Here is a 57671-nt window from a genome sequence, read left to right as displayed (position 1 = left end):
TATGTGCTTAAAGATGAACATTACATACTCGTCGTTGACGATAATGTAAGTGTAAGGCGCCTGTTATTCGAAATCATCAGCAATGAAGGATACAAGGTAGAAACAGCCGGAAGCGGAATTGAAACAATCCAGATGGTAAATTCCAATATACCTTCCTTAATTCTCCTGGACGTTAAGATGCCGGGTATGAGCGGTCTTGAAACACTGGAAAAACTTAGGGTTTATGCGCCGGGCGTACCCGTAATCATGATGACTGCCTATAGTGAAATGGACGCTTGCCAGGAGGCAAAAAACCGCGGCCTGGTGCGGGAATATCTTAAAAAGCCTTTTGAGATAGATGAACTGCGATTTTTGATAAAAAATATCATGCACGAAAAAATAGCCTGACTTGAATTTTGAAGAATTAACTTGAAAACTATTATAAGAAGTTTGATAATCTTACAGGTGTCAGGATGGTTCCTATCATTTTCAGATTAATTAAAGCAAAAGTACTCTTTAGCCTTTTTATGCTTTCGGCATTGGGGCATTTTCACTCCTACAGTATTACACGGGAACAGATGAAAATCGGCTTGCCTGAACGTCAGGTAGCCATCTTGATGTATCACCATATAAACGACTTCTATGCAGCAAAAGGTAATATAAGCACAAAGCTTTTTATACAACATTTAAACATGCTGCAAAAAGAAGGTTACCATGTAATTTCCGTGGATAGTTATGCAAAATTTCTGGAAGGTAAAGGTGATATACCCAGGAAAAGCGCGATCATCACTTTTGATGACGGGTACGAATCATTCTATAAATACGCTTATCCTGAATTGTCCAAAAGACATCTTCCGGCTACTGATTTTATAATTGTTGGTCTAGTAGGTAAAACAAACGGCAATTTACATTATTTAACCTGGGCGCAAATGAAAAAATGCAGCAGCATGAAATGACTTTTTATCCTCATGCCTATATGTCCCATCATTATACCCGTATATATCCATACTCCAGATTAAAACATGTATAACCGGACGGGCCTGGCTGCCCGATAAAAAAAGATTTGAAACTGAATCGGAGTATGAAAACAGGGTTGCAGATGATCTGCTGAAGGCAAAAGAAATTATGGAATCCGAACTGGGAAGGCCGATGGATGTTATAGCATGGCCATATAGACAGGATAGCCCCGAATCATTTAAGATAGCCAGTCTGTTGGGCTACAAATTTTTTTATTACGTAGATAACAGATTTTTTATGGTATATATACTAACCTTTCTTTATATGAAAATATGCTTGATAATTCATTGGTAAGATAAATGAAACAAAAAAAATTGCTCCCCCCCCTGGGCCAACCTGCTTTATCCTATACTACTATTCCTTGGCGGTTGTACAATCGTAGTACACCTTGCGCAGGGGCATCAATTGTTAAAGATCTTGTACGAAAGTACCTGGTGGCTGATTATTGTGGCAGCTCTTTTTCAGGTATCAATAATCCTCAACCAGAGCGCTTTGTACAGATATGTTCGATTACCTGGCGTTTATAATTTTATTGATTCCAGCGCTGTTCTATATACTGTTTCATGGTGTACTTAAGGGATTTTCGTATTTTTCTGCACTCTTGTTTTTGTATTTCTTTACGGTTTATTCGGATTTTACCTTTTAGACAGGCATTTTCATGATCATTTCAACCTTTTTGAATCCTCCCGGCAGTCACTGTTATTCCTGCTCTGGATAGGAGAACCTCCCGGCCATCATCTAACCCATATAGCACGCTGGTTCCTGGATTCATTTGACGTTATTGAGATATTAGGACTTGTTTACGGTGTGAGCATGATTTTGCGGCCAGTTATTTACCGCAGGAGCATTCTGCCTTATGAGAGAAAACGGGCACTGAACATACTTACTAAGTTTGGTCATTCTTCTTTAGCTTACTTAACCCTTCTCCCCGACAAATTCTATTTTTTTAGCAATTCCGGCAGAAGCTATGCAGCATATACTCTTGTCGGCAATGTTGCCATTGTCCTTGGCGATCCGATCGGTCCCAAGGATGATATAAGTAAACTGGTTAATGAATTTAAAGAAACTTGCTTAAAAAACGACTGGCATTCAGTATTTTATCAAGTTTTGCCCGAATATTTAACAATATACCATGATTTAGGGTTTAAAAGCATAAAAATAGGCGAGGAAGCTATTATTGACTTGGAAAAGTTTTCTATGGAAGGAGGTCAGCGGAAAGGTATCAGGCAATCTGTCAACCGCTTGAGCCGCAAAGGATTTAAAACGAAAATAACCGAACCACCGCTGGATGATCTCACCCTGAAACAATTAAAGGAAGTTTCTGATGAATGGCTGCATTTGCAGCATGGGAGCGAAAAAAGATTCTCCCTTGGCTGGTTCGACGCACAATATCTTAAAAACTGCACCGTTATAGCGGTTTCTGAGGCATAGGACAAAATAGTTGCTTTTGCAAACCTTATCCCTGAATACAACCTTAACGAAGGGACTATAGATTTGATGAGGCGAAGGGACAAGGAAAGCGGAATTATGGATTTTTTATTTGTACGCCTGATTGAATATTTTAAAGAACAGGGATATCAAAGCTTCAATCTTGGCCTTTCCCCTCTGGCAGGTGTAGGAATAAAACCTGAGGACAGCCTCCAGGAAAAATTTTTAAATTTTTTCTATGACCACTTTAACCAATTGTACTCCTTTAAAGGCTTGCACTATTTTAAAGACAAATTTGATCCTTTTTGGGAACCGCGTTATTTAATTTATCTTAATCCTATTTTCTTACCCAAAATTGGCATTGCCATTACAACGGTAAACGCCGGAGGGAATCTCCTGAAAACCTACCTGGCAGCGTGGTGGAGCAAAAAACGTTCTGCTGGTTAATTAAGAAGCTGTGTCGAATTTTGTCGCACAATTTATTAAGGAGCTGAGGAGGGAAATTAATCAATTTGTTTAATTTTATTAAGTAAAAGGGTGTCCTGAACTCGTGATCCAGGGCTAAAAATAGCACAGGAAAAAATAGAATAATTCTTTTTAGTATAAGGCGCCCTTAAGCAAAAGGGAGAATAGGGAAACCGGTGACGCTTTTAAAGCAGAATCCGGTGCGGACCCACCACTGTAAACGGCGACAATTTTCCACACTCTAAGTTCACATAGAGTTGCCACTGTGCGTAGAGCATGGGAAGGCGGAAATGAGGATGAGCCGCAAGCCAGGAGACCTGCCTTATACTATTTAATGGACGAAGGGGAATTTATATCGTCTATTATTTTAACATTAAGCGGTGACTTTCAAGATGGGAAAAGTCTCTTAGCAAATGCTGGGAGACTTTTTTGATGGTATTTTCATAATGATAACAGGCCGCAAATATATCTTTTTGAAAGAGAGGGGAATACCAATGTTCAAAGTCTGGGGAACAGCATAACCACAAATTTTTTAGTCTACGGTTTGTTAGCTAAAAAATAAATAATAAAAAGTTAAAAAAATACGGAGGCCCATGGTGATGAATATTTACAGGAATCGAGAAATCAACAGAATATTGGCGATATTAATATCAATAACTATCCTGGTTACAGCAATATTTCCTCTCTCACCTTCATTATTTCAGGGTAACATAGGAAAAGCATTTGCGGATGATTCCTTTGATAACTTGGCCGTCAAGGCGGTCAGGAACATCTACAGCTTGTACCAGGAAGGACTGGCGGTAGACGGGGGATATGGACATATTGGCGCCTATGACGCCTACATCTTAAACCAGGCCGGCGCAGACGTAAGCAGTTGGGTATACCAGGGTTCAAGTTTAAAAGACGGGATATTAAATCTGATCGATGAGACAATTTTTAAAGAAGAAACAGCGAACAAATCCCCGGCAAAACGTGTGGCGCAGGAATTCCAGGCGGCAGAAGCTTTCGTGGATAACAGAGCCGATCAATTGCTGACTATCCTAAAAAACCGGCAGACTGCCGGCGGCAACGGTTCATTCGATGCCGGCCTCTATGGTATATACAGCAATATGCCTGCTTTTGAGGCTTTAGGACGGGTGGAAACTATTGCCGAGCTTAATACGGCGGAGGCCATCAGCTATATCCTTGGCAGCCAGGACCCTGATACAAAGGCCTGGCCTGCAGAAGACGCTCCTAATTGGATTACGAACGACTTCATGACAACAACTCAGGCAGTAAGGACATTAGTCTATCTGGAGCCTTTCGCCGGGGAGAAAACCGATGCTGTCCGGACAGCGATAGAAGGAGCAAAAATCTGGCTTCAGGACCGCCAGAAAGCTGACGGTAGTTTTCGGGATGAGGCAGGTTTTGATGACCCGCTGGTCGATACGGCAGAAGCAATCCTGACCTTGGACCGCCTGGGTCTTGCTCCTGACGCATGGACAACGGAAGGCAAAAGCGCCGTTGACTACATGAGGAATAATGCCTTAAATGAAGACGGGACTTTTGGGTCTTCCAGGAACCTGGCCGATGGCGCCTGGGCCCTGGACGCCTATCTTGCACTGGGCGGAAGCGTGCATCGGGAAACGGCGCTGGGGATAAAGGTGACACCGGAGGAAGCAGAGATTTCTGTAGGCAGTACACAGCAGTACGAGGCCCAGGTCTCGCAAATGAACGGCGCCGTCAATGATGCTAGTTCGATAGCGACCTGGACGGTCGATAATACCGGCATCGCTGCGGTGGATAATAAGGGAATTGTCACCGGAGTAGCTGCAGGAAGTACTGTGGTTAAGGCGGTTTACCAGGGTGTCTGTGGAACCGCCAGTGTCACTGTGGAAGCTAACGGCGGCGGGGGTACGTCTCAGCAGTATACTACGGTTTTCGTGAAAGTAACAGGCAAGTCGGGTAATACTTTATTTCCCAAAACAACCGTGTACCTTTCAGCCAATGATGTCCATGGCGTGACTCCGGTGGGAGCCCTTGATAAAACCGGCTTGAGCTACAGCTATGATTCTGTTGATTATATTCACACTATTGACGGGCAGGGACCCGAGGGAACGAACGGCTGGATGTATAAAGTAAATCAAGTAACGCCAGGAATTGCTGCCATAAAATATGAATTAGCCGATAATGATCAGGTTTTATGGTACTACAGCTCATACACGGAAAATACATCCGGCGGGAGCGGGGATTCTGCCCTGATACCTCCTCAAGATAAAACAGTAGATGAAATTATCGTGGAAGCCCTGGAAAAGAATCAAGAAATCAAGATTAGCCTGGAAAACAGAAAAAATAACATAGTTGAGATAGCGCCAGACAGTATTAATAAACTTAATGAAACGAACAAGGAAATGACCCTGACCAATAAGGGCCTAGAAATAAAATTTGCTTCAAACGCCCTTGATACGGAACAGTTAAAAAAGTCTTTCAGTGAAGGCAAAAGCATAGTGCAATTAGGAGCCAGGAATCTAACAGATTCTGAAAAGCAGGAAATTCTGGCCAAGGCGAAAACAGACCAATTCAGCGGGCTTTTTGACATTGGTGGCAATATCGCAGATCTCACTGCTCAAATTACTAAAGAAAGCAGCGCCGGCGCAAAAGAAACAGTAACAATCAATAGTTTTAACGAACCTGTTCAAGTGAGCCTTGATTTATCCGGCGCCGCCTTAAGAGATGAAGATATTGCCAAACTGACGGCGCTGCGGTATGAAAAAGACACCGCCGGGAATATAGTTCCCGTAAAATTGGGCGGAAGTTATGACCCGGTGACAAAAACATTTTCTTTTTATACCGGGAATTTCAGTTGTTATGGAGTTGTTAAAGCTGCAGACCTGGTGACGATGAGCATGGGAATCAATATGACGGCCACAACTGTCAACGGAAAAGCAAGTTATACAGACGTTGCGCCGATCCTGCTCAACAACCGGACAATGGTTCCTCTGAGGATTGTCGCTGAGAGTTTGGGAGCGGATGTTCAATGGCAAAAGAAGACCAAAACAGTTGAAATCAAGCTGAGAAACAAGTCACTGCGCCTGGCTGCAGACAAAACCTCTCCAGGCATGGATACTCCGGTTACAATTATGCAAGGACGGGCAATGGTTCCCATCAGTTTTGTATCTGAATCTCTTGGGGCAACTGTAACCTGGTTCCCTTCCTCCCAAAGGATAGATATTGTCAAATGACAGAAATCCACCGTCATATCCTTACGGGGAATTGTTTTATAGTTTCATTTTTCTAGGGAAGTAGCTTACAGGATATTTAGATGGCTAGAAAAGAAATCTTCTTCTTAAATCCCCCGAAGGGTACCCTTCGGGGGATTTAAGTTCTCTGTATCTGTCAGGCTGCTTCAGTATTTTTAAACTAACGTTTTATTGTAAAAAACACTAATTACATAGTGGAGATATTTCAATCGTCAATCCCTTGATTAACGCCAAATTGGTCTCTATAACGAAGAAGTTTTGGATTTTGAAATGCCAAATTCACCAATTTATCAACTTTTTCAAACAGAATATCTCTATTCAGAATATCTCTATTATAACAGATTTATATCCACCATGCAATTAACGTTTTTATTGTAATAATAGAAAAGGTCTTTCCATCCGTCGAAACGACAATTGTACCGTTAATATCTGTACGATAGATCTTAACCCCCGCGTTTTTTAGCCTGTCCAGAATTTCCTGACTGGGATTTCCGTACGTGTTACCGGCGCCTACACTGATTACGGCAATTTCAGGTTCTACTTTACTCAATAACTGTTCTGTAGTCGAAGTATCACTTCCATGATTGCCAACTTTTAGGATTTCAGCAGACAAGTCACCTGTTAAAGATTTCTCCCGGGACTCCTGAGCATCCCCATCAAATAAAAACTCCATGTCACCAGTATCCAACCTGCAGACTACTGAGTTATCATTTATTTCCGTCCATGATCCTTTTGTAGTCAGTATTTGTAAAGAATTGGGGCCAAAGCTAAAGGACTGCTTATTATTGCTATTCCATATTGCATTTTCAGCCTTTACTTTTTCCTGATACAGTTTAAGGGTACTTGTATCAACCCCGCACCCGCTGTCAATAATCCTTTTTACATTAAATGCATCTAAAACAGCAGGAATTCCGCCGATATGTTCTTCGTTAGGGTTGGTAGCGATAAGAAGTTCTATATCATCGACACCCTGATTTTTCAAATAGTTAACTACTTTTGGTCCATCCTCTTTATTTCCTGGTTCAGACAGGCTGCCCATTCACCGATAGAAAGAAAGCACCTCGCTCCAGAAAGGAGGGCACAGATGGCCACCGCCAGGATAGAGATTTGGGAGTGCCGGATACCACGCTTTTTTCGGGAGTCTTTCAGCAATGCCAGGTAATCCAGCAATCCTCCCTTGCTTTCAATAGAAACCGTGTTTAAATCGACCATCGCTCGTTCCCCTCCTGTTAGTTCTGAAGGAAGAAACGGGGCGGAGAGAATTGTGGCAGCATTTTTGAGCAACGGTTTTACAAGGACGGTTTTTGACTGTCCGTGGTAGTAATAGATGCCGCCTGTACGACCATAACCCGTAGTCATGCCCAAGGGAACCCATCCGGCAGCCCGATAACAGATGGCTTTAAAGCGGCTGTGATCCATGAATGTTTCTACCATGACGATCGGGTGTCCATAGACGGTTTCCCAGTTGGCGGACAGCCGTTTGACATTCAGCGCCAGCACCCTGGATGCCAGGTTTTTGATTGATACACCTGGCAGGATAAGAAAACGCTGATTGTTGGTGATATACTGCAACCGTTCGTATTTCTGCTCATCTGACCAATTGATCCACCTATCCCGGGGGCTGCATTTCAAGGCTGCGGTACCCCAGCCGATTAGCGCTACCCACTGGCCATTGAGCAGGGCCACGTATTTAAGGTTCCTGCCTGACAGGCAGTGAAAGCCTAAATAGTGGCGCTTGGCCATTAAGGTGTTCCAGTCGTTCTCCTCTCCGGAAATGATAGGTCGTACGATCAGGTCTTTCAAGTTAGCTTATCTCTTTAATAAAATCATCTTTGACTTTTAGATAAAACGTTAATGCATCCCCGCAGGACGGATCTCCGAAACTTCCTTCAGCATCTGCATCTGGCATACTATATGCGTTTTGTGGACTCATAAAATGTTCTACCACTTTCTCTGAATAGATAGTCAATCACCCCTATCCTCATTATTCAATATGCCTCTATCGCACCTGTATCTACGACAGCCACCTTTGCCGCCGCATAACTTTCCGCGGCCGTCACAAAGACGGTATTCACCGCCCTCAATGAAAAGTACTTTCCCATTCACCAGGGATTCCGCAACTTTTTTCCGGGCATCATTGTAGGAATAGCAAGGAAGAAAGAAAATTCAGCTGCCACGCTCCTTGAAGCTCCCAAAATCATCGCTCCGATAATTGTCGCAGCAGACCGTGATGTACCAGGAATCATAGCCAGGCACTGAATCAAACCAATATAAAAGGCTGTCTTGTAATTAAGCGTCTTGATTGAATTTATATTATTCACCCTGTCTCGATTCTCAATAATAATTAACACGATGCCACCAATCAATAACGCCAAGGCAACGATCAGAGGATTAAACAATTTTTCCTCAACAACTTTACCAATGGCGCCGCCGATAAGCAAAGCAGGAATAATCCCCACAATTGTTTTTTTCCACAAATCCCAGGTCTCGCTTTTCTCTTGATTCGTCTTAGTATTGCTAAAAGGATTTATACGTTGCCAGAAATATACAACTACCGAAAGAATAGCGCCCAGCTGGATAACCACATCAAATGTATTTGCAAAATTACCCGTAAATCCAGCCAGTCTATTTACAAGTATGAGATGACCGGTTGAAGAAATCGGCAGAAACTCAGTTACACCTTCAACAATGCCCAGTATAACCGCAACTAACATGTTACTCATTATTACCTCCAGCAAATATGATTCAATCGCCAGACTATGCGATGAATGCACCAATAAAGGGGTCAACGCTTTTGAGCTTTAATTACAGCAAAAACGCCTTCCCCAGTTCCATGTTTAATTTCTTGATTCTTGTTCTCAAGAGAATATATAGTCTGCCGTTTATCAACTATTTCAAAGCCTGCTTCCTTAAGTAAATTCATTATTTCCGCAGATGAGTGTAAATTATAATAATTTAGTTAAAATCAACGCTGAATCAAATCCAAATGAAAGAGGATACATATGGAAAAAACTTGATGATCCTGTTGATTTTCAAAACAAGCGCCTCCTCCCGTTACCGTTGCCAGCGCCGCCGTTTCCTCCGCCGTTAGCAACCGGCTGACTAACTATAGCCGGTTGCTGCATCCAGCCCGGCGGCTCGTCAGTTGCCCAATCGGGTAAGGTATTCATGTTTTTTTCAGCCTGCCCGGCTTCGGGCATTACGCTGCCCGGCCTTGCCTCACCGCTGCTTTTATTCTGCCTGCCGTTCTCGGCCGGCTGCGTTTGCTGCCTGGTTGCCGGCACAGCCTGGCGAGTGTACCCCTGTGCCAGTTGGCGGCCTTCGGGTGGGAGGTTGTCATCATCAAGTTCCCCACGGTATGCCGCCGCCCCGATGCCGAAAAACGCGATCGCCTTCTTGATGGCATTGGTTAACGCTCCTTTTCGGGTGTCAGTTTTAAGCGCGGAAACATGGCCGCCCGGTGTCTTCGGTGTTTCAGCCAGGACTTGAAAGCCGGCCGGCGTCCAGTTGCCGAGCCGGATGATTACGTCATACCCTACCTCGTAAGCCTTCCGGCCGCTGCTGTACTCCCCTTGTTCGCAAAAAACTTCCTCTGCAATTATGCGCCAGTGCCCCAGGCCGGCTATGTTATTCATCTTATCTATGCAATACTGGTAGCCGTACCCGTCAGTGTCGTAGCCTTTTTGGGTCTCGCTTCTTTTGGTGCGTTGAATCGCGTCGAAGGGAAGCTCACTGCAAAAATCCCTGTAAAGCTCCGGCAGATCCAGCAGTGTGAGTTCCCCTGGCAGCAGGCCGATTGGCTGCCCGTCGCCGGCAGCGCCGCTATAGCCGCTCTCGTTTTATTAACCATTTAACTAGCCTCCTTCTCATTGGTTTAAATGATCAATAAAATTTATGCCATAGCAAATGAGCAGGACAAGCGGTACACGCAGGCAAGCAAGGAACTCATGAAAAATATTCGGGCAATAGATGCCAGGATGGATAAAATCGTCAAACAGGTATTAGACGGAGCTGCCTGGCGGCCATTCGACAGAGCGATCAGGAAGTTGCAGAAACAAAAAGACGAACTGGAAGAGCAGCTTAATAACCTGCCCAAACAACCGCCGCAAAGGATCACACGGGAAATGATCCTCGAATACTTCAGCAGGTTTAAAACAGCCATCCTCGACCGTGTCGATAGTGAGAAGAAAAAAACAATCGTGGACAACTATGTCCACGAAATCACTGTTTCCGACGATATCCAAGTTGTTTTAAAATTAAATATAGGTACGGATAACGCTGGTGCCGGAGACCGGACTTGAACCGGTACGAAGGGTAACCTTCGAGGGATTTTAAGTCCCTTGCGTCTGCCAATTCCGCCACTCCGGCAAAAACCTCATTTATTAAGTTAACATACGGGGCTGTTATTTGTCAATTGGTAAACCTTTAAGCAAGAAAACCAAAGGAACATGGTGTTTTCGCCAGCTAACGGCCAAAATATTTTTCATCGGGACCATTTTATGGTACTCTATTTTTGTTATGAACAAAAATGAGATCAGAAAACAAACTTTAGCCGCGCGGATGGCTCTTTCCCATGAAGAAGTCAGCCTGAAAAGTTCTCTGATTACAGAGAGAATTCTTTCCCTGGAAGAATACCGCCGGGCAAATGTGATTATGACTTACCTCGATTTCAGAAACGAGGTAAAAACAGGCGAACTTATCCAAAGAACAATGAAAATGGGCAAAAAGATTGCCGTTCCCGCAACCGACAAAAAAAATATCCGTCTAAGACCATCACTTTTACTGGCTTACCCTGGTGATTTATCTCCCGGAGCGTGGGGAATTCCGGAACCTGCCCCCGGTCGTTTCCGCCCGGTTGAACCCGGTGAGATAGACATTGTTATTGTGCCCGGCGTTACCTTCGATGAGAAAGGGAACAGGATTGGCTATGGCATGGGATTTTTTGATCGTTTCTTAAATGAAACCGATGCCTTTTCTATAGCCCCGGTCTTCGAAATGCAAATCAAGCCCGCTTTTTCCCCGGGGCCGCACGACCGCCCCGTGGACTGCCTGGTTACCGAGGAAAGGGTAATTTACGTAGCATCCGCCCATAAATCAACCTGAACACCGTACCTTAGCAGAAAATCTATCCCTTCACTTGTTCCCTTATAATCCCGGCGCACTACCGCCCGGCTGAAATCGCAGCTTACGATCAGTTTGGCGCAGGTAACGCAGATATCAGCATTTACATAAATAGTACCGCCCCTGACCGCCAGCCCGCGCTTTGCGCAAAGGCAGATGGCGTTCTGTTCGGCATGCATGCAAGGCTTGAAATCTTCCCTGCCCGCCTGAGTTTTTAAACAGATTCCCGTGTCGCAGCAATGAGCCTCGCCGCTGACTACTCCATTATAACCGTGGGAAATAATCCGCCTGTCCACCACAACAACAGCGCCTACCTTTTTGCGCAGGCAGGTAGAACGGCGCGAAATTACCTCCACAACATCCATGTACACTTCATCAAATGAGGGACGTTGAATGGTCATGCGTTATGATAACCCTTCATACAACGGGTACTTAATACAGAGATTCTGGACAACCCCGGAACACTGCCGGAGTTTTTCTTCATCATCCCTGTTGTTTATCGCCTGGCTGATAACTTCCGCCACCTGTTGCATATCAGTTTCGTCCAAACCACGGGTGGTTACTGCGGGAGTTCCTATCCGGATGCCGCTTGCTATGGCGGGCGGCCTTGGATCAAATGGAATTGCGTTTTTATTCACGGTTATACCAACCCTGTCCAGAACTTCCTCCGCCTGTGCGCCGGTTATATCCGTGCTCCTTAAATCTACCAGAATCAAATGTGTGTCCGTTCCGCCGCCGACGAGGTTAAAACCTTTCTGCAGCAGAGCTTCCGCCAGGGAACTGGCGTTTTTGACAACCTGGCGCTGATAGGTAACAAATTCAGGCTGCATTGCTTCCCAAAGAGCCACCGCTTTGGCGGCGATCACATGCATCAAGGGACCTCCCTGGAGACCCGGGAAAAGAGCCCTGTTTATCTTTGTAGCATATTCCTCCCGGCATAAAATCAGCCCGCCGCGAGGCCCGCGCAGAGTCTTATGGGTGGTCGTCGTAACAATATCGGCATGCGGAACCGGATTCGCGTGCTCACCTGCGGCAATAAGGCCGGCAATGTGCGCCATATCAACCATCAGCAAGGCGCCCACCTGCCGGGCAATCTCCATAAACCGTTCAAAATCAAGTGTGCGCGGGTAAGCGCTGGCGCCGGCGACAATTAACTGAGGTTTGCATTCAAGAGCAATTTTCAGCACCTGGTCATAATCAATTACTCCGCTTTGTTCATCCACACCATAGTGAACAATATTATAAAATTTTCCTGACATGCTTAAAGAGCTTCCATGGGTCAGATGCCCGCCGTGGGCAAGGCTCATGCTCAGGATTGTATCACCCGGTTTAAGAAGCGCCATATAAACTGCGAGGTTGGCCTGGGTACCGGAATGGGGCTGGGCGTTAACGTGTTCTGCGCCAAAAATTTGTTTTGCACGGTCAATTACCAGCTGCTCCGCCATGTCAACATACCGGCAGCCGCCGTAATAACGCTTTCCCGGATACCCCTCGGCGTATTTGTTTGTTAAAACCGAACCCTGCGCTTCCAATACGGCCAGACTTGCCGAATTTTCGGAAGCGATGAATTCAAGGGCATCCTGCTGCCGTCTTATTTCCAGGTTGATTACCCTTGCGATCTCCGGATCTACTGCTGCTAAGGAATCTTTGAACATACCTATTTCCCTTTCCGCTCACAGAGCAATAATCTATATTTTAATATATTTGTTCTCAATTTGTGCTATTTTTTCTGTCCGCCGGGCATGGCGGCCGCCTTGAAAGACCGCTTTCAGCCACACATCAACTATTTCCCTGGCCAGGCCGGGGCCAATTACTCTCTCCCCAAAGGTTAGAACATTCGCATCATTGTGTTCCCTTGACGCCCGCGCAGAAAACGTATCGTGGCACAAAGCCGCCCTTACCCCAGGCACTTTGTTAGCAGCCATGGAAACACCTATTCCCGTGCCGCAGCAGATAATGCCCAGATCATATTCCCCGGAACGGACCGCCTCGGCGACAAGAAGGGCAAAATCAGGGTAATCTACCGGCTCCTGCGCTGAAAAAGAACCAAAATCATGATAAGACAGGTTGTTTTCTTTTAAATATGAAATTATTTCTTCTTTGAGCTTCCATCCGGCGTGATCCCCGCCGACTGCAACTCGCAATTTTTCCGGTACCTCCTTACTGCCAAGTTTTATTTTACTGAAAGAATATTTCTACATCAAACGACATTTTCCTCTTACCCAAAAAGTTACCAGATCGTTAATCTGTCAAGGGCAAGCCCGATTAAATAACGTAATTCTGCAGCACATTGTCTGTATAAATCCAGGGAACGCCCGAAAGGATCAATTATATCCGAACCTTTCCCGGCAAATTCGGCAAGTGTAAAAGTCTTTTCTATTGAACCGGGTTCAAGCTGCTCTACCTGCTGCTTGTGCGACCTTGTCATCGTTAAAATCAAATCAGCCTCTCGAACCAGTTCACATGTTAAAAGAACAGCTTTATGATCTTTCACATCTATTTGTACTTCTTTCATCGCTTTAATTGCGCCGGCAGAAGCGCTGTCGTTGGGCAGGGCGGATGTGCCGGCGGACATTACCTGATTTCCCCGGTCCTTCCCCCTCGCCTGCAAAGCTTTTTTAGCCAGCGCCTCGGCCATCACGCTCCGGCAGGTGTTGCCCGAACAGATAAAAAGTATTTTTATTTCCTTCACCCCGCGTTTTAAAGACGTTTCTGCGGTTTTTTATTTATTCAAACGCGGATTACCCTGCCTCCGGCAGCCCTGTATAACCTGTTCATGATTGCCAGGCCTAATCCCTTGGAGTCCATGCCTTCGGCAAGAATAACATCCACACCTAGCTCATCAAAATGGCGCAGGGCGCTGTATAACCGGGCTGCAACCCCTGCGGGCTCCCGCCGCCGGCCGGCGATAATTACTTCCCCGCAGCCATAAAGACCTGCGTCCTCCTCGTAAGCAAGCACTCCCACTTTTTTACCCTCATCCAAGTACTGGCGCAGCAACTCGCCAAGCCGCCGGGATACTTTTAATGGTTCCCCTTCAACAATAAATAGGGGCGCCTCCGGGGCATAGTGCTTGTATTTCATCCCCGGGGAACGAACAGGAGCTGTATTTAAATCACATTCTTCTGTGAGCAAAAAATCTAATTGCAGTTCACCGATAACACGGGATATTTCCTCCGGTGTTACGCCACCGGGACGTAGTATTGCCGGAACAGTTACGGTTAAATCTACAACGGTGGATTCAAGCCCCAGATCAGCCGGTCCGCCGTCCAAAACAGCATCGATCATAGCGCCCAAATCTTTCAAAACATGCCCGGCGGTCGTCGGACTCGGACGGCCTGAAAGATTTGCGCTGGGGGCCGCAACCGGTATTCCAGCCTCCCTGATTAATTCCAGAGCCACAGGATGGGCGGGCATTCTCAAAGCAACGCTGTTTAAACCTGCGCTGACTTCGTCCGGTATTAAAGGGCTCTTAGGCAAAATAACCGTCAGCGGCCCCGGCCAAAATGTCTCCATCAAAATCAGGGCTTTTTGCGGAACCTCGGCGGCCAGTTGGAAAACTGTTTTTCGGTCAGCGACGTGAACAATCAGGGGATTGTCCTGCGGCCTCCCCTTTACTCTGAATATACCCGCAAGAGCTTCCCTGTCAAAAGCATTGGCGCCCAAGCCATAAACGGTTTCTGTAGGAAAAGCCACCAGCCCTCCGGATCGTAGTATTAACGCCGCCTGTTGGATAATCTTGCCGTCCGGTCTTAAAGGATCGACTTTCCATAGCCTGACTGAATTTTGGGACACGTTTATCACGCCATATTTGTCTAATTTGCTTGCCTGTAAGTTTTTATTATTATACCATAAGCTAAAGAATAATCTAATCATGAAAGGGGCTTGAACGCATATGCAGGTAGTATTTCACGAGCGGTACAGGGAAGTGTACGCCTGCGATCCGGCGGCGGCCTATGGAAGGATGGACAGCATGTTTGATGAGTTAATCAAAGCCTATCCTTTTATCCGGCCCGAACCTGCGAGCGAGACAGATATATTATTAGTTCATAAGACGGAACACCTTGAAAGGTTTAAAAGAAATCCGCAGCTGTTCGAAGTTGCCTCACTGGCTGTAGGCGGGGCAATCAAAGCATCTGAACTGGCTGTAGGCGGTGAAAAGGCGTTTGGACTTGTCAGGCCTCCCGGGCACCACGCCAGCCCGGGTTCATGCTGGGGATTTTGTTATTTCAACAATATCGCCGTAGCCGTTGAGAAGTTGATCAGAAACAGTGTAATCAAGAAGGCGCTGATTGTTGATATTGACCTGCATTTCGGGGACGGAACCGAAAAATTTTTCCACGGGAGATCAGACGTTATTTACCACCATGTAACAGACAAGACCAGAGAGGATTTTTTAAATGATCTCAAAGATTTCCTGGAAAGCGAAAAAGACTTTGACATAATCGGAGTTTCCGCCGGCTTTGACAGGCACATGTCCGACTGGGGACGCCTTTTGACTACAGAGGATTACACTGAAACAGGAAAAATAATCAGTCAATCCGCCGGGCGTGTCTGTCAGGGAAAAGTCTTCGTAGTATTAGAGGGCGGCTATAATCACAATGTTTTGGGATTAAACGCAAAAGCCCTGTTGAGCGGAATGGAGCAAATATAAATAAGGGGTAATTTAAATGGTCCGGACAATCGGCAGCAGAGCGTTGAAGGCTGGTTTGCCCCCTGGGACTTTGGTTCACATAGGACAAAAAAGAAGCGATCAGGTTAAAATCACCTTTACCGAGTACTCGGAAAGCCAGTATCTGTCAAGGGAGATCAAGGAAATCAAAGAATTCCTGCCCTTGAAGAATAAGCCCGTGGTTTCCTGGATAGATATAAGCGGGATTCACAGTCTGGAAACAATAGAAAATATCGGAAAATATTTTAAGCTGCATCCTCTTATTCTTGAAGATATCGCAAATTCCGAACAGCGCTCGAAAGTTGAGGATTTTGGCGCATATCTTTTTATTGTCTTAAAATTTCTCAGTTACGATGCTGAGAAGAAATTGGGGATAGAGCAGATCAGTTTTATTTTAGGTTCCAATTTCGTAATTACTTTTCAGGAACACGGCGAAGATGCCTTCCTGCCAATCAAAACCAGAATTAAAAACAGCGCCGGAAAAATCAGGACGATGGGCGCGGATTATCTGGCCTATTCTTTAATTGACGCTATCGTGGATAATTATTTTGTAATCCTCGAGGAGATTGGGTTAAAGCTTGATATTTTAGAGGAAGAGCTTGTAACCAACCCTACACGGGATACTTTGCGCCTGATTCACCAACTAAAAAGGGAAATGCTGCTGATTCGAAAGTCGATTTGGCCTTCCAGGGAAGTCATCAGCAGCCTTCAAAGAGGGGAGTTTTCTTTCTTTGAGGATATTGCCGTGCTGCACTTAAAAGATGTCTATGACCATGCTATTCAGGTCATAGACACCATTGAAACTCTCCGGGATATGCTTTCAGAAATGATGGATATCTACCTCTCCAGCATCAGTAATAGAATAAATGACGTGATGAGAGTTTTAACGATTATTACCACCATTTTTATCCCTTTATCCTTTATTGCCGGTGTTTACGGGATGAATTTCAAATATATGCCCGAGTTGAACTGGCGCTGCAGTTACCCGATCGTCCTGTTTTCCATGCTGCTGCTCGGAATTTTAATGCTTGTATATTTCAGAAAGAAAAAATGGCTTTGATGTTTTTGAAATTTTACAGACCATATTTGAAAAGCGCCTGCTTATTCATCCGGAAGTCAACCAGACTTGCCGGCCGCTCCCAGATTAGCGGCAGAAGAACAAGAAAAGTAATCCCGTAAAACATGGCCATTGTTTAAAGCCAATCAGCAAGCTTTCCGGCCAGCCAATCATTAGATCGCTCAATGATTTTCATACGCACACCTTCTGTTTGCTTTTTTTAAAGAATTGGGGAACAAAGAGTAATGTTATATTATTCGAAAACGAAAATTTCTGTGTATAAAGGAACAATTAGGCCTTTTTATAAATACAATTAATCTTGATTGAGGAAATTATTGAAAGCATTCGTTAAAGAGCAGCCATAAAGGGTTTTTTCAAAAGCCCTTTATTTTTTTCGGCAGTACAAGAATAAAGACAAATTCAACTAAACAGGAGCATTTAATATTTTTATAGCTAAACGGTCTGTGGATAATATTATTCTATAGTTACCATAAGAGGTATCAATATATAAAAGAGAGAATAAATACAACTTAGCAATTATTATCAAATAAACTAGAACAGGAGGTTATTTATATTGAAAAAACAGGGATGGGTAATATTGGCAGGCGGTGTCTTGGGGTTATTTGGGATTATTCTAACCCATATGGGCAACCCGCCAAACATGGGTGTTTGCATCGCCTGCTTCCTAAGGGATATTTCCGGAGCTTTAGGTCTGCACAGGGCATTACCTGTCCAATACCTGAGGCCGGAAATTCTGGGTTTGGTTCTTGGAGCGTTCTTAATTGCGCTTTTTACAAAGCAGGTTAAAGCCGTTGGGGGTTCAAGCACATTTACCAGGTTCTTTCTTGCTGTCCTGGCTATGATTGGTATGCTTGTTTTTTTAGGGTGCCCCGTCCGTCTTGTTTTAAGATTGGCCGCAGGCGACCTGAACGCATTATTAGGTCTCGCTGGACTGGTGGCAGGTATTGCAGTGGGAGCCTGGTTCCTGAGTTGTGGTTTTACACTGGGCCCGACGAGCAACCAGAATAAAATAAACGGCTATATCTTTCCATTACTTGTTCTTCTTTGTTTGTTTCTTCTGCTGTTCAAATCCCCTTATTTGTTTTTCAGCGAAACTGGTCCAGGCTCCTTACATGCGCCTTTGCTGATATCTCTGGGCGCCGGCCTGATTATTGGCATACTGGCTCAACGCTCTCATTTATGTATGGCTGGCGGAATAAGAGATTTCATTATGTTCAGAGATAAGCATTTGTTATACGGTTTTTTAACCATGCTGGCAGTTGCCTTAATTGGCAATATTATCTTTGGCGGTTTTAAAGTCGGTTTTGCCGGCCAGCCTATAGCGCACTCCGACGGTTTGTGGAACTTCCTGGGAATGACGCTTTGTGGTATCTGTATTACTCTTATGGGCGGCTGCCCTCTTCGTCAGCTTATAGCCGCCAGTGAAGGGAATACTGACTGCGCTGTTACCGTGTTTGGCTTTCTTATAGGAGCTGCCTTTGCGCATAACTTTGGTCTGGCTGCCAGTGCGAAAGGAGTCCCCTTTGACGGTCAGGCTGCCGTTGTAATCGGCCTTTTAGTTGTCCTTGGTATTGCCTTTTTAAACATTAAATTTAATCTGGTTCAAAAACCATCAGTACGGGGGGTAAGTTCGAATGTCAATTGAAGTTGACGCCCGGGGATTGAGCTGCCCGGAGCCTGTCCTCATGACCATGCGGCAGCTTAACGCAATTTCATCCGGCACGATAAAAGTGCTGGTCAGCAATGCCGCTGCAGAAGAAAATGTAAGCCGCCTGGCCGAAAATAAAGGATGGAAAGTAGAAGTAGTCAAAGATGGGACAGATACTATTCTAACCTTAACAAAATAACTGTTTCTAAATCCTTTAGGCAAGAAAATAAAGGACACCCGTAAACGCACGGTTTAATAGGAGAACTTATTGAACCGTACACCCAAACCGATACGGTTAAATAAGAGAGGCGTTGTCCCGCAAGGGATAGCGCCTCTCTTTTGCTTCCACATCATAAATGTTCAAATTATGTGGTCAAAAAAGCCGGGTTTAATAACGCAGGAATCAACTCATTACCCTGTCCAATAACGCCGCATAACTGTCCACTACATCGTACATAACATAATCCGTGCTGATCGCCCTAAAATGCTCACGGGCGCAGTGAATTTTTGCTTCCTCGACCATACGCAGCTGCAGGGTGGACATGGAGCCTTTTGTCTCGGCAACGAAGTAGATATGTTTTACCTTGCCCTCGTAAAAAGCTATTGCCCAGTCAGGATTGTATTTTCCGACCGGTGTGCTGATGAAAAAGCCATTTGGCAGTTTTACATAGACCGCCACTTCATTACTGTTATCAACGCTCTCCGCAAAGGCTCTCTCATTTGCGGAATCATAGAGAATATGGTCATACAAATGTTTATTCGCCGCCATAGCGTTCACGCCAAGCTGTCCTTTTAACGCCGGTTCGGTAAAAATGGTAGTGTCATAAACTGCATCCAACTTATTATAAGTGATGTGCTGAACAATAGCCGTTGCTTTTTGCTCGTTTATAATCTGCGCCGCCTTGATAATGAATTCTTCCGGATTGTTTACAAACTGACCAAAGACAGTCTTTTCAATTTCGCACAGGATAGTTGCAACAGCTTTTCTGGTAAGTCCTGTTTCGGCGACAACTTTGCCGACCAGGTCATATTTCACTGTGGCGCTGGACGAAAGTTCAGCTTTGAAAACCCCATTTTCCTCTTTTATAAAAGCGGCGCCCTGCTGCAATTGTTCCCGTGATTGGATATCGGTCATTGTCCCGGTTTCGACCTTGAAAAATATCTTCGAAACACGAAGTTCACGATTCAACGCCGATATTGCTTTTTGAATCAATTCTTCCTGGTCAAACTCCACCACATACACAGACTTGGCGTTTATATTAGCCCACAGCTTCTGGAATTCCGGCAAGCCCAGCTTGGATTTATCCAGCTTCAGCTCAATGTTGTTTTTACGCGCATTCTCCGGCTGCAAGGCCCGGCTGTCATAAATAGAGTCGAGAATTGCTATTACAGACTCTTTGCAATCTGCAGCTTCTTCAGCGATTTCAACATTGCCGTTTTTCTTATCCTCATAGTATTTGTCGGTGAGAGCGCCTTTTTTCACATAACCGCTGGTGATGAGTCCCTCATAAATGCTTTGGGCAAGGTCGAAATCAATAACCTGTTCAGCGCCGCCGGCGTCTTTAATAACTTTGTTTTTAAAGAGATCTGTCGTTACTATACGAGGCCTGTCAGCTACCGCCTCGGCAAGCTCAGTTTGAAGCCCCTTAGCAAAGCTGTCATAGCTTTCGTTGGCGACAACGGTAAGAACATTTACATTATGGACATCCTCGCCCAACAGATTCGTATCCATGCGCTCTCCATTTTGATTTACGGATAAACGCAGACCTCGCCCGACTTCCTGACGTTTGCGGACATCACTGCCGCTCTGCTTGAGAGTGCATATTTGAAACACATTTGGATTGTCCCAGCCTTCGCGCAGAGCAGAGTGAGAGAAAATAAATCTCACCGTCTCCCGGCGATCCAGCAATCGCTCTTTATTTTTCATAATCAGGTCATACGCATCCGCATCATCGGATGTACGTTCCTTTCTGTCGCCTAACTTACTGTCTATAATACGACGGCTCTTTTTGTCTATAGAAAAATACCCGGCATGGGTTTCCTCAGCAGTTATGCCGTCAAGATATTTAAAATACTCATCACTATCATCAATTTTAAGCTGGATGTTACTGATCGCCTGTTTGTATTCTTCCTCGAACATATCGGCATACAGGCCATTAAAAGCTTGCCCGGCAGCGTCGTACTGCTTGTACTTTGCAACCTCATCAATGAAGAAAAGCGACAGTACCTTAATGCCCTTATAGAACAACTGCCTTTCCCGTTCGATATGAGAGAGTATGGTCTCGCGGATTTGAATACGCCTGAGCTGATCCTCGCTGACCGCGCCGGCAACATCTCCGGCAAACAGCTTAATGCCGTTTGTAAACTCGATAGAGCTATCTCTTCCGTCAATTCTCAAGACGGTATATCCGTTTTTGTATTCTTCAAGCTCACCGGAATTGGGGAACAGGTTATACCTCTCGCCGACAATGCGTGTTGACTTGCGAACCCCTCTGGCGCCTTTCACGTCAAACTCAATGGTGGCAGTAGGGTTGCCCTTGGAGAGGTTGATGCTTTCCAGATATACATAACCTTCTGTCGCCGTGCTGCCCGCGACGGAAACACCCTTAACGGCAATCTTTTTGACCAGCTTCTTGTTATAAGCTTCCATTGCGTCCAGGCGATAAATCATATTGTAAACGCTGTCCTTCTTGTGCGTTGCAGAATATCGCAGAGTTACCAGCGGGTTAAATTCCTTCAAGCGCTCTTTTGTAGCCGCTCCTTCCACAGACTGAGGCTCGTCGATAACCAGAATGGGATTCGTTTTTGCAAGAATATCAATAGGCTTGCGGCTTCTGAACTCATCCAGCTTCATATAAATACGCCGGGCATCCTTGCCGCGGGCGTTAAACGCCTGAGAATTTATAATCATCACATTGATGGCGCTGTCGGAAGCGAAGCGGTCTATCTCCGTCAGCTGTGCGGAATTGTAGATGAAATACCGGATTTTCTTCCCGTATTCCTCGGCAAAATGCTCCTCTGTAATCTGGAAAGACTTATACACACCCTCACGTATGGCGACGCTGGGCACAACGATAATGAACTTGCTCCAGCCGTATCGCTTGTTCAGCTCGTACATGGTCTTGATATATGTATAAGTCTTGCCGACTCCGGTTTCCATTTCCACCGTCAGGTTATAACGCCCCTCCAATTGCCTGGAAGGCTCAATCTGATTGCTTCGCTGGATTTTATTAATGTTATCAAGGATAATTCCGTCGTTTAATTCCGGCATGAGTTTGGAGTTGCCAAAACCGGTGAAGCGTTCCGCTTCGTCTGTTGTTATCTGATCATATTTTACATAACCCTTGTCCATCATATAACTGGGCGTGAGGTACGGCTGTCCGGCAAACACATTACACACTGCCTTTGCCGCGTCTGCCTGGAATTTCTGGTGCTTAAACTGCAGTTTCATTCGCCGGCGCCGCCTTTCGAATCCGGTTTGGATTCCTCCTTTTCCTGTTGCCGCAACTGTTCAAGCTCATGGATGTATTTGTCGTAATCGGACATAAAAAGCCTGTCCTGAACAATGCGGTACTTCTCAAATTCAGTTTCGGCATGCAATTTGGCAATCTCTGCTGTAATTTGCCCTGCATCCCTCAGAATTGCATGGTCGTCCGCCTGCAAGAAAATATCAAGCCGTTTTGCCCAATCTTCCATTGTCATCGGAATATGCCTTCTGGCTCTGTTCTCCGCAAGGTCGAGATACGCTGACACAATCAGTTCCAAAGAACGCATCTCATCTTCAGTAAGATAGTTCTTCGCTATCGAAACATCGTTCTTGATTATCTTACCGTCCGGCGCATCTTTCCATGTTGTAAGCCCCATATAAGGCTTTTCGGCATCGGCACGTTTGTATATTACTTCTGACGCCGTATGACCGTGGACGGCAAAGTGCATTTTGTTCTGTACTTTTGCGAAAAAGTCTTTAGTTGTCTTTGCCGATTTGTCATAATCAAGCGCAGTAGCGTAAATATCGGTGATTTTCTGATAGAATTTCCGCTCACTAAGGCGTATCTCACGGATTTTTTCAAGCTGTTCCTCAAAATATTTCTCAGTAAGGATACTGCCGCCATTTTTAAGGCGCTCGGAATCCATAACCCAGCCTTTAATCGTATACTGCTCTACGATCTGGTTTGCCCAAACACGAAAGCGAACAGCACGTTGATTATTCACTTTAAACCCAACGGCGATAACCATTTGCAGGTTATAATGGTTTGTACCGTACTGCTTGCCGTCGGCAGCAGTTATTAAGTATTTCTTAATAACTGAATCCGGATCCAATTCGCCGTCATCAAAAACTTTTTTAATATGCTGGTTGATGGCGGAAACCGATACATCGTACAACGTAGCCATCATTTTTTGTGTCAGCCAGATATTTTCGTCCTCATACCGCATTTCAAAGCTATCCTGACTATCGCCCGTTGATGCTATAAAAGTCAGATACTCAGCGGCGGAACTGCGGATTGTAATTTCGTTTTTCTTTTTCTTTGCCATATCGCTCCACCCCCTTACAGCACTCTCACGCTCGTATTGGGCGCAAGCAGTTTGAAGATTTCTTCCACGTTGATCTTCTCCGGGCTGGAAGAAAAGCTTGAATCGCGGAACACGACGCGCAGTGGCTGACGCCTGGCGATTTCCTTGACCACCTTGTCACTGATGCGCTTATCAAAGCAGGCGATGAGATCGCCGTCATTATAGGTATGAACTGTGAATAATTCGGAATTCGGAATGCATAATTCGGAATTAGCGACAACCTCGCCGTTTGCATTTAATACTTCCGTTTTGTGCGGCATAGAGAGGGGCAGGCCCCAGTCTAAAAGGCAGGCGTAAAGCAGATCCATATCAGTGCGGTCGTCCTTGATGTTATCTTCCATCATTGAGAGCAAGTCCTGGGTATATTCGCCCGCTGCGTAATACACGTCCCGCATGTTGGTGGAATCCAGCTTGAGGACGCGGAAGCCGACGTCGAGTTGGCAGTGGACAGTTTTCAGCAGACAGTTTTCAGTTTTGTAATGAGGACACTCAGCATTTTGCCTATTTCCCGTATCAATTCTTTCGCTTCCGAAATGTCCGAATCGGCAAGGTATCCCACCTTGACGCAAATCAACAATTGAGTCTCCAATTCCGCCTTCGATCCCTGTGCTATTGCCAGAAACTGAATGAATTCCCTGTTCGTGTTTCTTTCTTGCCCCTCCGCTATGTTCGAAGGAATTGACACTGCCGCTCGCCTCATCTGATCCGACAGAGCGTAAATTTCCTCTTTCGGCAATTTCTTGACCAGAGAATAAATCATCACCGTCAGCTCCATCGCTTTTTGCCAAACAATCAGATCTCGATAACTTGATGCACCCATGTTGTTTCATCACCTCTTTACTGTCATCTGTCAACTGTAAACTGTCAACTATCCTCTCCCCCGCTCGGCGGATGCGCTCTTTGCCGATTTCACAGATGTTAGAATAGCCAGCCTTGGCAGCTTCGCTTTTTTCGGGGCAGGGTTCAGGCAACTGCACCATGATGAATTTTCGCTTGCCGCCGTCCTCAGCGTTAAGCTGCATGACAACGTGGGCAGTGGTGGCGGAACCGGAGAAGAAGTCAAGGATGATGGAATCTTGTATAGAACCGAGGCGTAACATATGCAATAACAAACGTATTGGTTTTGGTCCATCAAATATACCAACACCATCAAATAAATTTTTTAATTCCTGTCGAGATTCTTGATTATGCCCAACATCCGAATGCTTCCAAATTGTTGTTGGAACTAAACCGACATCGACCACATTCGATAAAAAAGTTTTAATACGTGGAACATTATCACCATTTGCTCCAAACCAAATGCGATTATCTGCTATTAAAGACTCGACTTTTAATTTCGGCATAGACCAACATCGACCTTTGGTGGGCCATACTTCTCGACCGCTTGGGGTAATAATTGGATAATCATAATCTGCACTATATGTTTTTACTGTCATATCGGACGATGCCCAAACACCACGAGGATCGTTATCTGGATTTGAGAATCGAGCGTTTGTTTCTTCGGTGCGGGGCAATTTATTAGGATGCCACACAGACTTATTCTTTGCAAATATCAAAATATGGTCATGATTATCGCTTAACCATTTCGCATCATTTTGCGGGCTAAATTTCTTTTCCCATATCGCATTGCATACAAAATTCGCCTCACCAAACACCTCATTGCAAACTTCACGCAAATTTCCTACTTCACCATCATCAATGCTAATAAAAATAACACCATCATCCCGTAGCAAATTTCTCGCCAGTACCAGCCGTGGATACATCATGCTGCACCAATCCGAATGGAAGCGCCCGTTTCTTTCGGTGTTTCGGAACAGGCGGTCGCCGTCCTCATCAAATACGCCCGCTTCTTCATCATACTCGTTTTTATCCCGCGTGAAGTTATCACGGTAAACAAAATCATTACCCGTGTTGTATGGCGGATCTATGTAAATCATCTTAACCTTGCTAAGGTAGCTTTCCTGCAACAGCTTCAGCACGTCAAGATTGTCGCCCTCTATGTAGAGGTTCTCGGTGGTGTCCCAGTTTTTGCTTTCCTCTACGCAGGGGCGCAGCGTCTTGCGGATAGGCCGTCCCGCTTCGGCAATGGCGGCTCTTTTGCCTACCCAGGTAAACTCATAGGCTTCATCGCCATACGCCTCATCACCCAGCATGAAGCGGAGCAGGTTAAAATTCACCTTTCCCTCAGTGACAACGCCGGGAAACATTGCGGCGATTTTGTCGATGTTCGCAGCAGTTATATCAGGCGATTCAAAACGCATTTTATCCATTTGGTATATCCTCCCTTTCTTCTGCCGCATCCGCTAAACTGGCGCTGGGCAATATCTTTATGAGTTCATCCGCAATTTCCCGGGCGGAAAACATCGCTGTATTCAAAGCTTTTCTACCAGCCAATGTAGGGCTGAAGGCTTGAACCTCATCCTTCGTGATGTTGTGCCATATTGGAAGTATCGTCTTGCCGTTAGTCATTTCAATCTGAAATAGCCCGTCCAGTTCATATTGCGTCCAGCCTTTGCTTATATAGTCCTTTGAAAGAATCACGATGCCAAAACGTGACTTTTTCAAACCATCATCTATCTTGGCACGTAGACTGTCGCCCCACCCAATGCTCAGCGCGTCATACCATACCTTGACGCCGCTGGCATTAAGCTCCTTACATAATGCGTCCGCAAACCCCGCTTTATCTTCAGAGGCGTGGGAGATAAAGACATCGTACTCTTCATGACCACTTTCTTCATATATGTGGCGCGGTGATTTATTTGCGGATAATTGCTTCGTTATTTGGGCAGATAAATCCGCTATTTGCCGTTCATAACCACGTTGTATTGCCTGTTGCGCCTTGTATGCCTTTTGCATTTCAGCAGCCTCCTCCCGTTGGAGCTTAACAGTGGTATCGGCACGCTTCATCCTTTTATCTGCAATCTTTTTGTTTATGTAGGCTTTATCATCAACGACTTTTGCTAGCTCGTTCTGATACCCTTGTATCTGACGGCGCTTTGATGACAACATTGAAGCAGATGTATTCTTCGTTATGCTCTTTTGAACATCGTTTATCTGCTTTGTTTTATCCGCTTCCTTTTTAGCAAGCTCAGCAAGCTTTTTCTCCAAGTCTGCCAGTTCCTTATCAAGCTGATTTAATGTTCTTCTCGTCTGGTCGGCGCTCACATTAACCCCTCCAATTCCCTCTTCAGCCGCTTCAACTCACTGTTTAGCGCGACCTGGGAAGCATGGGGACGTTCATTTTGCTTCCTTCTTATTGGAACTCCAAGACAGTTTAAATATCTTACCTAAAACAGCCGTCTGCCCACTGTACATTCATGAACGGTTTGTTTTAGATAATTTGTACTAACCATAATCTCCTTGTTATTTAGCGTCAATTATTAACCTCCGGAACAACTCCCGGAGGTCTTTTTATCCTTTCCCCGAATGTAGCATGTTGCAAAATGTTTAATTATGTTTTATGTTTTATGTTTTATGTTTTATGTTTTATGTTTTATGTTTTATGTTTTATGTTTTATGTTTTATGTTTTATGTTTTATGTTTTATGTTTATTTAGTTATATAATTTTTGTATTCTGCAAGCAGGGCTCTTTTGTATTCCCGCTCACAGCTTTCCGGAATATAATTTCTTTGCCCCACTATTTCAAATAGTTTTTCAGCAGCTTCTTTGTCAATTAAGTCCAGACTCCTTACATCCAGGAAAGCCTGTACAATCCCGGACAGTCCGATTAGTTCACCGTCAATTCTTATTTTATAGACCTTTGGTATGTCAGGAGCGCAGCAATTGTCCATAATGAAATCATACTCCCCTTACTATTTCAAAGAAGGAATTGATCAGTTTTTACTGTGTTTTATTTCCGAAATCGACATCCTTTAATCTGCGGTTGTAAAAACCGTGTATTCGAACCCTCTTTAAATCGAGATATTATATCTGAGCGGAAGCATCTAATGCACACATACCAAACAACTTAAGTATTATACTGGATGACACAAGAAAAATCATAAAACAAGTAATCTAACTCAATGCTGTCAATAGTTCCAGATTGATACAGACAACTATACTGATAAAATTCCGCACTTTCATTATTGACAAGCAAAATATTCCCTGATATCACTCCAATCAGCAACTCTCCCTGCAGTTGATCAATCTTCGCGGTATTTTCAGGAATATTAATAGCTTGTACAACATAACCAAACATTATGTTGCGCTTGTGATAAGACGGGTACTTAGGAGGGCTCACAACAAAACGTGCTATTCCCTCTGAAACAAATTGGCGATTTAAGTAACTCCCACCATCAATACGTTTACACTCCACTAAATAATAATCGTTTTCGTTATTGAACCAATTGCTGGATACAACTTTTATATCGCATCTGCCTCTGTAATTGTCTTCATCAGCGATAAACATTTCGGGAGACTGTAAAATAAACTTCAATTTCAAATCATTAAAGTTCAGATGATTGGCGACAAGTCTATTCGTGATTTTATCTTCGTGATTGTATAATCCGTTTCCAGTTGCTTTGCACGTATCCCTCATCTCGCGGCTGCATTGACATAAATGCACAATAATCAAGTTAAAGAGACCGTTTTCAAAGGCAATATTGTTAGATTCGTTCCCAAAGCCGCCCATCAATTATCCCCTCCATTTCTTGAGAGAATCTGATCGACAACTTCCATTAAATCAAGCTGGGCTATTGCCGCGTGCCAATTCTTATATAGATTTGGCTTAATAATATAAAAAGAGTTTTCCTCAAAATAAATTACATCCTTCAATTCAAAGAACAAGTCATTTATTTTATAAACCGAAAATTTCGTCAGGACTTCTTTTTGGAAATCCTTATCGTTAATGATTTGAAGCCATCCTTGAGCTTGATTATCTTGCAAAACTATCTCAATAGCACTATAATGCTTGGAAATTTGCGGATAAATATTAACTACAACATATTTTTCTGAAGTTTTAAACACCGCAGACAAATACTCAAAAAATGGTCTTGCATAAGACTCTAAATCTTTGGCTTCAACCAGCCGATATGCCTCACAATTTTTCGATTCTGCTAACTGGGGAATCTGTATACGAAGAGTATAATCCACAAACTCATTATTGGATAACCGAAAAGCATCAAGGATCATTAAATTGAGTTCGTCTATTTCGGCTGTTGGTTCATTTTCTGCAGTGAAAACGTCCTGCTTTAATAAATCTTGAATCAGCTCTACTTTTTCAGCAATCCTCTGACTATATACAAAAGGAAATTCCAGAACTTCACCAACTTGGCGCTGTTCACGCTCTATACCTAAAGAAGAGCCCAGCATTAGATTGAAATATGCATATATCTTTGAATTCAATAATCCAACAATATTAAGTAACTGAGATTTTTGTTCACAGGAAGCTTTAATTGCAAATACGGCTTCCTTAAACACAAAACTTTTTTCTTCATATACGGCTTTCATGGTGTAATTAGACATGTCAATGCCTCGTAACATCAAACAATATGGTCCTTGAAATAAGGCGGCATCTCTTGGTCTATCAACTTCTTTTTTTAAAAATTTAGTAATACTATTAAGTGCAATCGTAAAATGATCAATTGCTTTTTCGGATTTTAATAACGGCTGTCCGTAAAGATGAGATGCATCCTTCCTATCGCCATCCGCATACTTTACTCCTGTTCCGCTTATAAAAGCCGGTGTTTGCAAGGCTATATATTCGCCAAGGGAAGGAAAGTTTTTCTTCAGTGAAAGAATTGCATCGATGTCGCCTGTTAATCCGTAGACGAGCGTTTTCCAAGCCCAATCATTTTCCGAAAGTAATCGCTGCTCAATATACTTTACATCGTTTTTTTCTGCAACGATGATGTTGAACAAACGAAAAAATATATTTGGTTTCATAGAAATGTGCTTAAAGCGATTTTCAAGCACATTTTCATCCGAAAAACGATATGCTAATACCACCGCAGGCGCATCCGCATTTTTAAACACGAGCTTTCGAACAGAGGACAGCTCGACAATTCTGATGATCTTTGTATGATTCAATAAGTACCCCCTAAATTTCTTAGAGGGTTGTTTTTGCATATACAGCATTTTTGAATGCAGCACAAAACAGCACTGCGTATTCGCACTGCTAAAATCCTTTGAGCGGAGGATAAATCCTCTGCAGGTATCTTTATTCTGTATATAACTCTCATAGCCGCGGTTCTTGCAATAATCTATTAGCAATTGATTGCCTTTGCCCCACGGAGGATTTCCAATAATGAAATCGAATATCACAGTCTGAAGTGGTGACAACGCCTCCTCATCAAAAAAGTCATTGACGAAGAGATTCTTCCCCTTAAGATTAGGTAATACAAACTTTCTAAGCGTCTTTGGATTCTTGTAATCTAAAACAGCAAGGTAAAGTGAGAAAATAGCAACATCAATGGCATCTTCGTTAAGGTCAACGCCATAAATATTTTCGGCCAATATGTGCTGAAGAAATTCATTGTCTTCGGTAAATTGCGCTCCATTGAGTTCATTTTCAACTATACAACGATAACTTTCGACTAAAAATATTCCGGAACCACAAGCTGGGTCTAACACCTTGCATTTCCCATTATCTCTGACAAACTGTGATATGGAATTATCCAAAATATAATTGACCAAGTATTGCGGGGTGTAAAAGGCCTTATCTTTATCTCTACTCTTTTTCCCCAACAATATTTCATAAATATTGCTGATTAGTTCAACGGGAATAATATTAAAATCGTACAGATCAAAAAAGGAAAGTTGCCCAGTCTTAGTATCGATATTGGCTGATAAAAAATCATACAGCAACTGAAGAACATCTGCTGTTAGGCTTGCATTATCAATCTCATCATCAAGTTCAAATAAATTCCCATTGAATTTTTCTTTTAAATGTGAAAATAACGAATATAGCTTTTCCTTATGTGTTAGCAGTTCCAAGAAGGAATTCCTTGAAACTTGAACGTCAGATGAAAAACCAACGTAATCCAAATCGACACCGCGATCGATAAGATAACGAATGAAAATAAGACGCAGCATCAGCTTTGTCGCAAAAGAAACATGGTACAAATTTCTTAATTTCTCAGTAATGTCAGATAAATTGTTCAGCAAGCAGTCATTGAGCTTTTCACCGCTAAACTGTCCTGTGTATTTATCCCAAAAGTTTTGATTGGTGATATCCCAATATGAAAAAGGAGAATATTCGTCAGCTGTATCAGTAGAAATACTCTCCACCTGTGTCAGTATACATTCTTTCTTATCAATAGAACATCCATTATATATTTTCACATTACCAGTTCCGCAAACTATGGCAACTGGAATTTGAGCATTCCAAATCCTTCTGTTTAACTGTTTGCTTTCGTCTCGATTGGAGTTTTCTTCAAAAAACAGAACAAAAGGTTCATCGTTGATCAAATAGACTGCATACGGAGAAAGTTCACCCAGCACCTTTGCGGTGTGGGCAGAAAACGGCGCACCATAAAAACCATCATTCCTATATTTTAGACACGATGACTCAGCATACCCCATTCGTTTGATGATCTCATCAATGTGCGCCAAAAAAACTCACCCTCTCCTGCCTGGGTACACTAACCCTATTTTATTTACTTTAACAGAAAAAGCCGCAGAAAACAACTAGATCGTGTCAAAATGGGAGTTTTATCACAAGCTCCTGTGCGGAAGACTCTGAGTGCTTTATCTTAAACCGTTGCGCCTTGGCAAAATCCTCAAGGTGAATAATTGCATCATGGTAATTTTTAATCAGAACCTGCTCTAACCATTTTGCAGTCGGCGCTATGGAAGGACTTGCGAACGCCCTCAGTAATCCGTTCAGATTTGTCAATGTAGTTTGTCATTGTAAAACCGTCCTTTCTAAATTTGATTACAAAAAAGCACGACAGCTCTTTTTAAGCCATCGTGCCTCGCGTCAATTTATTCTGTTTTCGTGTGAGTTCAATCCACATCGTTTATTGCTTTAAAACTTCTCAAAAAGACCGTAACCCTATGAATAAAGGGATAGTTGACAAACTTTCTTATCGGAAACTTGTCAACTTTTACTGGTGCGGGCGGCGAGAGTTGAACTCGCACGGGTATTACCCACTGGATCCTAAGTCCAGCGCGTCTGCCATTCCGCCACGCCCGCCTATTTAAAATTATATCTTATAAACAGTCTACTATGCCGCAATCTTTTGTGTCAAGGAACCAATCCCGTTGAGAAATACTGTTATACAATCTTCTTTTTAAACCGCAGGGCGCTCAAAGTTACAAGGCTTCCCCGTACGGGCGATTTGAAAACAAGCGCCCCGACCAATAAAGCTACAGTAACTTGAATGTAGCCAAGGGCAATATAGGGAATTATTTTGCCGAGCATCAGCTCGTAAGATTTCACCGGAGTAACGATAAGCTGTTCCAGGGCGCCTTTTTCACGTTCGCGCACTATGCCCATCGAAGTCATTAAGACCATGGTCATGGTAACAATAATTCCTTTTTTAAAATAGCCAGCATTCTACTCATCTGAACTACCCCGCTTTTTTCTTCATTTTTGAACTGAAGCAGTTTCAGCCCTTTGGTATAAATGACAAAAAAATTTACGGAGCTGTTTTCACGGCTCCGTTAAAAATTCTATAACATTTTTAATAATTTTTGGTGAGCCATCGGGGACTCGAACCCCGGACACCCTGATTAAAAGTCAGGTGCTCTACCAGCTGAGCTAATGGCTCACAAATGATTAAACTGTATTATGCGAATTGGCTGGGGCGGCTGGATTCGAACCAACGAAATAGCGGATCCAAAGTCCGCTGCCTTACCGCTTGGCTACGCCCCAGTTTGGGGTGGAAGATGGGATTTGAACCCACGACCCCCAGAGCCACAATCTGGTGCTCTAACCATCTGAGCTACATCCACCATAATAAAAAAGATCAAAAGACCTTTTTGAAACAAAGAAAAGTATACCACATAGTCTGGGAGAAAACAAGAACTAATCAGGATTCTTAAAAAACGGATTTGCTTTAGGCTTTAGCGAAGTTCAGTCTTGACGGATAAAATCTCGGCTTTTCCCATGCGCTCAACAAAATCTTCCACAGAGGATAAAATCCCGTTTACATAAGCGCTGTCATTGCTTACCGCAACCACGGCCAACAGCGAAAGCTGCCACTTGTCCTGTTCGCCGGCCTCGGCCACGGAGACATTAAAACGTGATCTTATTTGATCAATAATGCTTTTCAGCAGCCTGCGCTTATCTTTTAGAGATTCCGGCTGGCTGAAAAAAAGCTCAAGAGTAAGAAGTCCGATAATCAATAATGATTCACCCGATCATTTTATTATAACTATCCTGAGAATTAACTTGAGTTAACTTGCGTTAGAATGGTCAACTTCTAATCGTGCTCATTTTCGCTTTTTTCAGTTTCTATTTTGATAGGCCTCTTTTTGGGCATTCCTGCACGTCTGGGATATTTTAGCGGCGCCGGATGCGTCTTTTCAATAACAATAAGTGTCCGTTCATGCCCGATATAGGGTAGAACCAACTGCCTGATTTCTTTTAACGTTCCCCCGAGCAGCGACAGCAGTTGATCACACTCTTGCGCTTCAACTTCCGCATCCCTGCCTTTTAAGGCAACCATGAGCCCTCCTACACGAACCAGCCCAAGACAGTATTCGGCAATCACCGGCAAGGGCCCTACAGCCCTGCAAAAGGCGCAGTCGAATTGTTCCCGGTATTCTTCCCTGCGGCTTATTTCTTCAGCCCTGCCGCATATAGTTAAAGCATTGGAAAGTCCCAAACTCAATACCGTATCTTTTAAAAAATCCGCCTTTTTTTTGGAGGACTCGATCATGGTTAAAAAAATCCCGGTCTTGGCAATTTTCAGCGGTATTCCCGGGAGACCTGCGCCACTTCCGACATCAGCCACCTGCGGGCTGCCCTCAAGCGGTACGACGAGCAGACAGGCTAAAGAATCCACAAAATGTTTCAGAGCGGCTTCCTTTTCAGTTAAAATTCTGGTCAGATTTATTTTTTTATTTCCTTCAACAATTAATTTAAAGTAATTATTGAAGAGTTCCTTTTGTTCGCTGTTTAAAATAATCCCCAGTTCTTCTGCGCCCTTCGAGCACCAGTATTTCAGTTCACCACAATGATCAGATGGCTGTGCTGTCATTGACGGTCCCTTTCCGCCTTCTTTGCTCAAGGCGAACCATCAGGATGGCTATATCGGCCGGTGTTATACCGGAGATACGGCTCGCCTGCCCCAGGGAGCGGGGGCGGATCTTTTCCAGCCTTTGCTTCGCCTCGTTAGCCAGGCCCTCTATTAAAGCATAATTAATATCTTCAGGTATCCATCGCTCTTCTAATTTCGTATATTTTTTAACCTGCTCAGTTTCCTTTTTTATATATCCGGCATATATAACTTCTATCTCCACTTCCTCAACTACCTCGTCGAACAGGTCTTCAGGAAGATCCGGCCTGCCTCCCGGCAGGCTGAGCAGGTGTTCATACCTCAACTCAGGACGCCTCAGCAAAGAAGCAAGACTTGCCGATTGGCTCAGCGGCGCGCTGCCCGAATGGTCTAAAACCGTCTGTACTTCTTCGGTAACGGGGATAAAAGTTTTGTTCAGCCGTTCCAGATCATCTTCAATTAATTTTTTCTTTTTACAAAAAGCTTTGTATCGCCCGGGAGAAACCAGGCCGACTTTATAACCCGCTTCGGTCAGTCTCAGATCTGCATTATCCTGACGCAGCAACAGCCTGTGCTCTGCGCGGGAAGTCAACAGCCGGTATGGTTCGCCGGCGCCTTTGGTGATCAGATCATCGATCATTACGCCTATATATGCTTCGGCGCGGCCCAAAATAAAGGGTTCCTTCTGCTGAACGTAGCAGGCGGCGTTAATTCCGGCGATAATTCCCTGAGCGGCCGCCTCTTCGTACCCGGACGTGCCGTTGATCTGCCCAGCGCTGAACAATCCCCGAATTTCCTTGCACTCGAGGGAGTGCTTCAACTGGGTAGGCGGCAGGTAATCATATTCAATCGCATAACCGGGCCTGATTACCTGGACGTTTTCCAGACCTTTCAAAGTACGAAGCATTTGCAGCTGGACATCTTCCGGAAGGCTTGTACTCATTCCCTGCACATACATCTCGTTCGTTTCCAGGCCTTCCGGTTCGATAAAGACCTGGTGCCCCGGCCTGTGCGCAAAACGCACTACTTTGTCCTCGATTGACGGGCAGTAGCGCGGCCCTATTCCTTCAATAAGCCCGCTGAACAAAGGCGCCCTGTGCAGGTTATCCCTGATTATCCGGTGGGTGGCTTCATTTGTATAGGTCAGCCAACAGGGTACCTGTTCACGGTCAATCCGGCCGGAAAGAAAGGAAAACCTGTGGTTTTTCTGATCACCGGGCTGAATAATCATCTTTGAAAAATCTATGCTTCGCCGGTCAACCCTGGCTGGTGTGCCCGTCTTAAAGCGGCCGAGTTCCAAACCGAGTTCCTGCAAGTGTCCGGCAAAACCTACCGAGGGAAACTGGCCCTGGGGTCCTCCCGAATAAGCAAGATCACCTATGATGATACGCCCTTTCAAGTAAGTTCCGGTTGTTAAAATGACCGCAGGAGCTAAATATTTTGCCCCTGTATTGCCAATTACACCATGTATGGTATTGCCGGAGACGACCAGTCTTTCAACCAGAACCTGCTTCAAATCAAGTCCGGGCTGGTTTTCCAGAACACTCCGCATGTTTTTCTGGTATAATTTTTTATCCGCCTGAGCCCGCAGCGCACGCATCGCCGGCCCTTTGGCCGTGTTTAACATCCGCACCTGAATAGCGGAACGGTCGGTATTTAAACCCATTTCTCCGCCGAGAGCGTCCACTTCCCTGACCAGCTGCGCTTTTGCAGGCCCTCCTACGGAAGGGTTACAGGGCATCAAGGCAATATTATCCAGGTTTAAAGTCAAAATCAAAGTACGGCAGCCCATTCTGGCTGAAGCCAGCGCAGCCTCGCAGCCCGAATGACCCGCCCCTATTACAATCACATCATATGTGCCGGCCAGATACTCCATCTTAACTTCCCTCACTTGCCAATACAAAAGTTGGCAAAAATATGATCTATAATTTCTTCCGTGGCCGTTGAACCTGTTATTTCACCCAGCGTAACCCAGGCTGAGCGCAGATCAACAGCCTGCAGGTCCTCCGGCAAGCCTTCATCAAAAGCCTGTAAAGCCTCTTTTAAATGGTCCTCGCAGCGGCGCAGAACATCCCTGTGCCGCACGTTGCTGACCAGATAATTACCCCCGTGCTCAATTTTACCTTCAAAGACCATTTTTTCTATGGTATCCGAAAGTTCTTCAAGCCCTGCGCCCGTTTTCGCAGAAATTTCAAGGACCGGGCTTTCCCCGGCAAGGCAAATGGCTGGCAGTCCCCTGCCGGCTCCTATAAGATCTACTTTGTTTATTAATAGTATTTTTCTTTTCTTCCGGAGGCCTTCCAAAAGCTCCCGGTCTTCTTTTGTAAAGCCCTGTACAGCGTCAATAACAAACAGGACAAGGTCGGCTAAAAGAAGCGCTTTCTGGGACCTCTGCACACCGATACTTTCCACGGGATCATCGGTCGGGCGCAAACCGGCCGTATCGGCAATTTTTATCGGTATTCCTTTTATGTTTATAACTTCCTCGATAATATCCCTTGTTGTGCCTGGAATTTCGGTTACAATTGCCCTCTTTTCCCTGAGCAGGGCGTTTAATAAAGATGATTTGCCCACGTTGGGCCTGCCGGCAATTACAGCCAGGATACCTTCGCGGTAAATTTTTCCTTTCTCAGCCGAGCTGATTAAAAAAACTACCTGGTCAATGATATTAACCAGTTTTCCCCTTGTCTGAACTCTGTCTTCCGGCAGATAATCTTCCGGAAAATCTATGCATGCTTCTGCTTCAGCCAATAAAGCGGTAAGCTCTTTTTGGATTGTTCCTATTTTACCTGAAAAATCCCCTTTCAGCTGGGAAACGGCCAGTTTAAGCCCTGTATCTGTTTTTGCCCTGATTATATCTATAATTGCTTCAGCCTGGATCAGATCCAGCCGGCCGTTTAAAAAAGCCCGGCGTGAAAACTCGCCCGGCTCCGCTAAACGGGCCCCCTGACCCAGCACAATCTCCAGTGTTCTGCGCAGGGGAATAAGCCCGCCGTGACAGTTAAATTCGACAACATCCTCTTTGGTGTAGCTTTTTGGGGCAGCCATAACACCCAGAAGAACTTCATCAATTATTTCGCCGCTTCGTGGTTCTGCTACATGGCCATAAAAAAGCCTGTGACCGGGGTTTCCCTTCCACCATTTTATGCCCTCAGCAGGCATAAAGACTTTTTTGGCAATATCAAAAGCTTCAGGTCCGCTTAACCTGACAATGCCGATGCCGCCCTCCCCAAGAGGTGTTGAGATCGCTGCAATCGTATCAGATAACAAAACCACCACCGCTTCCAAAAGTCCTTAAAAGCTGCAATACTTATTCAGGCGCGGGCATGCCTTTTTGGAGAAATAATTATTTTCCGGTAAGGTTCCTCGCCCTCACTGTATGTATAAATGTCCTCCAAACCCTGCAGGGTTGTGTGAATAATCCTCCGCTCATGAGGACTCATCGGTTCAAGGACAACATTCCTGCCTTTCTGCCTGGCCTTTTCAGCCAACCTCAAAGCAAGTTCCTCCAGCGTTTGTTCCCTGCGTACCCGGTATCCTCCGACATCAAGCAAAACCTTGCATTTTCCCTCCTGCTTTTTATTTACACCAAGGTTTACCAGATATTGAAGAGCGTCAAGCGTTTCCCCCCGCTTACCGATTAACACGCCCAAACCTTCTCCCTGGATATCTATTGATAAAATCCCGTTGCCTTCCCGGATATCCATATCTGCTGAAAAATCCATTGCTTTAAAGATTTTTTCCAGCAAGCTTCTGGCTCGTTGAGAAGGAGTCTCCTTAACGCGCACGCGGACTTTGGCCATACGGTTCCCTAAAATGCCAAACAGCCCCCGTGCCGGTTCCTCCAACACGTCTACCTGCGCCTGTTCAACTCCTATACCTAAATCAGCCAAAGCCTGTTCTACAGCTTCGCTGACTGTTTTACCTACCTTTTCCACTTCCGCCACTTTCCGTTATAGCCTCCTTTATTCCTGCAATCTGCTTGTTGACAAAGTATTGCTGAATAATACCCATAATATTAAAAACAACCCAGTACAAAGACAAACCGGCAGGAACAGTTGTACAAATATATACTATAAAAACCGGCATAGTATATAACATTATTCTCTGTGTTGGATCATTTGTCGTCATGGTCATCTTGGACTGCAGGTATGTTGTTACACCAGCCAATAAAGGCAAAATAAAAAGGTGATCGCCAACCTGGCTTAAATTGCTTATCCATAAAAATCCTGCATATGCAGGGTTAGTATATTTAAAATACAAAAGAGCACGGTAAAGAGCTATCAGAATAGGCAACTGGACGATCAGGGGCAAACAGCCGGACATCGGGTTTACCTTGTTCTGCTGGTATAACTCCATTATTTTCTTCTGCATTTTCTGGGGGTCTTTTTCCTTATACTTTTCCTGAATCTCCTTCACCTTGGGCGCCAGTTGCTGCATTAAGACCATCGAGCGCATCTGTTTTGCGGATAATGGATAAAGTGCAATTTTAATCAACACTGTCAGCAGTATAATAGCCAAACCGTAATTCGGCAGGTGTATCATGGCTGTAAAAGAAAAGAGCAAATTCATCAGATACGACATTCCATCGACTAGTGACTGAAACAATAAATCACCTCCAGATTATTCGCACGGGGATTTATATCTTTAGACCGGGTCATAACCTCCTGGGCAAAAGGGATGACAGCGCAGCAATCTTTTGGCCGTTTTCCACAAGCCAACAGCCAGCCCGTATTTAGAAACGGCCTGGCAGGCATATTCGGAACAAGTGGGATAAAACCTGCAGGAAGGCGGAAAGAAAGGTGAAATACACTTTTGATAAAACTTTATTAAAATAATGACAATCTTACTCATTAAGACCTCATTCTATACTTTACCAACCGAAGTTTTCCCGGCAACCCTGCCGCCCTGATTCTTTTTAAGAAGCAGGAAAATTTTATTCAAAAGTGTGTGGTAGTTTTCTAAAGCCGCGCCTTTTCTCGCAATAATTACATAATCATTGCCGTAAGGAAAAACCTCTTTATTTACCCTGCAAATTTCTTTCAGTTGTCTTTTTACCCGATTACGAACAACAGCTTTGCCAACTTTTTTTCCCACCGAAAAGCCGAACCTTTTTTCCGAGCTGTCCTTATTTCTGCGTATATAAAGAACCAAAGAAGAATTGGAAACTGATTTCCCTACCCGGAATATCCAGCGAAACTCCCTGTTTTTTTTAATAATCTTAAAACAACTGCTCATCCTGTTATAACCTGATTAACATATATATTTAACCTTACTTTTCTGCACTAGGCGGATAATTTTTTTCTTCCTTTGTGGCGCCTTCTAAGAATAATTTTCCTTCCTGAACGATCCGACATGCGTTTTAAAAATCCATGTATCTTTTTACGTTTTCTTTTTTTCGGCTGAAATGTTCTCTTCACCCTTTTACACTCCCTTGCGGCTTTCAAATAATTACACAAACTTTTAAAAGGTCTATAAAAAAAACACCGCGACACGTGTTCTCCCGATCACTTGATCATAAGCAGGATAATTATATAGTAAAAACCTGCCTTAAGTCAAGAAAAGCTTAGTAAGAAAAAAACCAGGCACAGATTAGGTTCAATTGACTTTTCATCCAGTTGCTACTTTCTTAAAAATTTGCTATTATAATTGTATAAGAAGGCCAGCGGCTAACCTGTTAAAATCATATTCCGGCAAGAAAAAATAAGCTCAAATTTTCCTTTTTAACCCTTATTATTTGGGTTTTTTTACCATGGAGGATAATAAATTAAATGAATCATGTTCAAGAAGCCTGGAATGATATCCTGGAGAAACTTGAGTCTCGTTTAAGCAGGCATTCTTTCGAAACCTGGCTGCAATCAGCCCAACCAATAGGTATATACGACCATGAATTATTTATCGAGGTTCCCGATCATTTTTCAAAGGAATGGCTGACAACTCATTACTCATTGACAATAAAAGAAATCTTGAAAGATATACTTGAAGATGACATTGAACTTAAATTTGTAACCGTAGGGGAAATACCTGATTCCCTGCTGGGCAAAATAAAGGACTCCAAATATGCCCAGGGTACAGAGAAAACTCACCTGCATAACCGGTATACATTTGACACTTTTGTTGTAGGCAGCAGCAACCGGTTTGCCCACGCGGCTTCGCTTGCTGTAGCCGAATCACCCGCCGAAGCTTATAATCCCCTTTTTATCTACGGCGGGGTTGGCCTTGGCAAGACACACCTCATGCATGCAATCGGCCATCATATAACTAAAAGCAAAAGGAATTTAAAAATTACTTACGTTACAACAGAAAGATTTACAAATGAGCTGATTACTTCCATTCAGGAAAATGAAATGGGTAAATTTAGGGCAAACTATAGAAATGTAGATATTCTTTTAGTTGACGATATACAGTTTTTAGAAAAAAAAGAAAGAACACAGGAAGAATTCTTTCATACTTTTAACACCTTGTATGAAGCAAATAAACAAATCATCATCTCGTGCGATCGCCTTCCTAAAGAGATCCCTACACTGGAAAACAGGCTTCGCTCAAGATTCGAATGGGGTTTGATTGCAGACATCCAGGCGCCGGATCTTGAAACCAGGATTGCCATCCTGCAAAAAAAATCTCAAATTGAAAAACTGGAAATTTCAAACGATATACTTGCTCACATCGCAAGTAAAATCGAATCAAATATACGCGAGTTGGAAGGCGCTTTAATTAAGATGATTGCATTCTCCTCCCTGCATAAATGTAAAATAACGGAGGAATTAGCCATCGAAGTTTTAAAGGACTATCTTTCACCTCAAAAAATAAAACCAATTACAATCATAGCAATTCAAAAGGCAGTGGCGTCATATTACAACTTGTCGCCGGAGGAATTAAAAACAAAGAAAAGAAGTAAAGACAGGGCTTTTCCGCGTCATGTGGCAATGTACTTATGCAGGCAGCTTACCGATTGCTCCCTGCCGCAAATAGGCGATGAGTTTGGCGGCCGCGATCATACCACTGTCATGCACGCCTGTGAAAAAATAAACGGCCTGATGCAAAATGACAGGGTATTACAGTTGCTTATTAAAGAACTTGAAGAAAATATCCGGCAGCAATAAATCAACCCGTTAAATAAAAGTTTTGCACATTAATTTTTTTTAAGAAACCCACGCCGGGTTTGAGATATTTTAAAGTTTCCACATAATCACACCTCCTATTACTAGTACTATTATTTTATCTCTAAATAAAAACAAGAACCTGAAAGGATGTCGCGGATGAAAATAACCATAAACAGATCAGACCTCCTTCATGCAATACAGACAGTTTATAGAACAAGCCCCGCCAAGATAACCATGCCTATTTTGGGCGGTATGCTGATCAAGGCGGAAGAAGACTTTATTACAGCTACTCTGACTGATATAGACCTTACTACACAATGCAGAGTACCTGCTAATGTTGTGGAAAACGACTTAATTTGCCTTCCCGCCCGCCAGATATCCGATATAATACGCCACCTTACTGACGATGTAATCAGTATCGAGACTTTGCCTGAGAAAGACTGTGCAAGAATTCTATACGGTGAATCAGAAATCAATATTTACGGTCTTCCACCGGAGCAGTTTCCTGAAATACCGCTTCCCAGTGGAGAAAATTCTCTCAAGACGCCAAAAAAAATCTTTAAAGATATGATACGTCAGGCTATTTTTGCTGTTTCCACAGATCGAACACGTCCTTTATTCACAGGTGTGCTTTTTGAGATTTCGGACCAAAAACTCCGCCTTGTGGCTACAGATACTCATCGTCTTGCTTTAACGGAAACACGTCTGGAAGTATCAACACCGGCTTTAAATGTTATTGTCCCCGGCAGCGCGTTAAGTGAGTTAAACAGGATATTACAAGCTGAAGAAGAAAATATGGTCATTGAAATAGGCCAAAATCACGTCTTTTTTTCCACAGAGGATACAATCCTGTCCTCAAGGCTGATCGCAGGGCAGTTTCCTCTTTATAATCAAATCATACCGGCAAAATATATTTCACGACTTCAGGCAGGCGTAAGGGAAACATATGATGCGGTAAGAAGGGCTGCGCTTCTGCCGCAGGAAGAAGTTCCGGTAATTCATTTTTCACTCAGTAAACAGCAGTGTATTTTATTTTTAAATACTTCTGCTGGCTGGATTAGGGAAAAATTAAACGCAGACTATCAGGGGGAACCGTTGGAAGTTTTTTTCAACGCGCGTTACTTGATGGACTGTTTGCATGTTGTTCCAACGGATGATTTTTCTATAGATTTTACGGGTTCATTAAGTGCAGCTGTAATTCGCCCCTTGGAAAGGGACAACTTCCTTTCCTTATTACTGCCGGCCCGTCCCCGGGAGGAAAAAAATTTATAAGTTAGGTGGCGAATTTTAGATGCTTATCCATTTGGGAGGAGATGTGGCTATCCCAGGAAAATGTATAATTATGATTCTAAACAGCAATGTAGAAAAGTCATCTATAGTTAAAGATTACCTGGCAGTTGTAAAAGAGGAGAATTTTGTCCATGATCTTGCTGATGAGGGATCGGGGAGAGCATTTATAATTACGGACCGCGGTGTTTTTATTTCACCCGTTTCGAGCGCTACTTTAAAGAAAAGGTCGGATAGTATTTTGGAAAGCGTCTTTCCAAAGAAACAGTAAGCAAAGGAAGGTTTTGTATTGGATTTTAAAGAAAATAACGGCGACTATGACGTAGGTGAGATTCAGGTATTGGAAGGAATGGAGGCCGTAAGGCTAAGGCCGGGCATGTATATTGGCAGCACCGGCGCAAGAGGCCTCCATCACCTTATTTTCGAGGTAGTGGATAACAGCATAGATGAGGCTGTGGCAGGATTCTGCAGTTGTATCGAAGTTGTCCTGAATAAAGATGAAAGTGTTGCAATTATTGACGACGGGAGAGGTATTCCCGTTGGTATACATCCAAAAACAGGTTTACCGGCTGTCGAAACGGTTTTAACCATACTCCATGCCGGCGGTAAATTTGGAGGTAAAGGTTACAGGGTTTCCGGAGGATTGCATGGCGTAGGAGTATCTGTAGTTAACTCCCTTTCCGAATGGCTTGAAGTAGAAGTAAACAGGGATAACTTTGTTTACTTTCAAAAATATTGCCGCGGGGTGGCAGTAACATCTTTAGAAGAACGCGGCCCGGTAAGCGCAGGTTGTACAGGCACAAAAATTACTTTTAAACCCGATCCTGAAATTTTCGAGGAGACCGAATTTAATCAGGAAACTGTTATTCAAAGGTTGAGGGAACTTTCTTTTTTAAATAAAGGTTTGAAGATATTATTAAAAGATGAACGGACGGATCAGGAGTTCAGCTTTCAGTATGAAGGCGGTATTAAGGATTTTGTCAGGTATTTAAATAAAAACAAGGGCGCTCTGCATAACCCCATCTATTTCAGCAAGGAAAAAGAAGATATTCAGGTTGAGATTGCCTTGCAGTATACAGACGGTTACGTGGAAAGCATGTTTTCATACGCCAATAATATTCATACAGTTGACGGCGGAACGCACGAAGCGGGTTTTAAAAGCGCCCTGACCAGAGCCGTCAATGATTACGGCCGAAAAAATAATTTACTTAAAAACGGTATGTCTGCACTTTCCGGAGAAGATATCCGCGAGGGGCTGACTACAGTGATCAGTATTAAAGTTCCCGAACCGCAGTTTGAGGGACAGACTAAAACCAAACTTGGGAACACTATTGTCAGAAGTGTTGTTGATTCTGTTGTAGCGGACGGAATAACCACATTTTTAGAGGAAAACCCCGCCATTTCCAGGAGATTAATTGAAAAGATAGTTACCGCGTCCAGGGCGCGTGAGGCAGCGAGGAAAGCCAGGGAACTTACCAGAAGAAAAACTGCGCTGGAAAGTTCCACACTGCCGGGTAAACTTGCGGACTGCTCGGAGCGGAATCCTGCTGAGTCCGAGATTTACCTTGTCGAAGGCGATTCGGCTGGAGGTTCCGCCAAACAGGGCCGCGACCGCCGTTTTCAGGCTATACTCCCGTTAAGGGGCAAAATTCTCAATGTGGAAAAAGCCAGGCTGGATAAAATTCTGGCTAACGAAGAAATCCGGGCTATGATTACAGCCTTTGGTACTGGAATAAGCGAGGATTTTGATATCACCAAAGCGCGCTACCACAGGATTGTCATCATGAGCGACGCTGATGTTGACGGTTCTCATATCAGGACGCTGCTGTTGACTTTTTTCTATAGGTATATGCGGCAGTTAATCGAACACGGTTATGTTTATATAGCTCAGCCGCCGCTGTTTCAGGTATCCAGGGGCAAGATGCAGCACTATGTTTATAACGATGCCGAACTGGAACAACTGCTGGAAACAACCGGCAGAAACGGCATATCCATAAAACGTTATAAAGGGCTTGGCGAGATGAACCCGGAGCAGCTCTGGGAAACTACAATGAATCCCGAAAAAAGGACTATGCTGAGAGTAAACCTTGAAGATGCGATTGAGGCGGACACTGTATTTTCAATGCTGATGGGGGACCAGGTTGAGCCGCGGCGGGAATTTATTCAGGAAAACGCTCTCAATGTCCGCAACCTGGACGTATAAAATTCATTTAAGGGAAGCGAAACAGCAGTGATTCTTGGTAAGTTTAAGGATATTGACATAAATGAAGAGATGAAACACTCCTATCTTGATTATGCGATGAGTGTTATCATAGGGCGCGCCCTGCCGGATGTCCGTGACGGTCTAAAACCCGTACACAGGAAAATAATTTACGGAATGTACAAGCTCGGCATGACATCTGAAAAACCTCACCGCAAGAGCGCCAATGTTGTTGGTTTTGTCCTTCAGAAATTTCATCCTCACGGTGATGTGTCTGTTTATGACGCCATGGTCCGGCTTGCCCAAAATTTTGCCTGCCGTTATCCTTTGATTGACGGGCATGGCAATTTCGGTTCACTGGACGGCGACGCTCCTGCGGCGATGCGTTATACTGAAGCCCGCCTGGCTAAAATAGCCGGCGCCATGCTGACGGACATTGACAAGGAAACGGTTGATTTTATACCCAACTATGATGAAACTGATGAGGAGCCTGTTATCCTGCCTTCCCGTATACCAAACCTTCTGATCAACGGTTCGTCGGGAATAGCTGTCGGTATGGCGACGAACATCCCGCCCCATAATTTAGGCGAAGTTATTGACGGTATCATCATGCTGATCGATGATCCGCAGACAACTGTTGAACAGATTATGGACAAAGTACAAGGGCCAGATTTTCCTACCGGCGGATTTATCATGGGCCATCGGGGAATAAGGGAAGCATACAGCAGCGGCCGGGGTTCGATCAAAATGAGGGCAAAGACAGAGATCGAAAAAATCGGCAGCGGAAAAGAAGCTATTATCGTCAATGAGATACCATATATGGTTAATAAAGCAAGGCTGGTTGAAAAAATTGCCGAGCTGGTTAAAGAAAAAAAGATTGACGGTATAACCGATTTAAGGGATGAATCGGACCGTAAGGGACTGCGGGTAGTCATTGAGTTAAGACGCGGCGTTGATCCCCAGGTAATCCTGAATTATCTTTATAAACACACACAGCTTCAGGAAAGCTTCGGTGTAATTATGCTTGTGCTTGTCGAAGGAAAACCACAGGTCCTTAACTTGCGTGAGATTCTTTACCACTACCTGAAGCATCAAAAAGAAGTTGTCACGAGAAGAACCAAATTTGAACTGAACAAGGCCGAAGAAAGAATCCATATTGTCGAGGGCTTAATAATCGCCCTTGACCACATCGACCAGGTCATTGAAACAATACGCTCTTCCAGAACGGTGGAAATTGCCAGAAAGGCTCTTTGTGAGCGCTTTGATCTTACTCAGAAACAAGCTGACGCAATTTTGGACATGCGCCTGCAGCGCCTGACCGGGTTGGAAAGGGAAAAACTTGACCGTGAATATGAAGAGCTGAGAGAAAAGATTTCAACCTTGCGCGGCATTCTGGCTGATGAGGCAAAAGTATATCAAATTATCAAAGAAGAACTTAAAGATATAAAAGAAAAATTTTCCGACCAGAGAAGGACTCAGATATTAACAGAAGAAGTAAACTTGAATGACGAAGATTTGATTGCCGAAGAAGAAGTTGTGATTACGGTGAGCAACCAGGGCTATATCAAAAGGATCCCCCTGGATACATACCGCAGGCAAAGAAGAGGCGGCCGCGGTGTTTTGGGGATGGGCACAAAGGAAGAGGATTTTGTGCAGCATCTTTTCATTTCCAACACACATCATTATTTGATGTTTTTTACAAGCAAAGGCAAGGCTTACCGCCTAAAAGTCTATGAAATACCGGAAGCCGTCAGGCAGGCCAAGGGACTTCCTCTGGTAAACCTGCTGTCCCTGGAGGCGGGTGAAAAAATAACCGCGATAATTCCTGTCAAAAAGATTGACCCTGACTCATATTTGTTTATGGCCACGAGCAAGGGAGTTGTAAAGAAAACTCGCCTGGACGCTTTTGACAGCAACCGAAAAGGCGGGGTAATCGCGGTTACCCTGGACGAAGACGACGATCTGGTTGATGTAATGCTGACCGATGGGAACAGTGAAGTAATCATCGGCACCAGAAACGGATTAGCTATAAAATTCAATGAAGAACAGGTCTCGTCTCACGGGAGGACTTCACGCGGCGTCAGGGGCATATTGCTGGAAAAAGACGATGTTGTTGTTGGTCTAGGTGTAATTACACCCCGGGACCATGTGCTTGTCGTTACCGCAAACGGCCACGGCAAGCGCACACCGGTTAAAAACTACCGCCTTCAAAATAGAGGCGGCCATGGAGTAATCAACATTAAGACAAGCCCCAAAACAGGTCCTGTAGTCGCTCTTAAAGTTGTCAAGGAAGACGAAGAGCTTTTGCTGATCTCCAAAGAAGGAATTATAATCAGAATGAAAACAAGCGAAATCTCAGTTATGGGCCGTTCCACCCGGGGTGTTCTGATTATGCGTTTGGATAAGGATGACCTTGTTGTAGGAGTAGCCAGGATTAGTTCAGAGGAAGAGGAATAGGAATAAATAGGTTTAGTATAATTTTACAATTACTGGAGGAGTAAGACGTGGCTCAGAAGGGAACCTGGACAGTAAAAACCGGCCTTGCGGAAATGCTCAAGGGCGGAGTTATTATGGATGTCACAACGCCGGAACAGGCCAAAATAGCGGAGGAGGCAGGCGCCTGCGCGGTTATGGCTTTAGAAAGGGTTCCGGCGGATATTCGGGCTGCCGGCGGAGTGGCGCGGATGGCCGATCCCACTGTTATTATAAAAATTATGGAAGCAGTAACCATCCCGGTAATGGCCAAAGCCCGGATAGGCCATTTTGCCGAAGCGCAGATTTTACAGGAGTTGGGCGTTGATTATATAGATGAAAGTGAGGTATTGACGCCGGCCGACGAGCAGCATCACATAAACAAGCATGCTTTTGATGTGCCTTTTGTCTGCGGCGCCCGCAACCTTGGAGAGGCTCTCAGGCGCATCGGCGAAGGCGCGGCCATGATCCGGACGAAGGGTGAGCCTGGAACGGGCAATGTTGTTGAAGCCGTGCGCCATATGCGCCTGGTTGCCGGTGAAATTAGACGCCTGTCCAATTTGCTTGAAGAGGAAATTATGTCGGCGGCCAAGGAAATGCGCGCGCCTTATGACCTTGTGCTCAAAATCGCCCGTGAGGGGAAGCTTCCCGTGGTAAATTTCGCCGCAGGCGGAATAGCCACGCCGGCAGACGCCGCGATGATGATGCAGCTGGGCTGCGACGGCATTTTCGTAGGCTCCGGAATATTTAAGTCGGAAAATGCCCCTGCAAGAGCCCGTGCAATTGTAGCGGCAACTACTCATTACAATGATCCTTCAGTTCTTGCTGAAGTTTCAAAAAATCTGGGCACAGCTATGCCTGGACTTGAAATAGCGGCTATTCTTCCTGAACAAAGAATGCAGGATCGGGGTTGGTAGCGCAGTGATAGTCGGCGTTTTAGCATTACAGGGCGCTTTTAGGGAACACCAGCTGATATTGGCGGGCTTAGGTGTCAGCTCCTGTCAGGTTCGCAAGCCGGGAGATCTGCAAAGCGTTGACGCCTTGATCATTCCCGGGGGTGAAAGTACAACTATCAGTAAACTTCTGGCCGATTACGAGCTTTTTGACAGAATCTGCTTACTGGTTAACGAAGGCCTGCCTATTTTAGGCACCTGCGCAGGGGCTATCCTGATGGCGAAAGAGATAGAAGATTCAACTTTGCCAGGCCTTGGGTTAATGGACCTGAAAATAAGAAGAAACGCCTTTGGACGCCAGGTGGACAGTTTTGAAGAGGACTTGCCGATACCGGTCCTGGGGGAGGAGTCTTTCAGGGCGGTTTTTATACGTGCGCCCCAGATAACAGGCGCCGGCCCCAACGTAGAGGTACTGGCAAGTTACAACGGTCAGATTGTCATGGCCAGACAAAATAAAATGCTGGCTGCAACATTTCATCCTGAACTAACGGCTGATCAACGTTTCCATAAATACTTTTTAGGCCTTTAAAAGTATCTTAAAAACTTCTTCCCTTGTTTTTATTCAGGGACAAGAGGTTTTAAATTTTTAACGGGAGCGTTCGAAATAAGAAGGGAGAGACAAAAATGAAGGGCAAACAATATTTAATGATCCCGGGTCCGACACCACTTCCGCCGGCAGTGACAGCAGCGATGTCGATGCCCATTATAGGGCACCGCAGTGAAGATTTCGCAAATCTTTTAAGTGTCGTCGCGGGAAAACTAAAAGAAGTTTTTCAGACGAAAAACGATCTTTTTGTGCTCACAAATTCTGGAACGGGCGCAATGGAAGCAGCCGTTGCCAATGTAATAAACCCGGGGGACAGTGTCCTGGCGCTGATTACCGGTAATTTCGGTGAAAGGTTCGCCAATATAGCGAAAGCATACTCCGCTGATGTCGACGAGGTTAATTTTGAATGGGGCAGGGAAGTTGATCTGCGTGTAGTTGAAGAGAAGCTGGCCAGCCGCAGTTACAAAGCCGTACTAGCCACCCAAAATGAAACATCCACGGGGGTAATCAACGATATCGCCGGGATAAGCGCTTTGGTATCCGGCACGGATGCTCTTTTAATGGTGGATGGTGTAAGCGGAATGGGCGGAATTGAGTTAAAAACTGATGAGTGGAAGGTGGATATTGTAGTCACCGCTTCACAGAAAGCATTCATGCTTCCGCCCGGCCTGTCCATGATCAGTGTAAGCGACAAAGCCTGGAAAATTATTGACCAAAACACTTCCCCGCGCTTTTATTTCAGCCTGCCGGCGGCGAAGAAATCTATAGCCAAGTGGAATACGGCATATACACCAAATGTGTCGCTTCTCTTCGGTTTGAACGCAGCCCTTGACATGATGCTTGAAGAAGGCATGAAAAACGTCTACGAGCGCCACCTGCTTTTAGCCAGGGCAGCCCGTGCGGGTGTAAAAGCGCTTGGCCTGAAGCTTCTTGCCGAAAATCGCTGTGCTTCGCCTACCGTTACGTCTGCTTTTGCTCCGGAAGGATATGATGTGGAAAACCTGCGCAAGATATTGCGCAAACAATATGGAATTGTTTTTGCGGGCGGACAGGGTCATTTAAAGGGGAAAATCTTCAGGATAGCTCATATGGGTTATGCTGACAAAATGGATATAATAATAGCTTTAGGAGGGCTTGAAATGGCCCTTCAGCAGATTGGCTGCAAAATAGAACCAGGCGCCGGCTTAAGGGCTGCTGAAAAGATTTTTTTAGGGGAGGAAGAGGTATCTTGAAAGTTCTAGTTATGGATGGCGTCACCGAAGAAGGGCTTACTCCCCTGCGTAAGGAAAAAAACATAGAGGTTGTCATTGGTAAGCCTATGAATGAAGAGGAGCTTGTTTCCACAATCGGCGGTTTTGACGCTCTGATCGTCAGAAGCGCCACCAAGGTTACTGAAAATGTCTTAAATGCAGGGGACCGGTTGAAGATAGTCGGGCGCGCAGGAGTAGGCGTGGATAATATAGATATAGAGGCGGCCACACGCAGGGGGGTACTTGTAGTAAACGCCCCGGACGGGAATACAATTGCCGCTACCGAGCATGCCATTGCCATGATGCTTGCCTTGGCGAGAAACATCCCGCAGGCGGCCGCCAAGATGAGAGAAGGCATTTGGGATAAGAAGTCGTTTACCGGTATTGAACTAAGGGGAAAAGTCCTCGGGATTATTGGGCTGGGGAGAATAGGCATGGCAGTGGCCAAAAGGGCGCATGCGCTGGAAATGGAAGTTATCGCCTATGATCCTTATATGAGCCCGGAAAAGGCCGATACTCTTTCAGTAGAACTTCTGCCTCTGGAAGAAATTTTCAAAAGGGCTGACTTTATAACTATTCACGCTCCAAAAACCAAAGACACCTTATCTTTGATCAACGATCAGGCTTTCTCTTTAATGAAAGATGGCGTAAGAATCGTTAACTGCGCCCGCGGCGGCGTGATCAATGAGGCCGCTTTATACAAGGCCATGCTTTCAGGAAAGGTAGCGGGAGCAGCGCTGGATGTTTTTGAAGTTGAGCCGGCTACGGACAGCCCTCTGTTAAAACTGCCCAACTTTATAGCCACTCCCCACCTGGGAGCATCTACGAAGGAAGCCCAGATTAATGTTGCCATTGATGTATCCAAAGAAATCGTTGATGTCATGAACGGCAGGCTGGCCAAAAATGCTGTCAATATACCTTCTATAAGTGTTCAGACCCTTAATGTGATCGGTCCGTTTTTAAGCCTCGCCGAAAAAATGGGCGGATTTCTGGCCCAGCTGCTGCGCGGGCGGCTCAGCAAACTGGAAGTAATTTATAGCGGGGAAATATTCAGTGTCGATGTAAGCCCCATAACCACCGCTGTAATAAAGGGTTTGCTTGACCCTGTGCTTAATGAATCGGTGAACTATGTCAACGCGCAGCTTTTAGCAAAAAACAGGGGACTGAAGGTTCTCCATTCCGTGAACGGGGAAGCTATGGGGTATGCAAACCTGATTACTCTCAAGGTGTCCACCGACCTTGAAGAAAAATGTGTGGCCGGTACGCTGTTGGGCAAGAATGACGCGCATCTCGTAATGATTGACGGTTACCGTGTGGATACCATACCAAGCGGTCATCTTATGTATGTTCCTCATTACGATAAGCCGAGAATTATCGGCCCTGTAGGTGTCCTGATTGGTGAGCATGACATAAACATAGCATCCATGCAGGTAGGACGTAAGGACAGGGGCGGGACGGCGATCATGATGCTTTCGGTAGACGCCCCGGTTCCGGAGGAAACTTTAAAAGCAATCTCCCTCATCGAAGGAGTGCTTGATGTCAGGATGGTCAGCCTCTAAAAAAGCTTTTTTAAAACCGTGTGGTATTTTACAAATTGAAAACCGGGTGTTACAATTAGTAAAGTTTGTCAATACTATGGTATTTAAAAAGCTATTTTTCGGAGGCTTGAAATAAAGGATGCTTGATTTAAAATTTGTCCGCAGCCGCCCTGAAATCGTTAAGGAGGCTCTTGAAAAAAGAGGGTCCGGAATAAGCCTGGAAGGTTTCCTGGAAGCGGACAATAATTGGCGGAAAGTTCTTGCCTTTGCCGAAAGCTTAAAAGGAAGGCGCAATACAGTCTCCACGGAAATCGGCAGGCTTAAAAAGCTCGGCCAGGATGCTCCGGAGCTTGTCTCGGAAATGAAGAAGGTTTCCGGCGAAATCAAGGAACTTGATGAAAAGACGCGCCAGCTTGAAAGGCAAATCAGGGACAGCCTTTTGGGCATACCGAATATACCTCATGAGAGCGTTCCCTCCGGTTCAAGCTCGGATGACAATGTTGTTGTCCGCAAATGGGGCACGCCCCGGCCGTTTGATTTTCCTGTCAAAGCGCATTGGGATATTGGCGAGCTTCATGAGATGCTGGATTTTGAAAGAGGGGGGAAAGTCAGCGGCGCAAGATTTGTTTTTTACCGGGGAACCGGAGCCCTTCTGGAAAGGTCCTTATTTAACTTCTTTCTTGATACTCACACAAAAGACCATGGCTATACGGAGGTCTTCCCGCCCTTTCTGGTAAACAGCGGCAGCATGTTTGGCACCGGCCAGCTCCCCAAATTTGCCGAAGATATGTTTAAAGTTGAGGGGACGGACTATTATCTGATTCCTACGGCGGAAGTTCCCGTAACGAACCTTTACCGGGATGAAATTCTGGATGCTGATAAACTCCCCGTGAAACACTGCGCCTACAGCGCGTGTTTCCGCGCTGAGGCGGGCGCCGCCGGGCGGGATACCCGGGGTTTAATCCGCCAGCACCAGTTTAATAAAGTTGAGCTTGTTAAATTCTGCAAACCTGAAGAGTCCTATGAGGAACTTGAAAAGCTAACTCAGGACGCCGAGCGGATCCTGCAGCTTCTTGAACTGCCGTACAGGGTTGTTTCGTTATGCGCCGGCGACCTTGGATTCAGTTCCGCCAAGACTTATGACCTGGAAGTCTGGCTGCCTTCCTATGGGGAATATAAAGAAATTTCTTCATGCAGCAACTTCGTTGATTTTCAAGCGCGGCGGGCAAACATAAGGTTCCGTCAGGGCAAGGGGAAACCACAGTACGTGCATACTTTAAACGGTTCGGGACTGGCTGTGGGACGCACAGTGGCGGCAGTGCTGGAAAATTATCAGCAGGAGGACGGCTTTGTAAAGGTGCCTGAGGCACTGGTTTCCTATATGCATGGACTAAAGATAATTTAAGGGTTATGTTTCACGTGAAACATTTCCAGGTATTTCCAGATGGCCGGTATTTTCAAAACTTATTTCTATTTTTCCGCCTCCGTTTACGGAGGCTTTAATTTTTATTTTTGCCTGCAGTATATTTTGCAGCTTTTTTTCTTTTTCACCGTAATTGAAAGATTGTTCGCTTTCTGCCTTACAGGGCGCTGTTCTGGAAGTGAAACAACCGCAGCTTCGGAATCATCAAAATGTTTCACGATAGCGTTTATTTTTTTAAGCCCTGCAGTCTGGCATGCCCTGAACCTTCTTTCCCCGGCGATAAGCTCATATCCGTCAGTCATTTCCCGGACCAGGACCGGCTGGAGCATTCCATGTTCTTTAATTGAGAGGGCCAGGGAAGCGATTGCTTCCTTTTTAAAATCTGTTCTGGCCTGGGAAGGGCAGGGCCTGATCAGATCAATATTTATTTCTTGAACAGCCTTCTTGCCGCTGTTCGTGCTCATGTCCTCCGGTATAAGAGCGTCCAATCCCCGCCCCAGGCCTTTTTTAAGAGACAAATTAAGCCACCCCCTTTTCATAAGTCCAGAAGTTCTTTGGCAGGTTCTTCGTCAACCACCTAGATACTCAAGTTTGTTCTGCCAAGCTTTTTTTGGTTTATTCCTAAACCGCTGGTAGTATTGGCCTGGGGATCAAAATCGATGATCAATACTTTTTTACCAAGCAGCGCCAGCCAGGCCGACAGGTTTACTGTTGTTGTAGTTTTGCCGACCCCGCCTTTTTGATTGGCTATGGCTATTACTTTTCCCAAGTATAACACTACCAGTAATGACATATTATACCTAATTATTTTCAACATTTATACCATTATTCCTTCTTAAAAAAAAGATCCCATAAAAAATTACTGGCCTACCCTTTTTGGGCAGGCCAGCTAATAAGTGATGGCGGAGAGAGCGGGATTCGAACCCGCGACACAGGTTTTAGCCCATGTAATCGCTTAGCAGGCGATCGCCTTAAGCCGGCTCGGCCATCTCTCCATAGTATTTAAACCTGGCGGAGGGAGTGGGATTCGAACCCACGGGGCCCGTAAATGAACCCAACAGTTTTCAAGACTGCCTCCTTCAACCGCTCGGACACCCCTCCAGTTTAGGTCACACATTTAAAAGTATAATATCCAACCCCGGTGTTGTCAATCAGGCGCTTCTTATTCTATGTATTTGCCGCGGTACATGATCATTGGTTTTAAATTTTCTTTGTCTATGTCCGCCGCAACTACCTCGCCGACAAACAGAGTACGGTTACCCGCCGGATATTGTGCAGCCACTTTGCATTCCATATTGGCCAGGCATCCGGCCAACCGGGGAACCTTAACCACAGTAGAAGGGATTGTTTCGATTTTAAGCTGTTTGACTTTATCGACATTCCGTCCGGAACGGGAGCCGCAGACGACGGCAATTTCCTTTTGTTCCGAGCCAAGAATACTGACCATAAATTCTCCTGTTTCGGAAATCATACTATGAGTGTACCTTGATTTGTCGATAGAGATAATCAGCTGCAGCGGGTTGGCGCTGATCTGGGTTATCCAAGCCGCAGTCATTATATTGTGCTGTCCGTTCTGTGTTGCGCCAACCAGGCAAACCGGCCAGACAAGGCTCCGGACAGCCAGGTTCATAAGTTCTTTATCCAATTTCACACACCTCCAGTTTAGTTTATTATTATGCGTCAAAATTGCCAAATCCTGCTTTTTAAAAACAAAAATACTTTTTTATTAAAGATATAATATGCCCAGTTTGAACACATATTGACAAGGGATCTAAAACGGTCAGTTAGTAAGAACAGCAATATCATTCTTTTTCTGCTTTGCTTTGTACAGAGCCTGATCAGCGATTTTAATGATTTGATCTTTGCCAATTATCGAATCCTTTTTAATTGAAGCCACGCCAATACTGACACTAATTTTAAAAGTACTGCCTTCGTACGAAAAATAGCGGTTATTTACGATCAGTCTGATTCTATCCGCAATGATAAGTGTCTCTTCTGGCTCGGTTTGGAAAAGAATTACTGTGAATTCTTCACCGCCCCACCTGGCGACCAGGTCATTTTTTCTTGTGCAGAAACGAAGGATTTCGGCAAATTGCTGTAATACCTTATCGCCTGCCATGTGCCCAAATGTGTCATTGATACATTTGAAATTGTCAATGTCTATTAGAAGCAAGGATATTAAACCCTTTGATATTAGCCCGGATAATTTTTCATTGAAATATTTTCTGTTATAAAGTCCGGTCAGCATGTCAATATGTACCTGTCTGTTCAATTCTTTGATTTGGATGCCGTATATTATACTGATTATCATCTGGAAAATTGCGAATAAAACCCAGGCCGGGAACTGATTAAGACTATTCTGCCGATCTATAAAAAATGTGATCAGCCCGAAAAATACCCAGCCGGATAATAAGATAACAATAGGAGCATATTTGTAATTTTTATTTTTCATCAAAACCACCGGTAACAGCCCCCCCACTTTTAAAAGAGAATTATAGACAGTATTTTACATTAAATGTTGGCTGAAGGCAAATAATAATTATATGCAATGGGCAAGTTCAGCTAAGGACAGAACTTAGATACAGTATTTATAAAGTGAGGGTGAATGAAAATAGGAAGAAAAGAGATAGATAATAAAAATATTGGTCAGAGGATGCGCCATGAGAGAGAAATACTCGGGCTGTCACGGGAAGAGCTTGCAGAAATTATAGGGCTTTCGGATTATTATGTCGGTCAGTTGGAGCGGGGGGAAAGACAGATGAGCCTTCCCGTTTTCGTAAAGGTGGCCGGCTGTTTGCATGTTTCCCTGGATTATCTGGTCTGGGGCAAGAACTCCCTCCACAATGATAAATATATCCATGATGAGAGTACCGCTTACGAGATATTTCAAAACGATAAAGATTCCGAAGAAATAAAGGAATTAATCGGAAAGCTTTCAATAAAGGAAGTCGAGTTAATCAAAAAGGTTATCAAAACTATTATTCCATACCTGGGCAAAGATTAAGACCAACTGTTTAAGGTATTACAATATACTTTCCTCCAGCGCCTTCCCGCCCGATCTTAACTAATAAGAAACAAATACCCTACTCTCCTGGCTCTAAAAAAGTTTCTTGCAGGCAGTTCCGGACCCCATGATTGACAATGTACATACATAAAAGTATAATAGTTTTTCAGGTGGTCTTATGAATTTATTAGTTGAGGGCTTTGAATGGGACCCTGCTCACCAGCCCAAGGGTAATATCCGGCATATTGCAAACCACAACGTTTTCCCGGACGAAGCAGAGGAAATTTTTGAGCTTCCTGAAGAAGTATTAATAAGAAAAACGCGGCAGGGCTATCGTATAGCCTATGGCCGCTCCAACGCAGGAAGATATCTTTTAGTGGTTTTTATAATTAAACCCGGAAATATAATTAGAGTAATCACGGCCAGAGATATGAACCGGCGGGAACGCAGATATTACCAGTTAAATATTGAATAGTAAATTTACTTGAAAGGGGGCCTTTCTATGGCAGGAAAGATTGAAAAGATGCCTGAATTCATCAACGAGGAAGAGGCAAGAGAATTTTTTGATCAGCATGACACTTTGGACTTGCTGGAAGAAACAGAGCCTGAAACACTGGAAGTTGGGGCTGATTTGCAGAAAAGGCTCCGTGAGCAAAGAGAACAAAAACAAATGATCACTTTAAGAATTAACTTTTCTCACTTAAAAAAAGTCCGGCGCATTGCCCGCAAAAAGGGCATTCCTTATCAAACTCTAATTCAACTATGGATTGCGGAACGGTTGGAGAAGGAGTTCGATCAGGAGTTGTAATATCAGAATTGCAACGAATATAGGAAACCTCGTAAGGCAATCAGGAACTACTTGTCCCTGATTGCCTTTAAGCGACCAAAAAGAAACAATGATTTTTTTAATGGTAGCTGTAAAATAACTGTGGGTAATCACCAGTAATTACCAGGCGAAAGAACAAGGATTTTTTTAATGTAGTTTATTGATTGTTACCCAATTGTGTGCTACACTTAAATACGTGGAGATGATTGTAATGGAGTATCAAAATATTACTCTATCCCTGCCCAAGGATATTTTACTAAAAGCAAAACATATTGCTATAGAAAAACAAACTTCGCTTTCCGGTCTTTTGGCCAGAACGCTTGAAGAAATAGTAAAAAGAGAAGATTTGTATAAAAAAGCGCGTGAACGGCACCTGTCAATACTGAACAATGTTCCTGATCTAGGAACAGCCGGCAGCATAAACTGGTCCAGGGGAGATATTCATGAACGATAATTCCGGATGGCAGTTCGTGGATACAAATATTCTTGTTTATGCTCATGATATCTCCGCAGGAGATAAGTGTATCCGCGCAAAGGAACTTATTAATGAACTTTGGAATTCCGGCCGCGGCAGCATAAGCATTCAAGTATTGCAGGAGTTTTATGTAACAGTAGTACAAAAGGCAGCCAGGCCGATGCAGCCCCAGATGGCCGCTAAAATAATATCTGATTTATCGACATGGAGGTTGCATGTGCCGGATGTGAGTAATGTCCTGGAAGCTATTGATATCCAGCAGCGAAACAGGCTGTCATTCTGGGATGCCCTGATCATTTGCAGCGCAAAAAAACTTGGCTGTGTTGTGCTTCTGACTGAAGATCTTAATAGTGGCCAACTTTATGAAGGAATAAAGGCACAAAACCCATTTGCTTAAATTAAGAAAAACGATGCAGGGCTACCTGTTTAGCCTATGTCCGCTCCCGAGCAGGCTACTTGCTGCATGAGGGTTGAATATTTGTTGACATACCAATCCCGGTGGTATACATTTATGTTATCGATATTATTATAGTAAATGGAGGCGCAGAACATGGCTGAAGTAGTAGTATCCAGTAAGTACCAGATTGTTATTCCCGCTGAGGTCCGCAAGTCTTTGAGTATTAAGAAAGGCCAGAAGCTGCAACTTATAGTAGAAAATGACGGCATCAAGCTGATTCCAAACATGCCTCTTTCTGAAATGCGCGGTTTTCTACGTGGAATGAATACAAAAATAGAGCGGGATGAGGAGGAACGGTTTTGATTGTAGTGGATTCTTGCGGTTGGATCGAATTTCTTGCTGATGGTCCACTGGCGGATGATTACGCTCCTTATTTTGCCATACCGGATGAGATCGTTACACCATCGGTAGTGGTTTATGAAGTAACCAAAAAAATCTGGCGGGAACAGGGTAAAGAAAAGGCGGTGCTTATAGTTGCCCAGATGCAACAAACAAGGATTGTTCCTTTTGATCAATATTTAGCCATTGCTGCTGCTGAAGTCTCCCTAATCCGGGGTTTGCCCATGGCTGATGCGATTGTCTATACGACTGGTTTGGAGCGCGGTTGCAAGGTGGTTACCGGCGACCGCCATTTTAAAGATCTGCCCGGTGTAGTATTTATTGGTGAAGGTAATGCTTAAATGTTCTGCGCCCCCAGCACTGGAGAAGGTTTCGATCAAAGTATTTTAAATTACTTTAGGCCTCCCTAGCTTCC

62 protein-coding genes, 7 tRNA genes, 3 pseudogenes and 1 riboswitch (1 of these 73 running past the window's edge) are annotated in these 57671 nt (G+C 44.4%); of the genes and pseudogenes, 29 read left to right on the top strand and 43 right to left on the bottom strand.

The annotated features are described in order from the left end of the window. The 6 genes from DEH07_08380 to DEH07_08355 all read left to right on the top strand — a co-directional run. Positions 1-387: the 3' portion of a two-component system response regulator gene (locus DEH07_08380; GenBank protein HBY04526.1), read on the top strand. It extends 27 nt beyond the left edge of the window; the window shows 387 of its 414 coding nt (coding positions 28-414); its start codon lies beyond the left edge, outside the window; it ends in the stop codon at positions 385-387. Positions 388-452: 65 nt separating this feature from the next. Next, the gene (locus DEH07_08375) at positions 453-935 is read left to right on the top strand and encodes a hypothetical protein (GenBank protein HBY04525.1); all 483 of its coding nucleotides are present in this window, start codon (positions 453-455) and stop codon (positions 933-935) included. 43 nt (positions 936-978) lie between these two features. Beyond that, complete coding sequence (locus DEH07_08370) at positions 979-1290, top strand: hypothetical protein (GenBank protein ID HBY04524.1); 312 nt, start codon at positions 979-981, stop codon at positions 1288-1290. Between the two features lie 519 nt (positions 1291-1809). Continuing rightward, entirely contained in the window at positions 1810-2427 is a 618-nt protein-coding gene (locus tag DEH07_08365) for a hypothetical protein (GenBank protein HBY04523.1), read from the top strand. A 6-nt stretch (positions 2428-2433) separates the two neighbouring features. Further along, a complete protein-coding gene (locus tag DEH07_08360) occupies positions 2434-2871 on the top strand; it encodes a hypothetical protein (GenBank protein HBY04522.1) in 438 nt (145 codons plus the stop codon). Between the two features lie 141 nt (positions 2872-3012). Further along, positions 3013-3229: riboswitch (cobalamin riboswitch) on the top strand. A gap of 253 nt (positions 3230-3482) precedes the next feature. Beyond that, entirely contained in the window at positions 3483-6110 is a 2628-nt protein-coding gene (locus DEH07_08355) for a hypothetical protein (protein HBY04521.1), read from the top strand. A gap of 361 nt (positions 6111-6471) precedes the next feature. On the opposite strand, the gene DEH07_08350 is transcribed toward DEH07_08355, so the two are convergent. The 7 genes from DEH07_08350 to DEH07_08320 all read right to left on the bottom strand — a co-directional run bounded on the left by DEH07_08350 (position 6472) and on the right by DEH07_08320 (position 9978). After that, positions 6472-7110: a hypothetical protein gene (locus tag DEH07_08350; protein ID HBY04520.1), complete on the bottom strand. Its 639-nt coding sequence runs from the start codon at positions 7108-7110 to the stop codon at positions 6472-6474. An 8-nt stretch (positions 7111-7118) separates the two neighbouring features. After that, positions 7119-7931 carry a hypothetical protein gene (locus tag DEH07_08345; protein ID HBY04519.1) on the bottom strand — a complete coding sequence of 271 codons (813 nt, stop codon included), beginning with the start codon at positions 7929-7931 and terminating at the stop codon, positions 7119-7121. Between the two features lies 1 nt (position 7932). Next, positions 7933-8097: a hypothetical protein gene (locus DEH07_08340; GenBank protein ID HBY04518.1), complete on the bottom strand. Its 165-nt coding sequence runs from the start codon at positions 8095-8097 to the stop codon at positions 7933-7935. Beyond that, positions 8094-8294 (bottom strand): hypothetical protein, encoded by a 201-nt coding sequence (locus DEH07_08335; GenBank protein HBY04517.1) that lies wholly within the window; start codon positions 8292-8294, stop codon positions 8094-8096. The genes DEH07_08340 and DEH07_08335 overlap by 4 nt, the downstream gene beginning before the upstream one ends. Then, on the bottom strand, positions 8231-8854 hold the full coding sequence (locus DEH07_08330; protein ID HBY04516.1) for an undecaprenyl-diphosphatase: 624 nt from the start codon (positions 8852-8854) through the stop codon (positions 8231-8233). The genes DEH07_08335 and DEH07_08330 overlap by 64 nt, the downstream gene beginning before the upstream one ends. Positions 8855-9160: 306 nt before the next feature. Next, positions 9161-9763, bottom strand: a complete 603-nt coding sequence (locus tag DEH07_08325; GenBank protein ID HBY04515.1) for a hypothetical protein — start codon at positions 9761-9763, stop codon at positions 9161-9163. Positions 9764-9768: 5 nt separating this feature from the next. Then, positions 9769-9978 carry a hypothetical protein gene (locus DEH07_08320; protein ID HBY04514.1) on the bottom strand — a complete coding sequence of 70 codons (210 nt, stop codon included), beginning with the start codon at positions 9976-9978 and terminating at the stop codon, positions 9769-9771. A gap of 97 nt (positions 9979-10075) precedes the next feature. On the opposite strand from DEH07_08320, the gene DEH07_08315 reads away from it, so the two are divergent. Next, a complete protein-coding gene (locus tag DEH07_08315; GenBank protein ID HBY04513.1) occupies positions 10076-10429 on the top strand; it encodes a hypothetical protein in 354 nt (117 codons plus the stop codon). Here DEH07_08315 and DEH07_08310 read toward each other — a convergent pair. Continuing rightward, positions 10408-10496, bottom strand: a tRNA-Leu gene (locus DEH07_08310). The two genes, DEH07_08315 and DEH07_08310, sit on opposite strands and share 22 nt — an antisense overlap. Before the next feature lie 150 nt (positions 10497-10646). Between DEH07_08310 and DEH07_08305 the strand changes: the two genes are divergently transcribed. After that, positions 10647-11231 (top strand): 5-formyltetrahydrofolate cyclo-ligase, encoded by a 585-nt coding sequence (locus tag DEH07_08305; GenBank protein ID HBY04512.1) that lies wholly within the window; start codon positions 10647-10649, stop codon positions 11229-11231. Here the strand turns inward: DEH07_08305 and DEH07_08300 are convergent. The 5 genes from DEH07_08300 to DEH07_08280 all read right to left on the bottom strand — a co-directional run bounded on the left by DEH07_08300 (position 11201) and on the right by DEH07_08280 (position 15125). After that, entirely contained in the window at positions 11201-11650 is a 450-nt protein-coding gene (locus tag DEH07_08300) for a CMP deaminase (protein ID HBY04511.1), read from the bottom strand. The genes DEH07_08305 and DEH07_08300 overlap by 31 nt on opposite strands. A 3-nt stretch (positions 11651-11653) precedes the next feature. Then, positions 11654-12904 (bottom strand): serine hydroxymethyltransferase, encoded by a 1251-nt coding sequence (locus tag DEH07_08295; GenBank protein ID HBY04510.1) that lies wholly within the window; start codon positions 12902-12904, stop codon positions 11654-11656. 33 nt (positions 12905-12937) lie between these two features. Next, positions 12938-13393: a ribose 5-phosphate isomerase B gene (gene rpiB / locus DEH07_08290; GenBank protein HBY04509.1), complete on the bottom strand. Its 456-nt coding sequence runs from the start codon at positions 13391-13393 to the stop codon at positions 12938-12940. Between the two features lie 86 nt (positions 13394-13479). Then, positions 13480-13932: a low molecular weight protein arginine phosphatase gene (locus tag DEH07_08285; protein HBY04508.1), complete on the bottom strand. Its 453-nt coding sequence runs from the start codon at positions 13930-13932 to the stop codon at positions 13480-13482. 47 nt (positions 13933-13979) lie between these two features. Next, positions 13980-15125 carry a threonylcarbamoyl-AMP synthase gene (locus DEH07_08280; GenBank protein HBY04507.1) on the bottom strand — a complete coding sequence of 382 codons (1146 nt, stop codon included), beginning with the start codon at positions 15123-15125 and terminating at the stop codon, positions 13980-13982. A 19-nt stretch (positions 15126-15144) separates the two neighbouring features. On the opposite strand from DEH07_08280, the gene DEH07_08275 reads away from it, so the two are divergent. From DEH07_08275 to DEH07_08260, 4 genes are all read left to right on the top strand, one after another. After that, positions 15145-15903, top strand: coding sequence for an acetylpolyamine aminohydrolase (locus tag DEH07_08275; protein HBY04506.1), 759 nt, complete (start codon positions 15145-15147; stop codon positions 15901-15903). 16 nt (positions 15904-15919) lie between these two features. Continuing rightward, positions 15920-16981, top strand: coding sequence for a magnesium and cobalt transport protein CorA (gene corA / locus DEH07_08270; protein ID HBY04505.1), 1062 nt, complete (start codon positions 15920-15922; stop codon positions 16979-16981). A 568-nt stretch (positions 16982-17549) separates the two neighbouring features. Next, positions 17550-18644: a YedE-related selenium metabolism membrane protein gene (locus tag DEH07_08265; protein HBY04504.1), complete on the top strand. Its 1095-nt coding sequence runs from the start codon at positions 17550-17552 to the stop codon at positions 18642-18644. Further along, positions 18634-18846, top strand: a complete 213-nt coding sequence (locus DEH07_08260) for a SirA family protein (protein ID HBY04503.1) — start codon at positions 18634-18636, stop codon at positions 18844-18846. The genes DEH07_08265 and DEH07_08260 overlap by 11 nt, the downstream gene beginning before the upstream one ends. 204 nt (positions 18847-19050) lie before the next feature. Here the strand turns inward: DEH07_08260 and DEH07_08255 are convergent, their stop codons facing one another. The 24 genes and pseudogenes from DEH07_08255 to DEH07_08140 form a co-directional block, all read right to left on the bottom strand. Beyond that, entirely contained in the window at positions 19051-22098 is a 3048-nt protein-coding gene (locus DEH07_08255; protein HBY04502.1) for a restriction endonuclease subunit R, read from the bottom strand. Continuing rightward, complete coding sequence (locus DEH07_08250) at positions 22095-23180, bottom strand: cell filamentation protein Fic (GenBank protein ID HBY04501.1); 1086 nt, start codon at positions 23178-23180, stop codon at positions 22095-22097. Before DEH07_08250 ends, DEH07_08255 begins: the two co-directional genes overlap by 4 nt. Positions 23181-23194: 14 nt before the next feature. Continuing rightward, positions 23195-23656 (bottom strand): annotated as a pseudogene (locus DEH07_08245) (hypothetical protein). Between the two features lie 17 nt (positions 23657-23673). Continuing rightward, positions 23674-24039, bottom strand: a complete 366-nt coding sequence (locus DEH07_08240; GenBank protein ID HBY04500.1) for a four helix bundle protein — start codon at positions 24037-24039, stop codon at positions 23674-23676. 49 nt (positions 24040-24088) lie between these two features. Then, positions 24089-25489: pseudogene (locus DEH07_08235) on the bottom strand (site-specific DNA-methyltransferase). Next, positions 25482-26384, bottom strand: coding sequence for a hypothetical protein (locus DEH07_08230; GenBank protein HBY04499.1), 903 nt, complete (start codon positions 26382-26384; stop codon positions 25482-25484). The pseudogene DEH07_08235 and the gene DEH07_08230 overlap by 8 nt, the downstream one beginning before the upstream one ends. Positions 26385-26767: 383 nt before the next feature. Further along, complete coding sequence (locus DEH07_08225; protein HBY04498.1) at positions 26768-27010, bottom strand: hypothetical protein; 243 nt, start codon at positions 27008-27010, stop codon at positions 26768-26770. Positions 27011-27186: 176 nt separating this feature from the next. Further along, complete coding sequence (locus tag DEH07_08220) at positions 27187-27849, bottom strand: hypothetical protein (protein ID HBY04497.1); 663 nt, start codon at positions 27847-27849, stop codon at positions 27187-27189. Next, positions 27849-30770 (bottom strand): N-6 DNA methylase, encoded by a 2922-nt coding sequence (locus tag DEH07_08215; GenBank protein HBY04496.1) that lies wholly within the window; start codon positions 30768-30770, stop codon positions 27849-27851. The genes DEH07_08220 and DEH07_08215 overlap by 1 nt, the downstream gene beginning before the upstream one ends. 85 nt (positions 30771-30855) lie before the next feature. Continuing rightward, on the bottom strand, positions 30856-31053 hold the full coding sequence (locus tag DEH07_08210) for a hypothetical protein (protein ID HBY04495.1): 198 nt from the start codon (positions 31051-31053) through the stop codon (positions 30856-30858). A 215-nt stretch (positions 31054-31268) separates the two neighbouring features. Then, positions 31269-31353: transfer RNA gene (locus DEH07_08205), tRNA-Leu, on the bottom strand. 120 nt (positions 31354-31473) lie between these two features. Next, a pseudogene (locus DEH07_08200) lies at positions 31474-31695 on the bottom strand (ABC transporter permease). 159 nt (positions 31696-31854) lie between these two features. Next, a tRNA-Lys gene (locus DEH07_08195) sits at positions 31855-31930 on the bottom strand. A gap of 28 nt (positions 31931-31958) precedes the next feature. Continuing rightward, positions 31959-32034, bottom strand: a tRNA-Gln gene (locus DEH07_08190). 3 nt (positions 32035-32037) lie between these two features. Beyond that, positions 32038-32114 (bottom strand) — tRNA-His (locus DEH07_08185). 111 nt (positions 32115-32225) lie between these two features. Then, entirely contained in the window at positions 32226-32507 is a 282-nt protein-coding gene (locus DEH07_08180) for a DUF503 domain-containing protein (protein ID HBY04494.1), read from the bottom strand. A 77-nt stretch (positions 32508-32584) separates the two neighbouring features. Continuing rightward, positions 32585-33364: a 16S rRNA (guanine(527)-N(7))-methyltransferase RsmG gene (locus DEH07_08175; GenBank protein ID HBY04493.1), complete on the bottom strand. Its 780-nt coding sequence runs from the start codon at positions 33362-33364 to the stop codon at positions 32585-32587. After that, positions 33345-35258: a tRNA uridine-5-carboxymethylaminomethyl(34) synthesis enzyme MnmG gene (locus tag DEH07_08170; GenBank protein ID HBY04492.1), complete on the bottom strand. Its 1914-nt coding sequence runs from the start codon at positions 35256-35258 to the stop codon at positions 33345-33347. The genes DEH07_08175 and DEH07_08170 overlap by 20 nt, the downstream gene beginning before the upstream one ends. A gap of 11 nt (positions 35259-35269) precedes the next feature. Beyond that, positions 35270-36652 (bottom strand): tRNA uridine-5-carboxymethylaminomethyl(34) synthesis GTPase MnmE, encoded by a 1383-nt coding sequence (locus DEH07_08165; protein ID HBY04491.1) that lies wholly within the window; start codon positions 36650-36652, stop codon positions 35270-35272. 44 nt (positions 36653-36696) lie between these two features. After that, a complete protein-coding gene (locus tag DEH07_08160) occupies positions 36697-37329 on the bottom strand; it encodes a protein jag (protein HBY04490.1) in 633 nt (210 codons plus the stop codon). Then, the gene (locus DEH07_08155; protein HBY04489.1) at positions 37304-37966 is read right to left on the bottom strand and encodes a hypothetical protein; all 663 of its coding nucleotides are present in this window, start codon (positions 37964-37966) and stop codon (positions 37304-37306) included. Before DEH07_08155 ends, DEH07_08160 begins: the two co-directional genes overlap by 26 nt. Positions 37967-38029: 63 nt before the next feature. Beyond that, a complete protein-coding gene (locus tag DEH07_08150) occupies positions 38030-38236 on the bottom strand; it encodes a membrane protein insertion efficiency factor YidD (GenBank protein ID HBY04488.1) in 207 nt (68 codons plus the stop codon). Between the two features lie 12 nt (positions 38237-38248). Next, complete coding sequence (locus DEH07_08145; GenBank protein ID HBY04487.1) at positions 38249-38620, bottom strand: ribonuclease P protein component; 372 nt, start codon at positions 38618-38620, stop codon at positions 38249-38251. A gap of 47 nt (positions 38621-38667) precedes the next feature. Further along, positions 38668-38802, bottom strand: a complete 135-nt coding sequence (locus DEH07_08140; protein ID HBY04486.1) for a 50S ribosomal protein L34 — start codon at positions 38800-38802, stop codon at positions 38668-38670. A gap of 351 nt (positions 38803-39153) precedes the next feature. Between DEH07_08140 and DEH07_08135 the strand changes: the two genes are divergently transcribed. The 10 genes from DEH07_08135 (at position 39154) to DEH07_08090 (ending at position 52137) form a co-directional block, all read left to right on the top strand. Next, a complete protein-coding gene (locus DEH07_08135; protein ID HBY04485.1) occupies positions 39154-40485 on the top strand; it encodes a chromosomal replication initiator protein DnaA in 1332 nt (443 codons plus the stop codon). A 147-nt stretch (positions 40486-40632) separates the two neighbouring features. After that, on the top strand, positions 40633-41757 hold the full coding sequence (dnaN, locus tag DEH07_08130) for a DNA polymerase III subunit beta (GenBank protein HBY04484.1): 1125 nt from the start codon (positions 40633-40635) through the stop codon (positions 41755-41757). A gap of 19 nt (positions 41758-41776) precedes the next feature. Next, positions 41777-42043: a DUF370 domain-containing protein gene (locus DEH07_08125; GenBank protein ID HBY04483.1), complete on the top strand. Its 267-nt coding sequence runs from the start codon at positions 41777-41779 to the stop codon at positions 42041-42043. An 18-nt stretch (positions 42044-42061) separates the two neighbouring features. Beyond that, a complete protein-coding gene (gene gyrB / locus DEH07_08120) occupies positions 42062-43975 on the top strand; it encodes a DNA topoisomerase (ATP-hydrolyzing) subunit B (GenBank protein ID HBY04482.1) in 1914 nt (637 codons plus the stop codon). A 69-nt stretch (positions 43976-44044) separates the two neighbouring features. Continuing rightward, complete coding sequence (locus DEH07_08115; GenBank protein HBY04481.1) at positions 44045-46429, top strand: DNA gyrase subunit A; 2385 nt, start codon at positions 44045-44047, stop codon at positions 46427-46429. A 47-nt stretch (positions 46430-46476) separates the two neighbouring features. Further along, positions 46477-47361: a pyridoxal 5'-phosphate synthase lyase subunit PdxS gene (locus DEH07_08110; protein HBY04480.1), complete on the top strand. Its 885-nt coding sequence runs from the start codon at positions 46477-46479 to the stop codon at positions 47359-47361. Further along, positions 47348-47926, top strand: coding sequence for a pyridoxal 5'-phosphate synthase glutaminase subunit PdxT (locus DEH07_08105; protein ID HBY04479.1), 579 nt, complete (start codon positions 47348-47350; stop codon positions 47924-47926). Before DEH07_08110 ends, DEH07_08105 begins: the two co-directional genes overlap by 14 nt. Before the next feature lie 95 nt (positions 47927-48021). Then, positions 48022-49176: an aminotransferase gene (locus DEH07_08100; protein ID HBY04478.1), complete on the top strand. Its 1155-nt coding sequence runs from the start codon at positions 48022-48024 to the stop codon at positions 49174-49176. Next, positions 49170-50753: a phosphoglycerate dehydrogenase gene (locus DEH07_08095; GenBank protein ID HBY04477.1), complete on the top strand. Its 1584-nt coding sequence runs from the start codon at positions 49170-49172 to the stop codon at positions 50751-50753. Before DEH07_08100 ends, DEH07_08095 begins: the two co-directional genes overlap by 7 nt. Positions 50754-50871: 118 nt before the next feature. Then, a complete protein-coding gene (locus DEH07_08090) occupies positions 50872-52137 on the top strand; it encodes a serine--tRNA ligase (protein HBY04476.1) in 1266 nt (421 codons plus the stop codon). 101 nt (positions 52138-52238) lie between these two features. Here DEH07_08090 and DEH07_08085 read toward each other — a convergent pair whose 3' ends face one another. The 6 genes from DEH07_08085 to DEH07_08060 form a co-directional block, all read right to left on the bottom strand. After that, positions 52239-52694, bottom strand: a complete 456-nt coding sequence (locus DEH07_08085; GenBank protein HBY04475.1) for a hypothetical protein — start codon at positions 52692-52694, stop codon at positions 52239-52241. Positions 52695-52732: 38 nt separating this feature from the next. Then, on the bottom strand, positions 52733-52924 hold the full coding sequence (locus tag DEH07_08080) for a hypothetical protein (GenBank protein HBY04474.1): 192 nt from the start codon (positions 52922-52924) through the stop codon (positions 52733-52735). A gap of 131 nt (positions 52925-53055) precedes the next feature. Continuing rightward, positions 53056-53150 (bottom strand) — tRNA-Ser (locus DEH07_08075). A 14-nt stretch (positions 53151-53164) separates the two neighbouring features. Continuing rightward, positions 53165-53256, bottom strand: a tRNA-Ser gene (locus DEH07_08070). Positions 53257-53317: 61 nt separating this feature from the next. Beyond that, positions 53318-53800 carry a flavin reductase gene (locus DEH07_08065; protein HBY04473.1) on the bottom strand — a complete coding sequence of 161 codons (483 nt, stop codon included), beginning with the start codon at positions 53798-53800 and terminating at the stop codon, positions 53318-53320. Positions 53801-53935: 135 nt separating this feature from the next. Continuing rightward, complete coding sequence (locus DEH07_08060) at positions 53936-54616, bottom strand: GGDEF domain-containing protein (GenBank protein HBY04472.1); 681 nt, start codon at positions 54614-54616, stop codon at positions 53936-53938. 144 nt (positions 54617-54760) lie between these two features. On the opposite strand from DEH07_08060, the gene DEH07_08055 reads away from it, so the two are divergent. The 7 genes from DEH07_08055 (at position 54761) to DEH07_08025 (ending at position 57597) form a co-directional block, all read left to right on the top strand. Then, positions 54761-55159, top strand: a complete 399-nt coding sequence (locus DEH07_08055) for an XRE family transcriptional regulator (GenBank protein ID HBY04471.1) — start codon at positions 54761-54763, stop codon at positions 55157-55159. A 178-nt stretch (positions 55160-55337) separates the two neighbouring features. Continuing rightward, positions 55338-55634 (top strand): hypothetical protein, encoded by a 297-nt coding sequence (locus DEH07_08050; protein HBY04470.1) that lies wholly within the window; start codon positions 55338-55340, stop codon positions 55632-55634. Positions 55635-55661: 27 nt separating this feature from the next. After that, positions 55662-55967, top strand: coding sequence for a hypothetical protein (locus DEH07_08045; protein ID HBY04469.1), 306 nt, complete (start codon positions 55662-55664; stop codon positions 55965-55967). Between the two features lie 229 nt (positions 55968-56196). Continuing rightward, entirely contained in the window at positions 56197-56439 is a 243-nt protein-coding gene (locus DEH07_08040; GenBank protein ID HBY04468.1) for a CopG family transcriptional regulator, read from the top strand. After that, a complete protein-coding gene (locus tag DEH07_08035; GenBank protein ID HBY04467.1) occupies positions 56429-56857 on the top strand; it encodes a PIN domain nuclease in 429 nt (142 codons plus the stop codon). Before DEH07_08040 ends, DEH07_08035 begins: the two co-directional genes overlap by 11 nt. Before the next feature lie 153 nt (positions 56858-57010). Further along, complete coding sequence (locus tag DEH07_08030; protein HBY04466.1) at positions 57011-57220, top strand: AbrB family transcriptional regulator; 210 nt, start codon at positions 57011-57013, stop codon at positions 57218-57220. After that, positions 57217-57597 (top strand): VapC toxin family PIN domain ribonuclease, encoded by a 381-nt coding sequence (locus DEH07_08025; GenBank protein HBY04465.1) that lies wholly within the window; start codon positions 57217-57219, stop codon positions 57595-57597. The genes DEH07_08030 and DEH07_08025 overlap by 4 nt, the downstream gene beginning before the upstream one ends. Positions 57598-57671 lie beyond the last annotated feature (74 nt).

The sequence above is a fragment of the Desulfotomaculum sp. genome (genome assembly GCA_003513005.1).
Classification (GTDB): domain Bacteria; phylum Bacillota; class Desulfotomaculia; order Desulfotomaculales; family Nap2-2B; genus 46-80.
This window is presented reverse-complemented; position numbering and strand designations above follow the sequence as displayed.

Bases quoted from the DNA above. Each gene is read 5' to 3' on its own strand.
- DEH07_08255 (HBY04502.1), bottom strand. From the start codon at position 22,098: ATGAAACTGCAGTTTAAGCACCAGAAATTCCAGGCAGACGCGGCAAAG.
- DEH07_08315 (HBY04513.1), top strand. From the start codon at position 10,076: ATGAAAAATATTCGGGCAATAGATGCCAGGATGGATAAAATCGTCAAA.
- DEH07_08050 (HBY04470.1), top strand. From the start codon at position 55,338: ATGAATTTATTAGTTGAGGGCTTTGAATGGGACCCTGCTCACCAGCCC.
- DEH07_08240 (HBY04500.1), bottom strand. From the start codon at position 24,039: ATGGGTGCATCAAGTTATCGAGATCTGATTGTTTGGCAAAAAGCGATG.
- DEH07_08300 (HBY04511.1), bottom strand. From the start codon at position 11,650: ATGACCATTCAACGTCCCTCATTTGATGAAGTGTACATGGATGTTGTG.
- DEH07_08375 (HBY04525.1), top strand. From the start codon at position 453: ATGGTTCCTATCATTTTCAGATTAATTAAAGCAAAAGTACTCTTTAGC.
- DEH07_08150 (HBY04488.1), bottom strand. From the start codon at position 38,236: ATGAGTAAGATTGTCATTATTTTAATAAAGTTTTATCAAAAGTGTATT.
- DEH07_08125 (HBY04483.1), top strand. From the start codon at position 41,777: ATGCTTATCCATTTGGGAGGAGATGTGGCTATCCCAGGAAAATGTATA.
- DEH07_08170 (HBY04492.1), bottom strand. From the start codon at position 35,258: ATGGAGTATCTGGCCGGCACATATGATGTGATTGTAATAGGGGCGGGT.
- DEH07_08155 (HBY04489.1), bottom strand. From the start codon at position 37,966: ATGTCGTATCTGATGAATTTGCTCTTTTCTTTTACAGCCATGATACAC.
- corA (HBY04505.1), top strand. From the start codon at position 15,920: ATGGTCCGGACAATCGGCAGCAGAGCGTTGAAGGCTGGTTTGCCCCCT.
- DEH07_08365 (HBY04523.1), top strand. From the start codon at position 1,810: ATGATTTTGCGGCCAGTTATTTACCGCAGGAGCATTCTGCCTTATGAG.
- DEH07_08040 (HBY04468.1), top strand. From the start codon at position 56,197: ATGGAGTATCAAAATATTACTCTATCCCTGCCCAAGGATATTTTACTA.
- DEH07_08030 (HBY04466.1), top strand. From the start codon at position 57,011: ATGGCTGAAGTAGTAGTATCCAGTAAGTACCAGATTGTTATTCCCGCT.
- DEH07_08175 (HBY04493.1), bottom strand. From the start codon at position 33,364: ATGACAGCACAGCCATCTGATCATTGTGGTGAACTGAAATACTGGTGC.
- DEH07_08145 (HBY04487.1), bottom strand. From the start codon at position 38,620: ATGAGCAGTTGTTTTAAGATTATTAAAAAAAACAGGGAGTTTCGCTGG.
- dnaN (HBY04484.1), top strand. From the start codon at position 40,633: ATGTCGCGGATGAAAATAACCATAAACAGATCAGACCTCCTTCATGCA.
- DEH07_08035 (HBY04467.1), top strand. From the start codon at position 56,429: ATGAACGATAATTCCGGATGGCAGTTCGTGGATACAAATATTCTTGTT.
- DEH07_08135 (HBY04485.1), top strand. From the start codon at position 39,154: ATGAATCATGTTCAAGAAGCCTGGAATGATATCCTGGAGAAACTTGAG.
- DEH07_08100 (HBY04478.1), top strand. From the start codon at position 48,022: ATGAAGGGCAAACAATATTTAATGATCCCGGGTCCGACACCACTTCCG.
- DEH07_08260 (HBY04503.1), top strand. From the start codon at position 18,634: ATGTCAATTGAAGTTGACGCCCGGGGATTGAGCTGCCCGGAGCCTGTC.
- DEH07_08220 (HBY04497.1), bottom strand. From the start codon at position 27,849: ATGGGCGGCTTTGGGAACGAATCTAACAATATTGCCTTTGAAAACGGT.
- DEH07_08055 (HBY04471.1), top strand. From the start codon at position 54,761: ATGAAAATAGGAAGAAAAGAGATAGATAATAAAAATATTGGTCAGAGG.
- DEH07_08085 (HBY04475.1), bottom strand. From the start codon at position 52,694: ATGAAAAGGGGGTGGCTTAATTTGTCTCTTAAAAAAGGCCTGGGGCGG.
- DEH07_08280 (HBY04507.1), bottom strand. From the start codon at position 15,125: ATGATTAGATTATTCTTTAGCTTATGGTATAATAATAAAAACTTACAG.
- DEH07_08045 (HBY04469.1), top strand. From the start codon at position 55,662: ATGGCAGGAAAGATTGAAAAGATGCCTGAATTCATCAACGAGGAAGAG.
- DEH07_08225 (HBY04498.1), bottom strand. From the start codon at position 27,010: ATGGACAATTGCTGCGCTCCTGACATACCAAAGGTCTATAAAATAAGA.
- DEH07_08275 (HBY04506.1), top strand. From the start codon at position 15,145: ATGCAGGTAGTATTTCACGAGCGGTACAGGGAAGTGTACGCCTGCGAT.
- DEH07_08115 (HBY04481.1), top strand. From the start codon at position 44,045: ATGAAACACTCCTATCTTGATTATGCGATGAGTGTTATCATAGGGCGC.
- DEH07_08090 (HBY04476.1), top strand. From the start codon at position 50,872: ATGCTTGATTTAAAATTTGTCCGCAGCCGCCCTGAAATCGTTAAGGAG.
- DEH07_08250 (HBY04501.1), bottom strand. From the start codon at position 23,180: ATGGCAAAGAAAAAGAAAAACGAAATTACAATCCGCAGTTCCGCCGCT.
- DEH07_08325 (HBY04515.1), bottom strand. From the start codon at position 9,763: ATGAATAACATAGCCGGCCTGGGGCACTGGCGCATAATTGCAGAGGAA.
- DEH07_08355 (HBY04521.1), top strand. From the start codon at position 3,483: ATGGTGATGAATATTTACAGGAATCGAGAAATCAACAGAATATTGGCG.
- DEH07_08295 (HBY04510.1), bottom strand. From the start codon at position 12,904: ATGTTCAAAGATTCCTTAGCAGCAGTAGATCCGGAGATCGCAAGGGTA.
- DEH07_08320 (HBY04514.1), bottom strand. From the start codon at position 9,978: ATGGTTAATAAAACGAGAGCGGCTATAGCGGCGCTGCCGGCGACGGGC.
- DEH07_08305 (HBY04512.1), top strand. From the start codon at position 10,647: ATGAACAAAAATGAGATCAGAAAACAAACTTTAGCCGCGCGGATGGCT.